At 63.1% G+C, this 56,933-nt stretch carries 50 protein-coding genes (2 of these 50 only partly in view); 22 read left to right on the top strand and 28 right to left on the bottom strand.

Annotation, left to right across the window (positions count from 1 at the left end; all coding sequences use genetic code 11):
- On the top strand, positions 1–227 hold the final stretch of the coding sequence (locus tag NKI29_RS05060) for an ABC transporter permease (protein ID WP_352620750.1). The gene continues 580 nt to the left of window position 1, outside the view; the window shows 227 of its 807 coding nt (coding positions 581–807); its start codon lies beyond the left edge, outside the window; it ends in the stop codon at positions 225–227.
- Between the two features lie 111 nt (positions 228–338).
- On the top strand, positions 339–1,340 hold the full coding sequence (locus tag NKI29_RS05055; RefSeq protein ID WP_352795618.1) for an Ldh family oxidoreductase: 1,002 nt from the start codon (positions 339–341) through the stop codon (positions 1,338–1,340).
- A 57-nt stretch (positions 1,341–1,397) separates the two neighbouring features.
- Here the strand turns inward: NKI29_RS05055 and NKI29_RS05050 are convergent, their stop codons facing one another.
- Positions 1,398–1,670: a hypothetical protein gene (locus NKI29_RS05050; RefSeq protein ID WP_352578579.1), complete on the bottom strand. Its 273-nt coding sequence runs from the start codon at positions 1,668–1,670 to the stop codon at positions 1,398–1,400.
- Between the two features lie 243 nt (positions 1,671–1,913).
- Between NKI29_RS05050 and NKI29_RS05045 the strand changes: the two genes are divergently transcribed.
- A complete protein-coding gene (locus tag NKI29_RS05045) occupies positions 1,914–2,888 on the top strand; it encodes a complex I NDUFA9 subunit family protein (RefSeq protein ID WP_352453681.1) in 975 nt (324 codons plus the stop codon).
- 21 nt (positions 2,889–2,909) lie between these two features.
- Here the strand turns inward: NKI29_RS05045 and NKI29_RS05040 are convergent, their stop codons facing one another.
- Positions 2,910–4,283, bottom strand: a complete 1,374-nt coding sequence (locus NKI29_RS05040; RefSeq protein ID WP_352795616.1) for a cytochrome P450 — start codon at positions 4,281–4,283, stop codon at positions 2,910–2,912.
- A gap of 184 nt (positions 4,284–4,467) precedes the next feature.
- On the opposite strand from NKI29_RS05040, the gene NKI29_RS05035 reads away from it, so the two are divergent.
- The 4 genes from NKI29_RS05035 (at position 4,468) to NKI29_RS05020 (ending at position 11,543) form a co-directional block, all read left to right on the top strand.
- Positions 4,468–5,037 (top strand): NADPH-dependent FMN reductase, encoded by a 570-nt coding sequence (locus NKI29_RS05035; protein WP_023676267.1) that lies wholly within the window; start codon positions 4,468–4,470, stop codon positions 5,035–5,037.
- Between the two features lie 58 nt (positions 5,038–5,095).
- On the top strand, positions 5,096–7,762 hold the full coding sequence (locus NKI29_RS05030) for a caspase family protein (RefSeq protein ID WP_352578577.1): 2,667 nt from the start codon (positions 5,096–5,098) through the stop codon (positions 7,760–7,762).
- A 146-nt stretch (positions 7,763–7,908) separates the two neighbouring features.
- The gene (gene gyrB, locus NKI29_RS05025; RefSeq protein WP_352578576.1) at positions 7,909–10,380 is read left to right on the top strand and encodes a DNA topoisomerase (ATP-hydrolyzing) subunit B; all 2,472 of its coding nucleotides are present in this window, start codon (positions 7,909–7,911) and stop codon (positions 10,378–10,380) included.
- A gap of 245 nt (positions 10,381–10,625) precedes the next feature.
- Complete coding sequence (locus NKI29_RS05020) at positions 10,626–11,543, top strand: hypothetical protein (protein ID WP_352501122.1); 918 nt, start codon at positions 10,626–10,628, stop codon at positions 11,541–11,543.
- A 99-nt stretch (positions 11,544–11,642) separates the two neighbouring features.
- Here NKI29_RS05020 and NKI29_RS05015 read toward each other — a convergent pair whose 3' ends face one another.
- The 11 genes from NKI29_RS05015 to NKI29_RS04965 all read right to left on the bottom strand — a co-directional run bounded on the left by NKI29_RS05015 (position 11,643) and on the right by NKI29_RS04965 (position 25,411).
- Positions 11,643–13,163, bottom strand: coding sequence for a hypothetical protein (locus tag NKI29_RS05015; protein ID WP_352578575.1), 1,521 nt, complete (start codon positions 13,161–13,163; stop codon positions 11,643–11,645).
- Positions 13,164–13,255: 92 nt separating this feature from the next.
- Positions 13,256–14,653 (bottom strand): NAD(P)(+) transhydrogenase (Re/Si-specific) subunit beta, encoded by a 1,398-nt coding sequence (locus NKI29_RS05010; RefSeq protein WP_352454727.1) that lies wholly within the window; start codon positions 14,651–14,653, stop codon positions 13,256–13,258.
- 6 nt (positions 14,654–14,659) lie between these two features.
- Positions 14,660–15,082 carry an NAD(P) transhydrogenase subunit alpha part 2 gene (locus NKI29_RS05005; RefSeq protein WP_502894421.1) on the bottom strand — a complete coding sequence of 141 codons (423 nt, stop codon included), beginning with the start codon at positions 15,080–15,082 and terminating at the stop codon, positions 14,660–14,662.
- On the bottom strand, positions 15,082–16,356 hold the full coding sequence (locus NKI29_RS05000) for a Re/Si-specific NAD(P)(+) transhydrogenase subunit alpha (protein WP_352578573.1): 1,275 nt from the start codon (positions 16,354–16,356) through the stop codon (positions 15,082–15,084). The genes NKI29_RS05005 and NKI29_RS05000 overlap by 1 nt, the downstream gene beginning before the upstream one ends.
- 81 nt (positions 16,357–16,437) lie before the next feature.
- Positions 16,438–16,662, bottom strand: a complete 225-nt coding sequence (locus tag NKI29_RS04995) for an aa3-type cytochrome c oxidase subunit IV (protein ID WP_352522521.1) — start codon at positions 16,660–16,662, stop codon at positions 16,438–16,440.
- Positions 16,663–16,898: 236 nt separating this feature from the next.
- Complete coding sequence (locus tag NKI29_RS04990) at positions 16,899–17,048, bottom strand: DUF3096 domain-containing protein (RefSeq protein WP_013528205.1); 150 nt, start codon at positions 17,046–17,048, stop codon at positions 16,899–16,901.
- 119 nt (positions 17,049–17,167) lie between these two features.
- Complete coding sequence (locus NKI29_RS04985; protein ID WP_023676258.1) at positions 17,168–17,950, bottom strand: N-acyl amino acid synthase FeeM domain-containing protein; 783 nt, start codon at positions 17,948–17,950, stop codon at positions 17,168–17,170.
- Between the two features lie 150 nt (positions 17,951–18,100).
- Positions 18,101–20,422 (bottom strand): putative bifunctional diguanylate cyclase/phosphodiesterase, encoded by a 2,322-nt coding sequence (locus NKI29_RS04980; RefSeq protein WP_352620723.1) that lies wholly within the window; start codon positions 20,420–20,422, stop codon positions 18,101–18,103.
- A gap of 152 nt (positions 20,423–20,574) precedes the next feature.
- Positions 20,575–24,054: an indolepyruvate ferredoxin oxidoreductase family protein gene (locus NKI29_RS04975; protein WP_352795614.1), complete on the bottom strand. Its 3,480-nt coding sequence runs from the start codon at positions 24,052–24,054 to the stop codon at positions 20,575–20,577.
- Positions 24,055–24,279: 225 nt separating this feature from the next.
- Positions 24,280–24,810: a hypothetical protein gene (locus tag NKI29_RS04970; RefSeq protein WP_352452209.1), complete on the bottom strand. Its 531-nt coding sequence runs from the start codon at positions 24,808–24,810 to the stop codon at positions 24,280–24,282.
- Positions 24,803–25,411, bottom strand: a complete 609-nt coding sequence (locus NKI29_RS04965) for a CGNR zinc finger domain-containing protein (RefSeq protein WP_352454730.1) — start codon at positions 25,409–25,411, stop codon at positions 24,803–24,805. Before NKI29_RS04965 ends, NKI29_RS04970 begins: the two co-directional genes overlap by 8 nt.
- A gap of 140 nt (positions 25,412–25,551) precedes the next feature.
- On the opposite strand from NKI29_RS04965, the gene NKI29_RS04960 reads away from it, so the two are divergent.
- The 4 genes from NKI29_RS04960 to NKI29_RS04945 all read left to right on the top strand — a co-directional run bounded on the left by NKI29_RS04960 (position 25,552) and on the right by NKI29_RS04945 (position 30,066).
- Positions 25,552–26,457 (top strand): branched-chain amino acid ABC transporter permease, encoded by a 906-nt coding sequence (locus NKI29_RS04960; RefSeq protein ID WP_023676253.1) that lies wholly within the window; start codon positions 25,552–25,554, stop codon positions 26,455–26,457.
- A 204-nt stretch (positions 26,458–26,661) separates the two neighbouring features.
- Positions 26,662–27,246 (top strand): TRAP transporter small permease subunit, encoded by a 585-nt coding sequence (locus tag NKI29_RS04955; RefSeq protein WP_023676252.1) that lies wholly within the window; start codon positions 26,662–26,664, stop codon positions 27,244–27,246.
- A complete protein-coding gene (locus tag NKI29_RS04950) occupies positions 27,246–29,024 on the top strand; it encodes a TRAP transporter large permease (RefSeq protein ID WP_352620745.1) in 1,779 nt (592 codons plus the stop codon). Before NKI29_RS04955 ends, NKI29_RS04950 begins: the two co-directional genes overlap by 1 nt.
- A gap of 16 nt (positions 29,025–29,040) precedes the next feature.
- Positions 29,041–30,066, top strand: coding sequence for a zinc-dependent alcohol dehydrogenase family protein (locus NKI29_RS04945; protein ID WP_352620720.1), 1,026 nt, complete (start codon positions 29,041–29,043; stop codon positions 30,064–30,066).
- 386 nt (positions 30,067–30,452) lie between these two features.
- On the opposite strand, the gene NKI29_RS04940 is transcribed toward NKI29_RS04945, so the two are convergent.
- Positions 30,453–31,562: a TRAP transporter substrate-binding protein gene (locus NKI29_RS04940; RefSeq protein WP_352469878.1), complete on the bottom strand. Its 1,110-nt coding sequence runs from the start codon at positions 31,560–31,562 to the stop codon at positions 30,453–30,455.
- A 284-nt stretch (positions 31,563–31,846) separates the two neighbouring features.
- Here NKI29_RS04940 and NKI29_RS04935 point away from each other — a divergent pair, with 284 nt between their 5' ends.
- Entirely contained in the window at positions 31,847–32,620 is a 774-nt protein-coding gene (locus tag NKI29_RS04935) for a gamma-glutamyl-gamma-aminobutyrate hydrolase family protein (RefSeq protein ID WP_352620718.1), read from the top strand.
- 14 nt (positions 32,621–32,634) lie between these two features.
- On the opposite strand, the gene NKI29_RS04930 is transcribed toward NKI29_RS04935, so the two are convergent.
- The 5 genes from NKI29_RS04930 to NKI29_RS04910 form a co-directional block, all read right to left on the bottom strand.
- Positions 32,635–33,030 (bottom strand): hypothetical protein, encoded by a 396-nt coding sequence (locus NKI29_RS04930; RefSeq protein WP_352454732.1) that lies wholly within the window; start codon positions 33,028–33,030, stop codon positions 32,635–32,637.
- A gap of 154 nt (positions 33,031–33,184) precedes the next feature.
- Positions 33,185–34,165, bottom strand: a complete 981-nt coding sequence (locus NKI29_RS04925) for a 2-hydroxyacid dehydrogenase (protein WP_352795613.1) — start codon at positions 34,163–34,165, stop codon at positions 33,185–33,187.
- Positions 34,162–35,184, bottom strand: a complete 1,023-nt coding sequence (locus tag NKI29_RS04920) for a LacI family DNA-binding transcriptional regulator (protein ID WP_023676245.1) — start codon at positions 35,182–35,184, stop codon at positions 34,162–34,164. Before NKI29_RS04920 ends, NKI29_RS04925 begins: the two co-directional genes overlap by 4 nt.
- Before the next feature lie 68 nt (positions 35,185–35,252).
- Positions 35,253–36,137, bottom strand: coding sequence for a DMT family transporter (locus NKI29_RS04915; RefSeq protein ID WP_352620714.1), 885 nt, complete (start codon positions 36,135–36,137; stop codon positions 35,253–35,255).
- Between the two features lie 197 nt (positions 36,138–36,334).
- Complete coding sequence (locus NKI29_RS04910) at positions 36,335–36,742, bottom strand: DUF2000 family protein (protein WP_352620712.1); 408 nt, start codon at positions 36,740–36,742, stop codon at positions 36,335–36,337.
- 52 nt (positions 36,743–36,794) lie between these two features.
- On the opposite strand from NKI29_RS04910, the gene NKI29_RS04905 reads away from it, so the two are divergent.
- The gene (locus NKI29_RS04905; RefSeq protein ID WP_023676242.1) at positions 36,795–37,667 is read left to right on the top strand and encodes an AraC family transcriptional regulator; all 873 of its coding nucleotides are present in this window, start codon (positions 36,795–36,797) and stop codon (positions 37,665–37,667) included.
- 2 nt (positions 37,668–37,669) lie between these two features.
- Here NKI29_RS04905 and NKI29_RS04900 read toward each other — a convergent pair whose 3' ends face one another.
- On the bottom strand, positions 37,670–38,152 hold the full coding sequence (locus NKI29_RS04900) for a MarR family winged helix-turn-helix transcriptional regulator (RefSeq protein WP_254816029.1): 483 nt from the start codon (positions 38,150–38,152) through the stop codon (positions 37,670–37,672).
- A gap of 203 nt (positions 38,153–38,355) precedes the next feature.
- On the bottom strand, positions 38,356–39,078 hold the full coding sequence (locus tag NKI29_RS04895) for an intradiol ring-cleavage dioxygenase (protein ID WP_352620710.1): 723 nt from the start codon (positions 39,076–39,078) through the stop codon (positions 38,356–38,358).
- 197 nt (positions 39,079–39,275) lie between these two features.
- Between NKI29_RS04895 and NKI29_RS04890 the strand changes: the two genes are divergently transcribed.
- Positions 39,276–40,343: a CobW family GTP-binding protein gene (locus NKI29_RS04890; RefSeq protein ID WP_352620708.1), complete on the top strand. Its 1,068-nt coding sequence runs from the start codon at positions 39,276–39,278 to the stop codon at positions 40,341–40,343.
- A gap of 251 nt (positions 40,344–40,594) precedes the next feature.
- Positions 40,595–41,569 carry a WD40 repeat domain-containing protein gene (locus tag NKI29_RS04885; protein ID WP_352620706.1) on the top strand — a complete coding sequence of 325 codons (975 nt, stop codon included), beginning with the start codon at positions 40,595–40,597 and terminating at the stop codon, positions 41,567–41,569.
- A gap of 8 nt (positions 41,570–41,577) precedes the next feature.
- On the opposite strand, the gene NKI29_RS04880 is transcribed toward NKI29_RS04885, so the two are convergent.
- Positions 41,578–42,033, bottom strand: a complete 456-nt coding sequence (locus NKI29_RS04880; RefSeq protein WP_352620704.1) for a hypothetical protein — start codon at positions 42,031–42,033, stop codon at positions 41,578–41,580.
- Positions 42,034–42,190: 157 nt separating this feature from the next.
- Between NKI29_RS04880 and NKI29_RS04875 the strand changes: the two genes are divergently transcribed.
- The 3 genes from NKI29_RS04875 (at position 42,191) to NKI29_RS04865 (ending at position 45,818) form a co-directional block, all read left to right on the top strand.
- Entirely contained in the window at positions 42,191–43,573 is a 1,383-nt protein-coding gene (locus NKI29_RS04875; protein WP_023676236.1) for an aspartate aminotransferase family protein, read from the top strand.
- 14 nt (positions 43,574–43,587) lie between these two features.
- A complete protein-coding gene (locus NKI29_RS04870) occupies positions 43,588–45,009 on the top strand; it encodes a glutamine synthetase family protein (RefSeq protein WP_031211659.1) in 1,422 nt (473 codons plus the stop codon).
- An 86-nt stretch (positions 45,010–45,095) separates the two neighbouring features.
- Positions 45,096–45,818, top strand: a complete 723-nt coding sequence (locus tag NKI29_RS04865) for a UdgX family uracil-DNA binding protein (RefSeq protein ID WP_280952098.1) — start codon at positions 45,096–45,098, stop codon at positions 45,816–45,818.
- A 1-nt stretch (position 45,819) separates the two neighbouring features.
- Here the strand turns inward: NKI29_RS04865 and NKI29_RS04860 are convergent, their stop codons facing one another.
- The 4 genes from NKI29_RS04860 to NKI29_RS04845 all read right to left on the bottom strand — a co-directional run bounded on the left by NKI29_RS04860 (position 45,820) and on the right by NKI29_RS04845 (position 50,187).
- Complete coding sequence (locus tag NKI29_RS04860) at positions 45,820–47,085, bottom strand: glycerate kinase type-2 family protein (RefSeq protein ID WP_352795612.1); 1,266 nt, start codon at positions 47,083–47,085, stop codon at positions 45,820–45,822.
- Positions 47,082–47,585 carry a heme-degrading domain-containing protein gene (locus NKI29_RS04855; protein WP_352795611.1) on the bottom strand — a complete coding sequence of 168 codons (504 nt, stop codon included), beginning with the start codon at positions 47,583–47,585 and terminating at the stop codon, positions 47,082–47,084. Before NKI29_RS04855 ends, NKI29_RS04860 begins: the two co-directional genes overlap by 4 nt.
- Positions 47,586–47,659: 74 nt before the next feature.
- Positions 47,660–48,973 carry a guanine deaminase gene (gene guaD / locus NKI29_RS04850; protein ID WP_352590957.1) on the bottom strand — a complete coding sequence of 438 codons (1,314 nt, stop codon included), beginning with the start codon at positions 48,971–48,973 and terminating at the stop codon, positions 47,660–47,662.
- A complete protein-coding gene (locus NKI29_RS04845) occupies positions 48,970–50,187 on the bottom strand; it encodes a urate hydroxylase PuuD (protein ID WP_352590954.1) in 1,218 nt (405 codons plus the stop codon). The genes guaD and NKI29_RS04845 overlap by 4 nt, the downstream gene beginning before the upstream one ends.
- A 141-nt stretch (positions 50,188–50,328) precedes the next feature.
- Between NKI29_RS04845 and NKI29_RS04840 the strand changes: the two genes are divergently transcribed.
- From NKI29_RS04840 to dps, 4 genes are all read left to right on the top strand, one after another.
- A complete protein-coding gene (locus NKI29_RS04840) occupies positions 50,329–51,249 on the top strand; it encodes a LysR family transcriptional regulator (RefSeq protein WP_352590951.1) in 921 nt (306 codons plus the stop codon).
- 75 nt (positions 51,250–51,324) lie between these two features.
- A complete protein-coding gene (locus NKI29_RS04835; protein WP_352590948.1) occupies positions 51,325–52,338 on the top strand; it encodes an LLM class flavin-dependent oxidoreductase in 1,014 nt (337 codons plus the stop codon).
- Entirely contained in the window at positions 52,335–53,588 is a 1,254-nt protein-coding gene (locus NKI29_RS04830; protein WP_352590945.1) for an LLM class flavin-dependent oxidoreductase, read from the top strand. The genes NKI29_RS04835 and NKI29_RS04830 overlap by 4 nt, the downstream gene beginning before the upstream one ends.
- A 145-nt stretch (positions 53,589–53,733) precedes the next feature.
- Positions 53,734–54,222, top strand: a complete 489-nt coding sequence (gene dps, locus NKI29_RS04825; RefSeq protein ID WP_023676226.1) for a DNA starvation/stationary phase protection protein Dps — start codon at positions 53,734–53,736, stop codon at positions 54,220–54,222.
- A gap of 8 nt (positions 54,223–54,230) precedes the next feature.
- On the opposite strand, the gene xdhC is transcribed toward dps, so the two are convergent.
- A complete protein-coding gene (gene xdhC, locus NKI29_RS04820; protein ID WP_023676225.1) occupies positions 54,231–55,220 on the bottom strand; it encodes a xanthine dehydrogenase accessory protein XdhC in 990 nt (329 codons plus the stop codon).
- A 62-nt stretch (positions 55,221–55,282) separates the two neighbouring features.
- On the bottom strand, positions 55,283–56,933 hold the 3' portion of the coding sequence (gene xdhB, locus NKI29_RS04815) for a xanthine dehydrogenase molybdopterin binding subunit (RefSeq protein WP_352795708.1). It continues 701 nt past the right edge of the window; 1,651 of the gene's 2,352 nt are visible here — the last part of the coding sequence; its start codon lies off the right edge, out of view; the stop codon is at positions 55,283–55,285.

Below are 56,933 nucleotides of genomic sequence, written 5' to 3'. Positions count from 1 at the left end.
CGCTTCCGACACTGACGGGCGAAATCGTGCTGCAGCTGAAATCGACGCCGCTGGTGGCGACCATCAGCGTGATCGACATATTCGCCGTCACTTCAAAGGTGCGTCAGGATACCTACCTCACCTATGAACCCTTGCTGCTCCTGGCGTTGATCTATATGGCGATCACCGGCATCCTCGTCTTCACCCTGGGCAAGATCGAGGCGCGGATTCCGAACAAGATTGGTTAGGTGAATGGTGAATGGTGAATAGTCAGTAGTGAGTAGCCCGTAGTGTTACCGGCTAAGTCCCACTCACCATTTACCATTCACCCATTCCCTCAGATATCCATGGCAATCACAATGCAACTCAGTCTCGACCAGGCGACAGGGCTGTGCCGGATGGCCGCACTTGGCGCTGGCGCCAACGAAGAGGCGGCGCAGTCGCTGGCTGCCTCGATCGTCGCGGCCGAGGCGGAAGGACTGTCGATCGTCGGGCTTTCGCACTTTATCGATTATCTTGAAGCACTGGAGGCCGGCCGTATCGACGGCAACGCCGATCCGGTGATCACCAGGCCGGCGCTCGCGGTCTATCTTTCCGATGCGCGCGGCGGCTTAGCGCATACCGGTTTCGACCGCACGATCGATGACCTCGCCAAGGCGGCGCGGCTGTTCGGCGTCGCCATCTTTTCGCAGAAGAATGCTTATACGTGCGGCGCGCTCGGCTATTTCACCGGACGGCTGGCCGCGCAGGGATTGGTGTCGTTCGCCGCCACCAACGGCCCGGCCGTGCTTGCCGGCTCGGGCTCGGTCAAGCCGGTCTACTGCACCAACCCGATGTCCTTTGCGGCACCCGCCGCGGACGGGGCGGCGCTGGTCATCGACCAGTCGTCGAGCGCCACCGCCTTCGTCAACATCCGCAAGGCGGCCGAGGACGGCAAGAAGATACCCGAAGGCTGGGCACTGGATGCCAGCGGCAATCCGACCACGGACCCGGCAGCTGCCATGAAGGGCGCCATGCTTGCCTTCGCCGGCCAGCGCGGCGCCAACATCGCGCTGATGGTCGAGGTGCTGGCTGCGGGCCTGTCGGGCGCCAACTGGTCGCTCGATGCGCCATGGTTCAGCGGCGGGCCGGACAGTCCGGGGACCGGCCTGTTCGTGCTTGCCGTCGAGCCCAAGCTGCTCGATCCGGACTTCGAAAAGCGGATGAAGGATCAGCTCGACCGGCTGCGGCGGCGCTATGGCGTGCATGTGCCGGGGCGTGCCCGGGCCGAGGCCGCGGAGAAGGCGGCGGCGCGCGGCATAAGGGCGCCGAAAGCCGTGGTGCAACGCATTTCCGAATTCGCCGGGCGCTATTCGTCCTGAAGAAATTCGTTTGTCCGATGAGCGGCTGACGGGGCCGGCCGATCCGGCAGCGCGAGCCTACTTCCCGCAATGATGATCGTTGATCGCGTTCACCGCATTCGCGTCCGGTCCTACCCTGTTGTAGGAGCAGGGTTCGGCGGCCGTCGTGAACAGGTGGTTGTCATAGTAGCGCGGGCCACCGAACAGAATGTCGATGATGTCGCCGTTGGCGGGAACGTAGCGTTCGGGTTGAGCTTGGTGGTGATGCCGGTTTGCCGCGAATGCCGAGGCACCAATGCTGCAGCCTGTTGCGAAAGCCAGAGCGAAGATCGCAACGCGTTTTGTCGTCATCGGCAATATCCTCCATTCGGAATCAAATCATACATCTAAAATCGCCGACCGAACAAAGGTTCCTGTTCCTAATGGAGTTGCCGTAAAGCCGGGCCTCGGCGGCGTTTTCTGCCATTTCGAACGGATCCGGAAAATCATGCTTCAACAGTGCCGGGCGACCGATGGTCGCCCTTTGCCTTTGGCGCGAAACCGACTATGAAACGGCTTCAATCAAGCCATCTGGATAGCCCGCCGGAGCCAGCCATGACCGAAATCCTTCAGACCCCAAAGCTCGTCGTCGTTTTCGGCGGCTCCGGCTTTGTCGGTCGTCATGTCGTGCGGGCGCTGGCCAAGCGCGGCTACCGCATCCGGGTTGCCTGCCGCCGGCCCGATCTCGCCGGTCATTTGCAACCGCTTGGCAATGTCGGGCAGATCCAGCCGGTGCAGGCCAATGTCCGGGTCCGCTGGTCGGTCGACCGCGCCGTGCAAGGCGCCGACCATGTCGTCAATCTGGTGGCGATCGCGCATGAGGCCGGCCGGCAGAAATTTACTGCCGTCCACGAGTTCGGCGCGCGCGCTATTGCCGAAGCGGCGCGCGCCGTCGGCGCCGGCCTCACCCACATCTCGGCTCTGGGAGCGGACCTCCACGCGCAATCGGACTACGCGCGTACCAAGGCGCTCGGCGAAAAGGCCGTTCTTGAGACGGTCCAAGACGCCGTGATCTTGCGGCCATCGATCAATTTCGGGCCGGAGGACGGTTTCTTCAACCGCTTTGCCAACATGGCCCGCTTTTCCCCAGTGCTGCCGCTGATCGGCGGCGGGCAGACGAAATTCCAGCCGGTCTATGTCGGCGACGTCGCCGAAGCGGTGGCGCACTCGGTCGACGGCAAGGTCCAGGGCGGCCGGATCTATGAACTCGGCGGGCCGCAGGTGCTTACCTTCAAGGAATGCATGCAAGAGCTGCTTGTCATCATCGAACGCAAGCGGTTTTTGCTGCCCGTGCCATGGTGGCTGGCGAACCTCCAGGCATCAATTCTCGGGCTGCTTCCCAATCCGTTGTTGACCAAGGACCAGGTCCTGCTGTTGCGCCAGCACAATGTGGTGTCGGAAGCCGCCGTCAAGGACAACAGGACGCTCGCCGGCCTCGGGATCCAGCCACGGTCGATCGGAACCATTCTGCCCAGCTATCTCTGGCGCTACCGCGCCGCCGGCCAGTTCCAACGCAAGTCCGCCGCATAACACGAACGGACGTGCGGTTGCCTACGAGCCGCGCCGGGTGACCTGCATCGGCAGGCCGCCTTGCGGCTGCGTCGTCAGCTTCTGCACCGGCCAGGGGTGGGTTTCCGCGGTGGCGTCGAAACGGTAGCGCGACAGCATGATCGCCAACGCGATGATCGCCTCCTGCATGGCGAAGCTGGCGCCGATGCAGACGCGGGGGCCGGCGCCGAACGGCAAATACTGGAAACGATCGATCTTTTCGCGGTTTCCCGGATGGAAGCGTTCCGGCATGAAAGCGTCCGGCCGGTCCCACAATTTCCGATGGCGGTGGACGACCCACGGCATCACCAGCACCGCGGCACGCCGCGGTACGTAGAGGCCGTTCCAGGTTTCGGGTTCGATCGGTTCGCGGTTGATCGACGGCGCCGGCGGATAGAGCCTGAGCGCCTCGTCGAAGGCGGCGCGGGTGAGCGGCATGTCGTCGAGCCATTTCGTCGGGTCGGGCTCGCGCGCCAACACCGCATCGATCTCGTGCTCGATCTTTTCGCGCTCCCACGGCGCTTCGGCAAGGCAGTAGAGCGTCCAGCCGAGCGCCCTGGCCGTAGTCTCGTGGCCGGCACCGATGAAGGTGATGATGTTGTCCTCGACCTCGGCCCGGGTCAGCCCGCCCGGTCCCTCCGCCTTCAACAGCAGCGTGAGAAAATCCTGCGGCACCGTGTCCGAAGCGCGCCTCAGCCGCGCCTCGCGCATCTGCACCGTGTCGGTTACGATCTTGCGGAAGTAGGCCATGGTCTTGCGGCCGCGGATGCGGGTCAGGCGCGGCAGCCAGTCGGGCGCACGCAAAAGGTCGAGCGGATCGACCCGGCCCATGGTCTCGAACAGGCGATCGATCTCCTTGGCGAAGCTACCGGGCTCGCCCGATATCTCGCCCGAAAACAGTGTCTCGGCCAGGATGTCGAAGGTGAGCAGCGTCATGTCGTGGGCGATGTCCGACGTGCCACCTTGCTCGTAACGGGTGACGAATTCGAGCGTGCGTTTCAGCATCGGCTCGGCGAAGCCGAAGATGTGGCGCGGCGTGAACACCGGCGCCATCGCCTTGCGCGAACGCCGCCACACTTCGCCTTCGGCGGTCAGCAGGCCGTCGCGCAGGATTGGCCGCAATATCTTCTGACGCACCGTCGCCATCTTGTAGTTCTTGGCGTTATCGACGAGCACATGGCGGATGAGGCCGGGATCGTTGGCGATGACCAGCGGCCCGCCGACGCCGGTCACCGAAATCCAGGGCTCGTTATAGGTCGGCTCGCCCCACAGTTCGAGCGGATTGCGGTAGACGATGCGGATCATCTCCAGCGTCGAGGGCGGCGCTGTGCGCGGCTTCGGCGCCGGCGGGACGAAGGGGACGGGCTGACTGTCCATGGCTTGCTCCGCTGACACCTCAATGTAGTGGCGGGCAAGGCAGGCGTCCATGTGACCGGACGACAAGGCGAAGCATCCGCTCTCTGGAATGTGACCGGGGCACCGGAAAGTGCCTGCTTGCTGTGTCCGGCTGCGTGTCTTAGGTGGCAGCACCACAGATGCCACTAACCGGCGGGAGCCTGCCTTGAAGCACCAGTTGAACGTCATCATCGGCAGCACGCGGCCGGGCCGCGCCGGGCCGGTTTTCGCAAATTGGCTGGAGAGCTTTGCGCGCGAGCACGGCAAATTCGAGCCGGTGCTCACCGACATCGCGGCCTTCAACCTGCCGGTGCTGGACGAGCCGCATCATCCGAGACTGGGCAAATACGAAAACAGCCACACGAAAGCCTGGTCGAAGGCAATCGACGCCGCCGACGCATTCGTCTTCGTGGCGCCGGAATACAATTATTTCGCCGCCCCCGCGATCGTCAACGCGGTCGACTACCTGCTCAGGGAATGGCGATACAAGCCGGCCGCCATCCTCAGCTACGGCGGTGTCTCCGGCGGCCTGCGGGCGGCGCAGGCGGTCAAACCGTTGCTGACCTCCGTCGGCGTCATGCCGATCCCGGAAGGCGTGGCGCTGCCGATGTACCAGAAGCTGCTCGACGAGACCGGCGCCTTCTTGCCCAGCGAGCAGGTGCTCGGCGGGGCCAGGACCATGCTGGACGAGTTGTTCCGCTGGAGCGAAGCGCTGAAGCCGATGCGGGTCGGCTGACAACGCGAACGGCCGGGCTTGCCGATGCCGTAACTTGCTCATGCCATAAAGAGATGGAATGCTCCGGCAAATGACCGGGCCGGGGCGGTTCGATTTGCGTTTTCTGTTTGCCTTGCTGCTGATCCTCTCGACGGCCTCCGCTGCCGTGGCGGAGCGGCGCGTTGCGCTGGTCATCGCCGAGAACGACTATCGGCTGATCCGGCCGCTCGCCAATCCCGTCAATGACGGTGAGGTTATGGAAACGGTGCTGAGGAAGCTTGGTTTCGAGGTCTTCCTCGAAACCAACCGCGACCTGCGGCGCATGCGCCGGGCGCTCGACGATTTCCGCGAGGATGCCAAAGGCGCCGACGTGGCGCTGGTGTTCTTCTCCGGCCACGGCGTCGAGATCGCCGGCGAGAATCGGCTCCTGCCGGTCGATGCAGACGCGTCGTCGCTCGCTACGCTGGAAAGGACCAGCCTGCCGCTGGAGGTGATCCGCGCGACCGTCGCCGCCACCAGCAAGGTCGGATTGATCGTGCTCGACGCCTGCCGTAGCGATCCGTTCGCGGCTACGGGCGGCGAAGGCCGCGGCGCGACGGCGCTGGCAAAAGACGTCAGCGACAAGGTCCGGCCGGGCCTTGGCCGCATCGGGCGGGCAGAAAACATCCTGTTTGCCTTTTCGGCGGCGCCCGGCGAGACCGCCGCGGATGGGACGGGCCAGAATTCGCCGTTTACCGCGGCGCTGACGAAATACCTCGGCACCGAAGGTCTCGAGATCCGCTCCGTGCTGACGCTCGTGCAGCAGGAGGTCTACGACCTCTCGCGCGGTAAGCAATTGCCCTATGTCGAGAGCGGCCTGCCGCAGCTGTTCTTTGCCGCCTCGGCCAAGGAGAAATTGCCGGAGCGCGAACGCTTGTTGCTGGCCATGGCCGAGGTGACGCCCGCGATGCGCGGCGAGGTGGAAAAGATCGCCAGCGACGCCGATATGCCGCTGGCGCCGCTCTATGGCGCGTTGATCAGTTCCGATGCCGGCCATCTCTCCGCAAACAGTCTGAACACCAGGCTGCGTGAGGCAGCCGACGCCTTCGTCAAGGTGCGGAGCGAAATGCAGACGCTTGGATCCGACGATCTGCGGGTGGCAGCGTTGCGCCGGCAGGCCGAAGAGCAGCTTTCGCTGGGAGCGTTCGATGCCGCGCGTAAAAAGCTCGCCGAGGCAGCCGAGATCGACAATGTCTCGCGCAACGCGCTGAAGGCCAATTTCGTCAGCCGCACGCTCTCCGAAGCCGCGACGCGCTATCTGTCCGGCGGGGCGGCGCGCGCCGACCTCGACTACGCTACAGCCATCAGGGACTATGAGTCCGTGCTCGCGCTTTATGACGAAGCCGGACAGGTGGTGCTGTCGCTCGACGACGCCGACCGCTTGATCCGCACGCTGGACGAGCTCGGCAAGCTCTATACCACGGTCGGCAATATCGATGCGGCTGGCCGTGCCTTCGAGGCGCTGCAAGCCGATCTCGAGCGGCGGTCGCATCATGAAACCGATCCCAACGTGAAGCGCGACTTCGCCGTCAGCCACGTCAAGCTCGGCAACGTGCGGATGGCGCAAGGCAATCTGCCGTCAGCGCTGCAGAATTATGAGACCGCCAAGACCATTCTGCAGGGCCTGACCGAGGCAGAACCGGACAATCTGGAGTGGTTCGGCGACCTCGCCATGGCCGACGACAAGATCGGCAACGTATTGGCGACCCAAGGCGATCTGGCCGGCGCCGCAGAGGTCTACCAGGAAAGCCTGTCGATCAAGAAGCAGCTCGCCGCCGGAGAGCCCGACCGTGCCGAACTGCAGCGCGACCTGACCATCACCTACGATGAGATCGGTCACCTTGCCCATATCGCAGGCCAACTGGACAACGCACAGGCGGCCTATGAAGAGAGCCTGAAGGTGCGGCTGGCGCTGGCGGCGGACAAACCGGGAGACGCCGACCGGCAGCGTGACGTCTCGGTCAGCCACGATACGATAGGCGACCTGCTGCGCGAACGCGGCGACGCCGCCGGGGCGCTGGCGGCCTACAAGGAAGGTCTGGCGATCGTCAAGCAACTGGCGAAACGCGATCCGGACGACACTGAGTTGAAGCGCGACCTGTCGGTCGGCAACGCCAAGATCGGCAATGCGCTGAGCGACCAGCAGAATTGGCCGGCGGCACTTTCGACTTATCGTGAGGCACTTTCGCAGGCCAGCGCGCTCGCCGCCGGCGACCCGAACAACACCGAATGGCAGCGCGACCTGTCCGTGTGCATCGAGAAAGTCGCCGGCGTCCTGGCGATACAGGGCGACCACAAAGGCGCGCTGAAAGCCTATCTGGACAGCTACGCGATTGCGCAGAGGCTGGCCAAGCTCGATCCCGCCAATTCCGACTGGCAGCGGGACTTGTCGATAACGCTGTCCGAAGTCGCCACGCTGCGCCTCAGGCAGCGCGACGTCAGGGGCGCCCGGCAAGCCCTTCAGGACAGCCTGGCCATTCGCGAGAAACTTGCCCGGTCCGATCCGGACAACGCCACCTGGCAGCGCGACCTGGTGGTCGCCTATATCGACTACGCCCAAGTCGCAAAGGACCCGAAGGCTGTGCTTTCCAAGGCGCTCGACATGACGCTCGAGCTCGACCGGAGCGGGCGGTTGGCACCGCGCCACAAGTTCATGATCAAGTTTTTACGTGAGCGGCTGGCCAGGATCGAAGCCAGGCGCCGGTAGCCGGCTCACGCGATGGTCATTCCGTTCCGAAATGCCTGCAAACCTTGGAAAAACCGCCTTTTGCGCCTATATCTACGACATTAGAAATGCGCGATTCGAAGCCGATTTTTCGCGCTCTGCACCCGGCATCAATCAGACAGGTTTTCATGAGCGACCAGACCGACATCGCCAACGGCGTTGAAGCCGAATACGGCGCCGATTCCATCAAGGTTTTGAAGGGCTTGGATGCCGTTCGCAAGCGGCCGGGCATGTATATCGGCGATACCGACGACGGCTCGGGCCTGCACCACATGGTCTATGAAGTCGTCGACAACGCCATCGATGAAGCACTGGCCGGCCATGCCGACCTGGTGACGGTGACGCTCAATCCGGACGGATCGGTGACGGTCATCGACAATGGCCGCGGCATTCCGACCGATATCCACACCGGCGAAGGCATTTCGGCGGCCGAAGTGATCATGACGCAGCTGCATGCCGGCGGCAAGTTCGACCAGAACTCCTACAAGGTGTCAGGCGGCCTGCACGGCGTCGGCGTGTCGGTCGTCAACGCCCTGTCGGCCTGGCTGAAACTGAAGATCCGCCGCAACGGCCAGATCTACGAGATGAGTTTCACGCATGGCAATGCCGACGCGCCGCTGCGCATCACCGGCAGTTATGAACAAGACAAGGTCCCCGGCACCTATGAGGGGCGCAGCGGCAGCGAAATCACGTTTTTGCCGTCGTCCGAGACTTTCACCATGGTCGAATTCGACTACGGTACGCTGGAGCATCGGCTGCGCGAACTCGCCTTCCTGAACTCCGGCGTGCGCATCGTTTTGACCGATGCCCGCCATGCCGACATCATGCGCCATGAATTGCACTACGATGGCGGCCTCGAAGAGTTCGTCCGATATCTCGACCGGACGAAGAAGCCGTTGCTCGACAAGCCGATCTCGATCCGCGCCGAGCGCGACGGCATCACGGTCGAAGTCGCCATGTGGTGGAACGACAGCTACCATGAAAACGTGCTGGCCTTCACCAACAACATCCCGCAACGCGACGGCGGCACGCATCTGGCAGGCTTCCGCGGTGCGCTGACGCGCCAGATAACCGGCTATGGCGACTCCTCCGGCCTGACCAAGAAGGAAAAAGTGGCGCTGATCGGCGATGATTGCCGCGAAGGGCTGACCGCGGTGCTGTCGGTCAAGGTTCCCGACCCGAAATTCTCCTCGCAGACCAAGGACAAGCTGGTGTCGTCCGAGGTCCGCCCGGTGGTCGAAGGGCTTGTCAACGAAGCGCTCGGCACCTGGCTCGAGGAGCACCCGACCGAGGGCAAGGCGGTCATCGAGAAGGTCATCCAGGCCGCTGCCGCGCGCGAAGCCGCGCGCAAGGCACGCGACATCACCCGCAAGAGTTCGCTCGGCGTCACCTCGCTGCCCGGCAAGCTGGCCGATTGCCAGGAGCGCGATCCGGCGAAATCCGAGATCTTTATCGTCGAGGGCGACAGCGCCGGCGGCTCGGCCAAGGGCGGCCGTTCGCGCCAGAACCAGGCCATTCTTCCGCTGCGCGGCAAGATCCTCAATGTCGAGCGCGCCCGCTTCGACCGCATGCTCGGCTCCGACATGATCGGCACGCTGATCACCGCGCTCGGCACCTCGATCGGCAAGGACGAGTTCAACGCCGACAAGCTGCGCTACCACAAGATCATCCTGATGACCGACGCCGATGTCGACGGCGCCCACATCCGCACCTTGCTGCTGACCTTCTTCTTCCGCCAGATGCCGGAACTGATCGAACGCGGTCATCTCTACATCGCGCAGCCGCCGCTCTACAAGGTGACGCGCGGGAAGAGCTCGCAATACATCAAGGACGAAGCCGCCTTCGAGGAATTCCTGATCGGCTCCGGGCTGGAAGAAGCGTCGCTTGCGCTCAGCACAGGCGAGGTGCGGGCCGGGCAGGACCTGCGCAGTGCCATCGACGACGCCTTGGCTGTCCGCCAGCTCATCAACGGATTGCACACGCGCTATAACAGAGGCGTGGTCGAGCAGGCAGCGATTGCCGGCGCGCTCAACCCGGAGATATTCACCGACCTCCGCCGCGCCAACGAGACGGCCGAGCGTGTTGCCCGTCGTCTCGACATTATCGCCGAGGATACCGAGCGCGGCTGGATCGGCCGCATGTCGACCTCGAACGAGGGCATTGGCGGCTATGTCTTCGAGCGAACGGTGCGCAGCGTCAAGGAGTTCGCGCATCTCGACCTGGCGCTGATCAATTCCGCCGACGCACGCCAGCTCGACCGCTATGCGCCGCGCCTGGCGGAAATCTACGGCGAGCCGCCGGTGCTGCGCCGCAAGGATGTCTCGGAAACCATTTCGGGGCCGCTGGCACTGCTCAATGCCGTGTTTGCCACCGGCCGCAAGGGCCTGACCATGCAGCGCTACAAGGGCCTTGGCGAAATGAACGCCGAGCAGCTCTGGGAAACGACGCTCGACCCGAATGTGCGCTCGCTGTTACAGGTCAAGGTCAATGACGCGACTGATGCGGACAGCTTGTTTTCACGGCTGATGGGCGACGAGGTCGAGCCAAGGCGCGAATTCATCCAGGAAAACGCGCTGTCGGTTGCCAATCTGGACATCTGAGCCAAGGCCGAGATACCCAGCCAGCAGGCATGAAGTGCATTGGTGCGCCTTGGCGCACCAATACGGCTGCTGCAACGCAACAAAGATCACCAGGACCGCCGGAACGGAAAGGCTTTCAAGGCATTGTAGTCGATCACAATCGCCGCAGGAGGCATCCATGGGACGTGGCATTTTGCTCTGGCTTCTCGGAGTCCCAATTCCGATCATTATTCTGATCATGCTGTTCGCACGGTAGGGAGGCTTCGATGCAGTCCACCGTAACAGCTGTCGACGTTTCCGCCCCGACGGAATCCGCTTCCACTGCTGTCAGCTGGGGGCCAATCGTCGCCGGCGCCTTTGCTGCGTCAACGCTTACCTTCATCTTGATGCTGCTCGGCTCCGGGCTTGGGCTGAGCATGGTGTCGCCATGGTCCGGCTCGGGTGCGTCAGTCACCACTTTCGCCGTTTCCACCGCCGTCTGGCTGATCGTCGTGCAGTGGCTGTCGTCGGCCCTGGGCGGCTACCTCGCCGGACGCCTGCGCACCAAATGGGTCGGCATCCACACCGATGAAGTCTTCTTCCGCGATACCGCTCACGGCTTCCTGGCCTGGGCGCTGGCGACGCTGCTCGTCGCCGGCGTGCTCGGCACGGCGCTTTCGGCCGCGATAGGTACCGGTGTCCAGGCTGCTTCGACTGTGGCATCGGGCGCGGCAATGGGCGCTTCGGCAGGTGCTGCTGCAAACGCGGGTAGCGCCTCGACTGACAACGCCACATCGTATTTCGTCGATACGCTGTTCCGCCCGGCCGATCCGGCAAGGCTCGCTGCCGCCAATCCGGAGAGCGACGCTGCGGCAACGGCGCAGGCATCGCGCATTCTAATCGCGAGTGCCGCAGCAGGCGAAATATCGGCCGACGACAAGACCTATCTGTCGCGGCTCGTGGCCGCCCGCACAGGCCTGTCCGAAGCGGATGCCACCGCTCGCGTCGATACGGTAATCGCCAGAGCGCAGGACGCCAAGGTCAAGGCCCAGCAGGCGGCCGACACCGCCAGAAAGGCAGGCGCCACCTTCTCGCTGATTGGCGCGCTGTCGCTGGTCGTCGGGGCCTTCATTGCCAGCGCGGCTGCAGCACTTGGCGGCAGGCAGCGCGACGACGAGGAAGCGATTTTCCTGACCAATCGTTGATCGGTGACTAAGCGAACTCGGTCCGCTTCGGGAAGATTACGCCCGAAGGGGACCTTGCTTTGAACTGCCGCCGCGGCATTGTCGTGCGCTGCTCGCCGCCTACAGCTCAGCTTCCAGTTTGCGGCCGAGATCGACCGCATCGCGCAGCACGGCAAGGTGCGAGCGCGGCTGTACGCCGGCCGGCGCGTTGACCTCGAGGCCGCTCGCCGTCAGCGACCAGTAGAGCCTGTGCGTGAAGACGCGGCCGCCCGAGCCGCGCAGCTCGACCTGGATGTTTTCCACGCCGGGACCAAAATTTTCCGTCATCCGCCCTGAAATCGGGTCGCCGGTCAGCCAGCCATTGCCCCTGTCGAAAATATTGGTCCAGCGCGTCGCGGCAAACACCGCGCCATGATGCACCGCCCGCTGCGGCTTGCCGGAATGGCTGCGCCCTTCCTGGTAGAGCATGGTCCCGCCCGCCGCCCTGTCGGCGATCGGCGGGCATGCCGAAAACAGGCGCTCGGCGATGCCGCGCCTGAGTTCGGCGAGGTTGTAGGTCACTAGAAACTCGCTGTGGGTCAGCGGACTGCCGAGCGTGACGAAATCGCTGATCTTCCACGGCAGCGGATGATCGGCGTCGCCGACGCGAAGCTGCCGGTAGAGCTCCCATTGGCTGCGCCGGAATGCGGGGAGGTCATCGAGGCTGTCGGGCCAAGCGGAGGCATCGGCGGCCAGCGTCGCCTTGTCGACGGCGTGGATCGCCTTCAGCCTCGCTTTGTCGCGAATGGCTTCCAACTTTCTAGGCCTGAAATCGGCCCACAATATCTGCAACAGATCATAGGCGATGATCGACCCGAGGCTGTGCGAGACCAGCACGATGCGGTCATAGGCATCGTCCATCATGAGACGCTTCAGCAGCTTGAGGCCACGCTCGCGGACCAGCGCCCGCTTCTCGACCGTTGCCGCTTCGGCCCGCACATAGGCGGCGACGTCGCCGAAATAAGGCAAGCCAAACTGGTCCACCGACCAGATGACGAACGACGCCAGAACCGTGACAAGCACACCGGTCGTCCAGGAGATGTAGCCTTGCCAGGTCGACGTTGCGAGCGCCAGCGCCGCGCCGAGGACGACGATGGTGGCCAAAAGCGTGACGACATAGAGTTTGAGCACATCGCGCGGAATATCGGCCGGCTTGCGCCAGAGCAGGGTCGTCACCCAGGCAGCAAGGCGGCTTCGGGTCGTGCCCTGGGTGATGTCGGCCCAGTAAAGCTCGTAGAAATCGGTGCGGCGGCCATCGACATCATAGGGCGTGGTGATCCGGCGGAGTTCGTGCGAATTGGTCCGGCTGTCGGGCGTGATCCAGCTCTGGTTGATCTTCGCACCCATCGGGTCGGCCGGATCGGGGACATGGGCATAGAACGGTGCCCGGGCCGGATCGTGGCTCCATACGGCCTGGACAAACTCCCTCAACGTGTCCATGGGCCGCTGCTCGCCCATGCCGTGCACGACCACTACCGCCTGGCTGCGCTTGCGTGGCGCCTTCTCTGCTGCGGTCAGATCGGCGGCCGGCGATGCAGCAGAACCAGGGTCGGGCACCAGCACCTCCACGATGACTCCGTTAGCAAGACGACGGGTCGGCATCGTAGCTTCAGAACCGGTAACAGCCAAGAAAAAGCCCGGCGCGGAGCCTGGCTGTATTCGACGATCGGCAGTGAGTTGGCAGCGACGCCGTTTCAGTGATCCATCGCTTTGACGATCTCCTCGGTCATCTTCTTGGCGTCGCCGAGCAGCATCATGGTGCCGTCCTTGTAGAACAGCGTGTTGTCGATGCCGGCATAGCCGGAGCCGAGCGAGCGCTTGACGAACAGGCAGGTGCGCGCCTTGTCGACGTCGAGAATTGGCATGCCGTAGATAGGTGAGGACTTGTCGTCACGAGCCGAGGGATTGGTGACGTCATTGGCCCCGATGACATAGGCGACGTCGGCCTGCGCGAACTCAGAGTTGATGTCCTCCAGCTCGAACACTTCGTCATAAGGCACGTTGGCTTCGGCCAAGAGCACGTTCATGTGCCCGGGCATGCGGCCGGCAACCGGGTGGATGGCGTATTTGACGTCGACGCCGTTGGCCTTGAGCTTGTCGGCCATCTCGCGCAGCGCGTGCTGCGCCTGGGCGACGGCCATGCCGTAGCCCGGCACGATGATGACCTTTTGCGCATTCATCATCAGATAGGCGGCATCCTCGGCCGAGCCCTGCTTGACCGTGCGCTCGATGCCGTCGTTGGCAATGGCTGATGTCTCGCCGCCGAAGCCGCCGAGGATGACCGAGATGAAGCTCCGGTTCATGCCTTTGCACATGATGTAAGACAGGATGGCGCCCGACGAGCCGACCAGCGCGCCGGTGATGATCAGCGCCAGATTGCCGAGCGTGAAGCCCAGGGCGGCCGCGGCCCAGCCCGAATAGGAATTCAGCATCGACACGACCACCGGCATATCGGCGCCACCGATCGGGATGATGAGAAGCACACCCAGCACCAGCGAGGCGGCAACGATCAGCCAGAACACCACCTTGGACTCGGCGGTGACGAGCAGCACGATCAGCACGATCAGCGCAATGCCCAGGGCCGCGTTGATGAAGTGGCGGCCACCGATCATGATCGGCTTGCCCGACATGCGGCCGTCGAGCTTCAAAAAGGCGATGACCGAGCCGGTGAAGGTGATGGCACCTATGGCAACGCCGAGGCTCATCTCGATCAGTGCCTGGGCATGAATATCGGCGACGGTGCCGATGCCGAAGCTTTCCGGTGCATAGATGGCGGCGGCCGCCACCATGACCGCGGCAAGACCGACCAGCGAGTGGAAGGCGGCGACCAGCTGCGGCATCGAGGTCATGGCAATGCGCCGTGCCGTGACCGCACCGGCCGAGCCGCCTATCAGCAGCCCGAGCACTATGAGGCCGAAGCGCCCGGCCGAAGGGGTCGCCAGCGCCAGCGTCGTGGCGATGGCGATGCCCATGCCGATCATGCCGTACATGTTGCCCTGGCGGCTGGTGGTCGGATGCGACAGGCCGCGCAATGCCAGGATGAACAGTATGCCGGAGACCAGATAGAGAAAGGAGGCGAAGTTGGCGTTCATAGCGGCCTACTTTTCCTTCTTCTTGTACATGGCCAGCATGCGCTGGGTGACGAGGAAACCGCCGAAGATGTTGACCGATACCAGCATCAGCGCAACGAAGCCGAAGCCGGTGGCAAGCCCTGAGGCCGAGATGCCGACGGCCAGCAGCGCGCCGACGACGATGACGGAGGAAATGGCGTTGGTGACCGCCATCAGCGGCGTGTGCAGTGCCGGCGTGACGGACCACACGACGTAGTAGCCGACGAAGATCGCCAGGACAAAGATGGCGAAGCGAAAGACGAAGGGATCGATGGCACCGCCGGACAGCGCGTGAGCGGCGTCACCCGCCGCCTCGGTGCCGGGCGCGGCCGCCAGGTTCTGCACCGCGAGCCGCACGGCAGCTGTCGCCTCGTCGAGCTGGTCGAGGGCTTTCTGCAGGGTCTGGTCCATCACGCGATCCCTCCGGTGGTCTTGGGCTTCCTCGAAGCGGCCGTTTTCTTCGCAGCCGGCTTCGCCGAAGCCTCGGCAACCATCGTCCTGGCCGGAATGGCCGGTGGTTCGACATATTGGCCCTTTGGCGGCTCCTGCTCAGCCTTTGCGAAAGCCGGATGCACGATCTTGCCAGCATCGGTCAGCATCGTCGCCTTGACCAGTTCGTCGTCGTGGTTGATGGCAAGCGTCTTCGCCGCCTTGTCGACCAGCGTCTCGAGGAAGGCATAGAGGTTCCTGGCATAGAGAAGCGAAGCGGAGGCGGCGACGCGACCGGGAACGTTGAGATGGCCGACGATCTTTACCCCGTTGGCCGTGGTCACCACCTTGCCGGCTTCGGCGCCCTCGACATTGCCGCCGCGCTCGACCGCGAGGTCGACGATCACAGAGCCGGGTTTCATCGAGGCGACCATCGCCGCCGAGACCAGCTTCGGCGCCGGACGGCCGGGGATCAGCGCGGTGGTGATGACGATGTCCTGCTTGGCGATGTGCTCGGCGGTCAACGCCGCCTGCTTGGCCTGATACTCCTTTGACATTTCCTTGGCGTAGCCGCCGGCCGTCTCGGCCGCCTTGAACTCCTCGTCCTCGACCGCCAGGAATTTTGCGCCGAGCGAGGCAACCTGCTCCTTGGCGGCCGGGCGCACATCGGTGGCGGTGACCACGGCGCCGAGGCGGCGCGCGGTGGCGATGGCCTGCAGACCGGCGACGCCGACGCCCATGATGAAGGCCTTCGCCGCCGGTACCGTGCCGGCGGCCGTCATCATCATCGGCAGTGCCCGGTCATATTCGGCAGCCGCGTCGACCACTGCCTGATAGCCGGCGAGGTTCGCCTGGCTGGACAGGACGTCCATCGACTGGGCACGGGTGATGCGCGGCATGAACTCCATGGAAAAGGCAGTAACACCAACCTTGGCCAGCGCGGCGACGGCAGCATCGTTGCCATATGGATCCATGATGGCAATGACGGCAGTGCCCGGCCGATAGGCTTTCAGCTCGGCATCGCTCGGCCGGCGCACCTTCAGCACGACATCAGCCCTGGAAACATCGCCGGCCTTGCCGATCGCGGCGCCGGCCTTGGCAAACTCCTCGTCGGGAATGCGCGAAGCAGTGCCTGCGCCGGCTTCGACGACCACGCCGAAACCCAGCGCCGCCAGCCGTTTCACCGTGTCGGGCGAGGCCGCGACGCGCGGCTCGTTCGCGTCGAGCTCACGAGGGATGAAAACCGTCTGTCCCACCGCATGATCCTTTCGGCCGGAACCCGTTACCCAAGACGCCGGCCGGCCACCGGCGGCGCCCTCGACAAAGGTTGGAGGAGTCTATCGGAGAATAAAGGCGCCGACGGCCAGGATCAGCACGAACAGGATAGTCCCCGAGAAGAAGCCGCCCACAAAGAAGCCGAACGCCATGGCCAGAAGCACGGCGGCGCAAAATAGCGACCCATATTTGGCCAGCATCACAAAGCCGGCATAGGTGCGGTCGTGCTCGGCATAGTCCATCTTCGCGCCCAGTTCGACAGGACCGGTCGGCGTGTGTTCAGCCATAGGAATACCCCTTCGAAGACATCTTTCAGGCACATAGCGAAAAGCCGCGTTAAGGGCAATGGCGCTATTGCCGCATCGCCGCAGCCAACTGTCTCAAGCGAAACTGGAAATCGCTGCGTCAATGATGTGGCGCAACATGCGCAGCGGTTATGACTGACCCGAGCCTGAAAACGAGGCGGAGCGGAGCGCGGCGATACCAATCACAATGGACGGCAGGTCCGCTATTGCCAATGTCGTTAGCCGGCGAGATGCGGGAACAGACCGAGCAGGCCGACAACGATCAGATAAAGGGCGACGATATAATTGAGCAGCCGCGGCATCACCAGGATCAGCACGCCTGCAATCAGCGAGATAAGCGGGGTAAGGGCGAGCGTGGAAATGGTCATATCGGTTCCTTTGATCGGATCGCTATCGAAGCGATGCTTGGCGGACGCCGGCGATGCCGACCTACCACCAGCACCCTTGCCCAGAACGCCGAAGCGACCGGAAGGCTCCATGGGCTCGTTCAGGCGGCTTCGCGAAAATACTTGGCGGTGGGCAGGATGGTCAGCGGGGCGAGTTCGCCGGCACCGGGCGTATCGAACAACATGCGCTGCTCCATTGGCGTCGAACGGAAGAACGGAAAGCGAGCGTAGGTTTCATTCTTGATCGCCAGGACATCGGCTTGATAAAGCAGCGCGAAACAGTTGATCACGCCGGCATAGGGCCGCGCATCGCCGATCGGTCGCGCCCGATAGATGCGCTTGTAGAAAGCCGCATGGTCCTCGCGGATCATGGATATGCAATAAGGCGCGCCGAAATGGAAGCAAGCCATGCCCGCAAGGCGCAGCGTCACATACGGGATCTGCGGGTAAAGCCGTGACCATTCGGCGTCCACGGCAAAACGGCTCGGGTCGATAAAGACTTCGCCGGCCGCCAGACGCGGCATCAACAAGTCCTTGTAGACGCTGAGCGCTGGTGATGTGGCGTTATCAGCAGACACGTTATGCAGGCGCATTGTGCTGACCAGCCGCCCCTCGATGTAGATTCCGAACGTATGGCAATTGGGCAGTTCGTCAAACTCGTCATGGACCTGACGGGACGCATTCTCGGGCACGAGATCGTTCATCCGATAGGAATTGTAGCGCAGCCTGTAAATGCTTTCGAAGTCCTCGCCGCTTTCACAGCGTCGGTACTCCGTCCGGTCAAGCAGCGCATAAACATGTTGCGCGAAGCTGGACATGGTCTCGGACGCATCTTTCCCACCAGCGCCCGCCGCATGGCCGAGCGAACTCAACTGGGCACACATGAACTCTATTCCCCGCGATTACCGCCACCAGCCGACACTACGGACGGGTCATGAGATGTAAAGATGAAAATAAGTAGGAGCTCGTTTACCGGTCATTAAGGTTAACAATTAATAAAATTATACTAAAATACGCGGTCTTTCAGCGCGAAGTCAGCGCCGCGGCGCCTTCCTTGCCGTCTGGATGTCCTTGGCGAAGGGCCAGACGGTGCTCGACATCGTCTCGATGCCGGACGCGCTGAGTGCCGACCCGAACAGAAAGCCCTGGACCAGGTCCGGCTTGACCTGCAATGCCAGGATCTTGAGCTGTTCGAAGGTCTCGACACCTTCGACGGTAACCGAAAGTCCCAGCGGCCGTGACAGGTTGACGATGCCCTTGAGCAATTCGAGCGACCGGCTGTTCTGAGTGACATCCATCAGGAACGAGCGGTCGATCTTGATTTTGTCGAGCGGCAGTTTGTGGAGATAGCTGAGGCTCGAATACCCGGTACCGAAATCGTCGAGCGCAATGCGCACGCCGAGCCGCTTCAACTCCTCGATATATTGGCGTGTCAGCGACTTGTCGTCGAGCAGCGCCGTCTCGGTGACCTCGATCTCCAGACGTCCGGCGGAGAGACCGGATTCAGCCAGCGCGTCGCGAACCTTCTGGATGACATCACGGTTGCGGAAATCCTTGGCCGAGAGATTGACCGACACGCTGGTCTGGGCCGGCCATTTGGCGCATTCCGTGCAGGCCGCATGCAGGACGAAGGTGCTGATGTCGGAAATAATCCCCATTTCCTCCGCCAGCGGAATAAAGATACCGGGGGAAATCGGCCCGAGATCGGGATGATCCCAGCGGCACAGCGCTTCGCAACTGGCGATACGCATCGTGCTCATCGCCACGATCGGCTGATAGACCACCCGCAATTCTTTGTTTTCCACGGCGCTGCGCAGGTCCGCCTTCATCAGCTGACGGCTGCGGAAGGCAGCATCCATGGAGGCCTCGAACAGCCGCCAACCGTTCTTGCCAAGCTCCTTGGCCTTGTAGAGTGCAAGGTCGGCTTTGACGATCATGGCGTCAACGTCGGTATCCTTGACCCGCGACAGCACCGCGCCGCCGCTGGCCTGGATGCGTAATCCGTGGCCGGCGACATCGACCTCGCCCTGTAGATTGACAAAGATCTCATCAACCTGGCCGGTCAGGTGGCTTTCATCCTCGATGCGCTCGAAGAAGATCATGAACTCGTCGCCGCCAAAGCGGCTAACGGTGATGCCTGGCCCAGCGACTGCCGCCAGCCGCTCGGCAACGGCGTAGATCAATCCGTCGCCGACCGGATGGCCGAGCGTGTCGTTGACGCTCTTGAAATCATCGAGATCGAGCACCACCAGCCCGCAGAGACGCTCGGGATCCCCTGAGGCCATGGCTTCCACCACCAACTCGTGGAAGTAGGCGCGGTTGGGCAGGCCGGTGAGACTGTCGTAGCGCGCCATGAAGCGGATCTTGTCTTCCGCCTCGACCCGGGCGGTCACATCCTCGAAAGTGACGACGCCCAGTTCCTGGCTGCCTTCGCGCGCCGAAAATTCATAGTGCTGGCCGTTGGTGAGCGAGACCAGGACCTTGCGGTCGCGGCCCTCGCGCAACGCACGCGTCAGCTGGGCTTCGATGTAACGGCAATCTTTCGGCGCCAGCATGCCGCCTGCAGCGCCGCGCATCAGCAGACCGTGGATCGAGCGGCCTAGCAGCGCATCGGCCGATTTGAGCGACATCAGGTGCGCGGCTTCGGCATTGGCCACCGCCACCCGGCCGTCGGGACCAAGCATGACAAGGCCATGCGACATGGTGTTGAGCGCGCGGTTGAAACGCTGCGCGATGCGGTTCGCCTTCTTTTCCTCCGACAGGGCGGTAAACAGGACTTCGCGGACGATGTCGGCGAACCGCTTGATCGCAAACAGAAAAGGGGCCGACATCAGACCGAGGATGATGTGGTAGATATCGCCGCGCAGGATAAAGCCAAGCGATATGGGCCATGTGGTGGTTATGATAAAAATCATAACCATGCGCGGCGACCCATAATTGCGGCCGGCAATCGACGTGACCGATGCCAGAGTGACGCAGACAGAGGCTATTTCGGCATAGTTGTCGTGGCTGTCATTTGCCAGATAGATACTGACGAAACAGAACGCGCCAAGCATGAAACCATGCATCGAACCGAAAATTATGTAATCGTTTTCGCGATCATGGGCTTCTTCCCACGTCGTCGGGGAAGGAAGTCGCCCGTATTTTCGGATGTTGCGAAGGCGCAGAGTACCGACAATGATGAGCCCAGCGGCAACTAGAAGATACGCCAAGTCCATGGTCTTCCAATAGACCAGAATGACGAGGAGCGTCTGCGCAACAAGGCCGATCGACAGCGTGAACCCGTCGCGAAACAGCGTTTCCACGAACGGAATGTAAACGTCGACCGGAATCTCGTTTTTTCGTCTCAGATTCACGCCTGGATCCCAACCCTGGGGAACCCAGCAGTGTCACATTGGCCTTAAGAAAGGTTTAGAGCAGCGGTTCTGGCTCTATTGGCATTCATTGGTGACGCAGCGGAAGCAGGGAAACTACAGTTCAGGTAAACAAGGCGTATCACAGCGCTGAATTATTCGGCGGCTTGAAGTTGCGGCCGCAGCGGCGCCGTCGAGAGGCGGTCGAGCAGACGCTGGCGTTCGCCGGCGGCTTTTTCGGCACTGGCCTGCTTGACGTGGCCAAAGCCGCGGATGAGCGCCGGCACCGAAACAAGCGCGGCAGCAACCTCGATCTTGCCCGGCGCCAGCGCGCCGGCGACAAGCTCCAGGTCGGCTTCATAGAGGGCAAGAAGCTGCCGCTCCATACGCCTCTCGGCGCTGTAGCCGAACAGGTCGAAAGCGGTGCCGCGCAGGCCCTTCATCGCCGCCAGCAGGCGGAACCCGTTCATCGTCCACGGGCCAAAGCTCGATTTCTTCGGCTTGCCGTCACTGCCGCGCCTGCCCATGATCGGCGGTGCGAGATGGAATTCAAGCTTGCCGTAGCTCTGGAACTGCTTTGCGATCTCTGCGGCAAAGGAGCCGTCCGTATAAAGCCGCGCCACCTCGTATTCGTCCTTGATCGCCATCAGCTTGAACAGGTTCTTTGCGGCAGCCTCGGTCACCACGGTCGACCCGGGCACAGCATTGGTTTCGGCCTTGCGCAGCGCCGCCAGTCTGTCGGCATAGTGCTTGCCATAGGCGGCGTTCTGATAGGCGGTCAGGAAGGCGACGCGGCGAGCAATGATATCGTCCAGCGTCTCGGCAATGGCGGCATGCTGCGTGGCCTTGCCCGGCTGGGCAAGAAGGCTGCGCACGAAATCCGGCTGGTGGGCGGCGCGGCGGCCCCAGCGAAATGCCGCGATATTCATCGCTATCGCCTCGCCGTTGAGCTCGATCGCCTTCTCGACCGCCTCCGCCGACAGCGGCAAGCCGCCGTGCTGGAAGGCGAAGCCGAGCATGAACATGTTGGCGCCAAGCGAGCTGCCGAACAGCGCGGTGGCGGTGCGGGTAGCGTCGAAGAAATGCGTCCTGTCGTCGCCCGCGGCCGTTCTTATCGCTTTCTTCAGCCGCTCGACGGGCAGCGAGAAATCGGCCGAACGGGCGAACTCGCCCGGCATGATCTCGGCAGTGTTGGCGAGGAAGATGGTATGGCCTTCGCGCACCGCGGCCAACACCTTCTTGGCACCCGAAACGACGAGATCGCAGCCGAGCACGAGATCGGCCTTGCCGGCCGATACCCGAATGGCGTGGATGTCGTCCGGCGTGCGGGCGATGCGGACATGGGTGAACACCGAGCCGCCCTTCTGGGCGAGGCCGGCCATGTCGATCATGCCGCAGCCCTTGCCTTCCAAGTGCGCGGCCATTCCGAGCACCGCGCCTATTGTGACGACGCCGGTGCCGCCGACACCGTCGATGATCGCCGCCCAGCCTTGTTCACCGAGCGTAAATTGCGCCGGCGCCGGCACCCCCGCGAGCGGGTCGGCCGCGCCGGCTATGCCTTCGGCTTTCCTGATTTTGGCGCCGTGGACGGTGACGAAGGAGGGGCAGAAACCGTTGACGCACGAGAAGTCCTTGTTGCAACTCGACTGGTCGATCTTGCGCTTGCGGCCGAATTCGGTCTCGACCGGCTGGATCGAGACGCAATTCGACTGCACGCCGCAATCGCCGCAGCCTTCGCAGACCAGCTCGTTGATGAAGATACGCTTGTCGGGATCGGGGAAGGTGCCGCGCTTGCGGCGGCGACGCTTCTCGGCGGCGCAGGTCTGGTCGTAGAGCAGCACCGAGACGCCTTTGACCGAACGCAACTCGCGCTGGACGAGATCGAGCTCGTCGCGGTGATGGATGGTGGCGCCGGCGGGAAATTCCACCTTGCCGGTATATTTGTCCGGCTCGTCGGTGACGATGGCGATGCGCTCCACGCCCTCGGCGCGCACCTGCCTTGCGATCATGTCCACCGTCAGGCCGCCCTCGTGCGGTTGCCCGCCGGTCATCGCGACGGCGTCATTGTAGAGGATCTTGTAGGTGATGTTGGCGTCGGTCGACAGCGCGAAGCGGATCGCCAGCACACCCGAGTGGTTGTAAGTGCCATCGCCCAGATTCTGGAAGATGTGCTCGCGCTTCGAGAACGGCGCCTGGCCGACCCACTGCGCGCCCTCGCCGCCCATGGCGGTGAAGCCGACGGTGTTGCGGTCCATCCACAGCGCCATGAAATGACAGCCGATTCCGGCGGCGGCGAGCGAGCCGTCCGGCACCTTGGTCGAGGAATTGTGTGGGCAGCCGGAGCAGAAGAAGGGCGTGCGCGAGGCGATGTCTGACGTGTCGGCCAGCATCGCCTGGAACTGGCGCAACTTCGCCACCCGCGCGGCGATTTCTTCCGACGGGCCGATCGTTCGCAAAATCCTCTCGCCGAGCGCGATGGCAATATCGTTGGGGTCGAGCGCGCCCTTGGCCGGGAACAGCCAGTCGCCGCGCTCGTCCTTCTTGCCGACGATGATCGGCTGCGTCGCGGTGCCGTAAAGGTTCTCGCGCAGTTGCACCTCGATCAGCGAGCGTTTCTCCTCGACGACGACGATGGTATCGAGGCCGCGAGCAAAGTCGGCGATGTGCTGCAGGTCGAGCGGCCACGGGCAGCCGACCTTGAACAGCCTGATACCGATGCGACTGGCGGCCGCTTCGTCGATGCCGATATCCTCCAGCGCCTGGCGAACATCGAGATAACTCTTGCCGATGGTGACGATGCCAAGCTTGGCGCTGCTGCCGCCCGAATAGACGATCCGGTTCAGCCCATTGGCGTGGATGAAGGCCGAAGCGGCGGCGCGCTTGTGTTCATGCAGCCGCTCCTCCTGGCCGAGCATGTCGATCTCGTTACGGATATTGAGGCCGCCGGGCGGCATGTCGAAGTCCGGCACGATGATGTTCAGCCGTTCGAGCGCGGCATCGACCGAGGCCGTCGATTCGATGTTGTCCTTGACGCATTTGATCGCCGCCCAGGTGCCGGCAAAACGCGACATGGCAAAGCCGTAGAGGCCGTAGTCGATGATCTCCTGGACGCCGGCCGGATTAAGGATCGGCACCATGGTGTCGACGAACAGGAACTCGGTGGCATGCGCGTTGGTCGAGGATTCGGCCATGTGGTCGTCACCCATCAGGGCCAGCACGCCGCCATGTTTCGACGACCCGGCGAGATTGGCGTGGCGGAACACGTCGCCGGAGCGGTCGACGCCCGGACCCTTGCCGTACCAGACCGAAAAAACGCCGTCATGGGTACCCTCGCCCAGCAATTCGGCCTGCTGCGAGCCCCAGCAGGCGGTGGCGGCGAGCTCCTCGTTGAGACCGGGCTGGAAGACGATGTCCGACTGCGCGAGCTGGTTCCTGGCCTTCCACAGCTGCATGTCGAGGCCGCCGAGCGGCGAGCCGCGATAGCCGGAGACGAAACCGGCGGTGTTCAGGCCAGCCCGGCGGTCGCGCTCGCGCTGCATCAGAAGCATGCGGATGACTGCCTGGGCACCCGACAGGAAGATGCGCTCCTTTGCCAGGTCGAACTTGTCGTCGAGCGCGACATTGTGCAGCGTCATCAGGCATTTCCTGTGCGGAGGCCGCGCCTGGTGGTGCGCGGCCAACGTCGGAGTCGAGTGCCCACAGTCTTTCTTCCCTTGCCGGGGAGGTCAAACAAAATCGAAGGTGCCAGGCGGTCCGCAACAAACGATCCGTGCGCGGCCGTGTGGCGCCACGAAACGCCTGTCGGGGAGGATGGCCGAGCATGAAAAATTCCGGCGGCGGTCAGTGCCGCTGGTGATGCATCATGCAGCCTTTGGGCAACTGGGCTTCGGTTCACCGGGCAGCTTGCCGTCGACATGGCCGGCCAAGTCCTTGTTGAGCTCGTAGACTGGCCCGACCACCAGAGGCCGGTCGGGCAGGACCGACTGGTCGAGCGAGGACGTCAGAGTGGTCGCGAAACTCTGCAGCAACTTGCCGCTGGAATCCTCGATGCGGATCGACACCGCATAGGGCTTGTCCTTGACAACGCAGGTAAGCGGCGGGCTGGTGAGCGTCACATGCGGCAGCTTCGGCCATATTTTCTGGGTGACGATGATCGGATCACCACCGGCCGGGTTCTGGAAGGAGACCACAGCGACCTGCCCCTCACCCACCGGCCGCAGCGGATTGAGGGTGATGACATAGGTGGCGATACCCAGCCGGTAGTTGAACTCGAACAGCTTCCCGGAAATGGCGAACAGCTGGTCCTTGCCGGAATCACGGCAGGCGCCGAGCGCGGCCGCCGCGAACAACGCCGCGACGACAATCATCGCGCGTGAGAATCTTCTAGACATTGGTGACCTCCCTGGCCGCGGTCCGGCGGCGATAGTGTCGGTTTGCCTTCTGGCGGTTGCCGCACACCGCCATGTCGCACCAGAGGCGGCTGGAATTGCGGCTTTTGTCGACAAACAGCCAGCTGCAGTTCGGACATATCCGCAGCCTGGCGATGGTGTCGCTACGCAGCAGCGACAGCGCCGAGACCGCAAGCGCGGCCTCGAAGGCAATCGGCGTCGCCGGATCACCGAACGGTTTTCCAGGCGTGCCGATTTCGGTGCGGCTATGAGCAAGGCCATCGGCGCAGGCTTCCAAGAATTTCGGCATATCGCCGGTCGCGATCGCACCTTTCGATACCGCGCCGCGAAACAGCCGATCGGTCGTCTCCCGGATCGACAGCACCACCGGTGCGATCTTTTCAGGCGCCGGCGCTACGAGCCGCCTGCCGCCGAGCTCGGCGGCGCGAAAGGCACTCGCGGCTTCGGCAAAGCGGGCGATCTCGGCCGGATCGTCGAAACGGTCGAAAGTTTTCTTCGGATCGTTCCGCAAAACGACGGTGTTCGCCGTATCGAGCGCCAGCATGCCACCGGTAAAGCGGTGCGGAGTCCAGGATACTGTCATATGGCGAATCTAACTGATAACTCGCGTTTGACAAGTTAGATTCCGGGTGCAACGCTCGTCACTGAGGCGATCGCCGTACTGAGAATATCGTTCGTCCCAAACCTCTGCCCCGATTGCGGGGCATGCATAGAGGGTCTTGCATGCTCTATTTCTTCCAGCAGGTTCTGAACGGGCTGCATTCGGGCGCGCTCTACGCATTGCTTGCCTTCGGCTACGTGCTGACCAACGGCATCCTGCACCGTACCAATCTTGCCTATGGCGCGCTGTTCGCCTTTTGCGGGCATACGATGATCCTCACCGCGGCGTTCGGCTATCAGGCGCTGTGGCTGACGCTGTTTGCATCGGTCGCGCTCGGCGTAGCTGCGGCATTCCTTTATGCGGCGCTGCTCAGCCATGTCCTGTCGCGAAGTATCTTCGAACCGCTGGCCGACCGCTCGCCCAACGCCATCGTGGTGACGACGCTCGGCATATTGCTGGTCTTGTCGGAAGCCAGCCGCATCGCCGCCGATACCCATGACCTATGGTTGCCGCCAATGCTGGCCCAGACCATCGTCTTCGCGCAGAATGCCAGCTTCAAGGCGACGTTGACGCTGATCCAATTGCTCGATTGCGCCGCCGTACTGGCGGCCATAGCGCTGGCTGCTTGGGGCTTCGCATATTCGAGCTTCGGCCGGAGCTGGCGCGCCGTATCCGACGATCCCAAGGCGGCTGCGATGTGCGGCGTCGATGTCCGTGCGGTGTTTCGGCGTGCGGTGCTTTTCGGCGGCCTTTGCGCGGCACTGGCTGGCGTGCTCGCCGCCTTCTACTACGGTAACATCAGCTTCGGCACAGGGTTGGTCTACGGGTTGAAAATCCTGTTCGTGACCGCAGTGGGCGGCTATCTTTCGCCTTTGCGGGCGGCACTGGGCGCCGCCGCTTTCGGCATGGCCGAATCGCTATGGGCCGGCTATTTTCCGCTCGAATGGCGGGACGGCTGGATGTACCTGTTCCTCGTCGCCATGCTTGTGCTGATCGGCGCCGGCCGCGACCAACAGAAGATCGCCTGAGCCGCACCCGACTTTGCTTGGGTGAAAGCGCCGCATGTCCTTGGACATGCAAAGGATGCGGCAGCATTTTGCCGCCCGTCATCTCACAACTGTGTTTATGCGGGCTGTCCCGTGTTGACCCGCCGGACCACGCACTGCATACCGTTGGTCCACAGCGACGCGACGGACAGGGAACCGCCGCGCTCTGACACAAGGGAGGAATGCATGGCAGGGCTTCTCGCTCTTTCCAGAACCATTGACCGTTTGAACGAATTCATCGGCAAATGGGTTTCGTGGCTGATCCTGCTGGCGATCCTGGTAAGCGCCGCCAACGCCGTTATCCGCAAGGTGTTCGACATGTCCTCGAACGCCTGGCTGGAATTGCAATGGTATCTGTTCGGCGCCGCCTTCATGCTGGCCGCCGCCTACACGCTGAAGCAGAACGACCATATCCGCATCGATATCGTCTACGGCATGTTCTCGCGCCGCGTGCAGCACTGGATCGACCTTTTCGGTCACGTCTTCTTCCTGATGCCGTTCGTGACGTTGATGGTGGTCTATTTCGTTCCCTATGTGTCGCTGTCGTATCGCAGCGGGGAGATGTCGAACAATTCCGGCGGGCTGATCATCTGGCCGGCGAAGGCGATCCTGCTGGTCGGCTTTTTTCTGCTCGCGCTGCAGGGCATTTCAGAAATCATCAAGAAAATCGCCATCATGCGCGGTCAGATGGACGATCCCACTCCGTTCATATCGGTGCATGAGCAGGCCGAGCTAGAAGCCAAGGCGCTCGTCGAAGAGGTGCGCTCGTGATCGAGTTCATCGCCCAGAACATGGCGCCGATCATGTTCGCCTCGCTGGTCGTCTTCCTGCTGATCGGCTATCCCGTCGCCTTCTCGCTCGCCGCCAACGGCCTGATGTTCTTCTTCATCGGCGTGCTTCTGTCGCCCTATTCGGGCGGCTCGATCAATCTCGCCTGGCCGTTGCTGCACGCGTTGCCGGATAATTTCTATGGCAGCCGGGTGATGTCGAACGATACGCTGCTGGCGATCCCGTTCTTCACCTTCATGGGCATCGTGCTCGAACGATCCGGCATGGCCGAAGACCTGCTCGACACGATCGGCCAGTTGTTCGGACCTGTCCGTGGTGGCCTCGCCTATGCCGTGATTTTCGTCGGCGCGCTGCTCGCCGCGACGACCGGCGTGGTGGCGGCCTCCGTCATTGCCATGGGTCTGATTTCGCTGCCGATCATGCTGCGCTACGGCTACGACCGGCGGCTGGCATCCGGCGTCATTGCCGCGTCCGGGACGCTCGCCCAGATCATCCCGCCGTCACTGGTGCTGATCGTCCTGGCCGACCAGCTCGGCCGCTCGGTCGGCGATATGTATAAGGGAGCGCTGATCCCCGGGCTCATTTTGACCGGCATCTACATGCTCTACATTCTGCTCATGTCGATCTTCCGGCCGAAGTCGATGCCGGCCCTGCCGCTGGAGGCCCGCACGCTCGGCCACGGCGTGCTGTCGCTGCTGGCGGCGCTGCTGGCGGCGGTGGTGGTTTCCTATGCGGCGTATCGCTACCTTGCGCCGAACCATGGCGGCAACGCCGATATCCTCGGCGCCACCATCGGCGTCATCTTCATCTATGTCGTGGCGATCGTCGACCAGCGCCTGAAGATCAGCCTGATGTCCAGACTGGCACAGCAGGTGATCATCGTGCTGATCCCGCCGCTGGCGCTGATCTTCCTGGTGCTGGGCACCATCTTCCTTGGCATCGCCACGCCGACGGAAGGCGGCGCCATGGGCGCCGTCGGCGCGCTGGCAATGGCGGCGATGAAGGGGCGGCTGTCGCTCGACGTGGTCAAGCAGGCGCTGGCCTCGACGACCAGGCTGTCGTCCTTCGTTCTGTTCATCCTGATCGGCGCGCGGGTGTTCTCGCTGACCTTCTACGGCGTCAATGGCCACATCTGGGTCGAGCACCTGTTGACGTCGCTGCCGGGCGGTGAAGTCGGTTTCCTGATTGGCGTCAACATCCTCGTCTTCGTGCTCGCCTTCTTCCTCGACTTTTTCGAGCTTGCCTTCATCATCGTGCCGCTTTTGGCGCCAGCGGCTGACAAACTCGGCATCGACCTGATCTGGTTTGGCGTGCTTTTGGGCGTCAACATGCAGACCTCCTTCATGCATCCGCCCTTCGGTTTCGCGCTGTTTTATCTGCGCTCGGTCGCCGCGCGCGTGCCCTATCTCGACCGACTCACCGGCAAGCAGATCGCGCCCGTCACCACAGGGCAGATCTATTGGGGCGCAGTGCCCTTCGTCTGCATCCAGGTGATCATGATCGGCCTGACCATCGCCTTCCCGCAGATGGTGATGCACTACAAAGGCACTGTCGTCGATCCTGGCACCATCAACTACCAGGTGCCGGAAACGCCTGGCATCGGCTTGTCGCCGCTTGGCACGCCGCCGGCCAACGGCGGCACTGCCCCGGCCTCACCTTCCACACCGGATTTGTCGCAGCCGCCGAGCTTCGACGAAAAGCCGCCCGCGAAACCGGCGGCGCCGGCGATCGATCTGTCGCAACCACCGAGTTTCAACTGAGGAAGGCCCGGCAGCCATGAAGGCGGTTCGGTTGGAGCGAGTGGGCAGCCTCGCCGTGTGCGAGGCCGAGAAACCGACCGCCGGGCCGAACGATCTGCTGGTGCGCATCGAGGCGTGCGGCGTCTGCGGCACCGACAGGCATCTTTTCCATGGTGAATTCCCGTGCACGCCGCCGGTGACGCTCGGGCATGAATTCTCCGGCATCGTCGAGGCGGTCGGACCTGGCGTATCCGGCTTTTCCGTCGGCGACCGCGTCACCGGCGATCCCAACATTGCCTGTGGCCGATGCGAGCATTGTCAGGCCGGCCGGGTCAATCTCTGCGGCAATCTACGCGCCATCGGCATCCATTGCGATGGCGGCTTTGCCGAATATCTTGTCCTGCCACAGAAACAGGCCTTCGTCTTGCCAGGCGATCTGAAGCCTACGCATGGTGCTTTCTGCGAGCCGCTCGGCTGCTGCCTGCATGGCGTGGACCTTGCCGCGATCAAACCAGGCTCGTCGGTCGCGGTGCTCGGCGGCGGCGTGATCGGCCTGCTCACCGTTCAGCTGGCAAAGCTCGCCGGTGCGACGACCATTATCTTGTCGACCCGTCAGGCCTCGCGGCGGGCTCTTGCCGAGCAATTTGGCGCAACGGCGACGCTCGATCCCAGCGCCTTCGATGTCATCGATGCGATCGTCGGCCGGTCGGGTTTGATGCCGGGCGGCGTCGACGTGGTGTTCGAATGCGCCGGCGTGAAAGACACTGTTGAGCAGGCGATGCGGCTGGCCAAAGCGGGCGGCACCGTCGTCGTCGTCGGCGTGATGCCGCAAGGCATGAAAGTGGCGTTCGAACCGTTCGATCTCCTATTCCGTGAGTTGAAGGTCCTGGGTTCCTTCCTCAACCCCTTTACCCATCGCCGGGCCGCCGATCTTATCGCCTCGGGGGCGATCGAAGTAGATCGGCTGATATCACGACAAGTCAGCCTCGACGAGGCGGTGGCGATCATTGCCAACCCGCCGGCGCCAGGTGAGGTCAAAGTCCTGGTAGTGCCTCAGAGCTGATCCATCGGGCCAGTTGCCACCGCCAGGCTTCGCGGTTCTGCGTCGCATCGATGGCTTCATCCTCAATCTGATAAAGCCGGGCTGATGAAGCCGGGGAAAGGCGACCCCGCCACCTATGCCGACGCCGGCCTACAACCGGGTGAGGTCCAGCAACTGATGCGTGGCCGCATCAAGTCGACAGTGTTCGATTGCCATGCTCCGGGCGGGAATACCGGTGGAAGTCAGTGCGTCCGAGGCTGACAGGAAGGAACACGGGGCGTGCTCAGGGTTCTTTGACAAGAACCACGTCTTCCTGGAGCGGAATGCATTCAAATAAAACCGGGCATCCGCTTTGTTTTAGCCCATTCTGCGACGCCGAGTGGAGCCACTCGGCGTCGCAGAATGTTCTAGAGCTTGCTGTTGCGCTGCTGGACCATCATGAAGGTGTCATAGTTGTACTCGGCCACCTGCGCCCAGAGATAATGCTCCTTGCGGAACGCCTTGATCGAATCCCAGATCTTCTTGAACGGCGCGTTCGAGGCTTCCATCTCGGCATAGACTTCGTTGGCCTTTTCGAAACAGGCGGCCATGATCTCCTGGCTGAATGGGCTCAACTTGGCACCGCCGGCAACCAGCCGCTTCACCGCCGCCGGGTTGAGGTAGTCGTATTTCTGCAGCATGTTGGCATCGGCCGCCTGGGCGGCAGTGTGCACCAGCGACTTGTAAGCCGGCGAAAGTTCGTCGTATTTCGCCTTGTTGAACATCAGATGGACGGTCGGTCCACCTTCCCACCAGCCGGGATAGTAGTAATAGGGCGCAACCTTATAGAAGCCGAGCTTCTCGTCGTCGTAAGGGCCGACCCATTCGGCGGCGTCGATCGTGCCTTTTTCCAACGCCGGATAAATGTCGCCACCGGCGATCTGCTGCGGAACCACCCCGAGCCTTTGCACCACTTTGCCGGCAAAACCACCGATACGCATCTTGAGGCCGGAAAGGTCGGCGACCGTTTTGATCTCCTTGCGGAACCAGCCACCCATCTGCACGCCGGTATTGCCGCCCGGCAGCCCGAACAGACCCTGCGTCGCCAGGAACTCGTTGAACAGATCGATGCCGCCGCCATGATAGTGCCAGGCGTTGATGCCGCGCGCGTTGAGCGAAAACGGAACCGCCGCTCCCAGCGCCCACGTCGGGTCCTTGCCCCAGTAATAGTATGCCACGGTATGGCAGGCCTCGACCGTGCCGGCTGTGGTGGCATCGGCGGCCTGCAGGCCGGGAACGAGTTCGCCGGAGGCGAAGACCTGGACCTGGAAGTTGCCGTCGGTCGCCTCCGACAGCATCTTGGAAAACACTTCGGCGCCGCCATAGATCGTATCGAGCGACTTCGGGAAGGACGACGCCAGTCGCCAGGTCACTTTCGGATTGGACTGGGCGATGGCCGGCGCGGCAAGTGTCGCGGCAGCGGCCGCAGCGCCGAAACCGGTGGTGCCGGCCTTGCGGATGAACGAACGACGATCCATGAAGTTCCTCCCTTTTGGATCCACTGACCGACATTCGGGACACTTCGGCGCCCGGATCGGCTTCGAGCCGACAATACACAGGCAAGGAGTCGAGTCCAGCACGGTAGCCCGGTTTGAGCGCCGCATTTCGGGGAAATTCACGGCGTTGGGCCAGATCTTGCAACTATAGTCTAAGGTCGATTAACTGGCCTACGCGACACGCCGAAACTTGCCATGGAAATGCGCCTTCGGATCGCCTATTTTGCAGGCAGATAATTCGTTGCACCCGATGGGATCCGGACCAAATGCACCAGCCGCTCGTCGCCGTATCGACCGATGTCCGCCAGTTCGACAATTACACCTGGCATGCCGCGCCACAGCAATATCTCGAAGCGGCGCTTTCGGGTGCAGGCGTGTTCCCGCTGCTGGTACCATCCTTCGCCGACCGGCTCGACTTCGACGAACTGCTTTCCGCCGTCGACGGCGTCATGGTCACCGGCTCCAAATCGAACGTTCATCCCTCGCTCTATGGCGGTGACGCCAGCGAAGCCAATGGTCCCTACGACCCCGCCCGCGACGCCACCACGCTGCCGCTGATCCGCCGGGCGGTGGAGCGCGGGGTGCCATTGCTCGCCATCTGCCGCGGCATCCAGGAGATGAATGTGGCGCTGGGTGGCACGCTGGCCACCGAAATCCAGGAACGCGCCGGTTCGCTCGATCATCGTGCGCCGGCAAGCGACAATCAGGACGAACGCTTCGCCATCCGCCAGAGCGTGGCGATAAAACCCGGCAGCTGCCTGGCCGGGGTCTTCGGCGCCGGCGACATCATGGTCAATTCGGTGCATCGCCAGGCCATCGACCGGCTTGGCCCAAAGCTGCAGGTCGAAGCGGTCGCCGCCGACGGCACTGTCGAGGCGGTTTCGGTGCGCGATGCACGGGCTTTCGCCGTCGGCGTCCAGTGGCATCCCGAATACTGGGTCAAATCGGACAGTATCTCGGTAAAGATATTTCGCGCATTCGGCGATGCGGTGCGCCTGCATCAGGCGGCGAAATCGGGTGCGCGCGCAGCCGCGGAATAGTCCTGCCGCGCTCGCTAGTTGCCGGCCGACGCCAGCGTCAGCAGCGGCAGCGCCGGCGCGTAGGATTCGTAACCATCGCCGTCGGCGACTGAGAACATGACGATCGGATCGGTGCCGTTGGCGCTGAAGGTGACCGTGCCGTCATCCTGCTCTCGCCAGAACTTCGCCTGCTCGACGCCGGGCAACACCCGGCGGCAATTTGCTGCGACCGTCAACAGCGACAGACCTTGCGAAATCTCGGCGCCGCGGCTGACCGCACAAGACCCCTCGTCGCCATGGGCTACCAGCCTGTAGTTGCCGGATGAAGGCGGTGACTCACTGGCTGCACGGCTTTCACCGCTACCGGCGTAAAACAGCTGGGCGCTGCCGAACAGCACAGCGACTGCCATCAATGCAGGAAGCGTCTTCATCCTGGTTCTCCGCGCATTTCAAGCGCGCCGGTTCGAAGAGATCAGGGAGGCGCGCTTCATCTTGCTGTCATGTCCTGTCAGGCGGACATACACCGCGAAGGGACCAGAATGATTCCGAAGGGTTAAGCTGAAGTTAATAGATATGGCAGCCCGCTTACGGCCTTGCCTTGACATTTGCCGTCTCCGGCACCGGCGTCAGCGCCTTTCGCTGCGAAAACCACGAGACCAGATTGTCGACGCACAGGTCCGCCATGGCGCGGCGGGTGTGCTGCGAGGCTGAGCCGACATGCGGCAAAAGCGAGGTGTTGGGCGCGGCAAGCAACGCCGCTGGCACATTCGGCTCGTCGGCAAAGACGTCTAGCCCGGCAGCGGCGATGCTGCCGCTGGCAAGTACGGCGGCAAGGGCTGGTTCGTCGACCGTGCTGCCCCGGCCGATGTTGACAAAGACGCCGTTCGGCCCAAGAGCCGAGAGAATTTCGGCATTGACGGCCTTTTCCGTCGAAGCCCCGCCGGGCGCCACCGAGATCAGTGTGTCGACCGCCTCGGCGAGACCTTTCAGCGTCGGGTGATAGTCATAGGACAGGCCTTCGACGCGGCGCCGGTTGTGATAGGCAATGGGCAGCCCAAAAGCGTCGAGCCGGCGGGCAATGGCGAGGCCGATGCGGCCCATGCCAAAGATACCGACATGGCGCCCGCGCAAGGTCAGCCGGCTCAGCGGATAGTTGCCGTTGCGCAGCCAGCTTCCGTGGCGTAGCCAGGCCTCGGCGCGCGGCAGTTCGCGGATGGTATTGATCAACAGGCCGAGCGCCGTATCGGCGACCTCTTCGGTCAGCACATCCGGTGTGTTGGTGACCATGATGCCGCGCTGTGCGGCGTGGCGGACATCGACCGAATCATAGCCGACGCCGAAATTGGCGATAATCTCGAGCTTTGGCAGCGCGTCCATTAACGCGGCGCTTATGCCGCCAAAGGCGGCTATGCCGCGCACCGTAAGGCGCATCTCGTCGGTGACCAGCGACGGATCGGCGCGTTCGATCCGGACGCGGCTGAACACCCCGTCGATGCGGCCGACCGCATGATCGTTGAACTGGCCCGGCACCAGAATGGCGACAGCTTGCTGTTTGGTTTTTGTCATGCACGTTCCACCGGTTTGCCGGTCGACTGGCGCACATGCAGTTCCGGCTTGATCAGTTCCTGCGACGGCCGCACCGTCTGTCCGTTGAGTTTGTCGAGCAGCGCGCTGGCGGCGCGGCGGCCAACCTCGCGCTGGCCGTTCCAGACGGTGGTTAGCGCAGGCGTCGCGATCGCCGCCTCCTCGAGGTCGTCATAGCCGGTAACGGAGATGTCGATGCCCGGCACCAGACCAGCGCGCGCGATGCCGTTCATCAGGCCGATGGCGACGAGGTCATTCCAGCAGCAGGCCGCGGTCGGCCTGTCCTTCAGCGCCAGGAACTGCCCGGCAGCCTCGAAGCCGGCCTGCTTGGTGCGCGGGCCGGCGATGCGCCAGGACGGCCTGACCTCAAGCCCTGCCGCCTCCATGGCGTTGACATATCCCTGATAGCGGTCGCGGCCGGTCGAGGTCTGGTCGGTACCGCCGATCATTGCGATGCGCTTGTGGCCAAGCGAGATCAGATGATTGGTAGCAAGCCCGGTGCCATAGGCATCGTCGCCGCGAAACACCGGCACGTCGGCACCTTCGACGGTGCGTGCAATCAGCACTGCCGGGAGACCGTTCTCCTCGGCCATGATTATGTCTTCGGGCGGCGTGCCGATGGCCGGCGACATGATGACGCCGTCGGCGCCGAGTTGCAGAAGCGTGTCGATGAAGGTGCGTTGTTTCTCGAGCTGGTCGTAGTGGTTCGACAGGATGAAGGTTTGCCGGCTGCGGTCGAGTTCGCTCTCGATCGAACGCAATATCTCGGCAAAGAACGGGTTCATGATGTCATGGACGACGACGCCGACAATACCCGAGCGCGAGGTGCGCAGGCTGGCGGCGCGGCGGTTGTAGATATAGCCGATGGCGCGGGCATGTTCCTTGATGCGATCGCGGGTGCCGCCGGCGACCAGCGGGCTGTCGCGCAAGGCCAGCGAGACCGTGGCCGTGGACACGCCGAGCGCATCCGCGATGGTGGAAAGCTTGATCTTCTGTGCCAGCGGCCTGCGCTCCCGAAGCAATTTAAACTGTTTAAAGGCCGGCTCTTATGCCATCGATCCCGCGCAAATCAAAGTTTTTTTGCCAGCGCTTCCGCCTCCGCGTCCAGCGTCGCGCGGTTGCGCAAGCGAAGCCGGTGCTCGCGGTGAACGATGTAGAGGCCGCTGGCGACGATGACTGTGGCACCGACCAGCGTCCAGCGATCGGGAAACTGGTTGAAGACGATCAGGCCGGAGATGATCATCCAGATCATCTGCGAATAGGGATAGGGAGCCAGGGCCGTGGTGGTGGCAAGGCGATAGGCCTGCACAAGAAGCCAATGACCGATGGCGCCGAAGACGCCAAGCATCAGCAATATGAACCAGTGCCAGCCATCCTGCGGCAGCGAAGGCGAAAACGGCAGTGTCGGCAGCAGCAGCACGGCCGGCGCCAGCGCCGAAAACAGGATGAGGCTTTCCGAGGTTTCCGTAGCCGACATGCGGCGCGTCATGATGACGTAGAAACTGTTCGATAGCATCGAGCCGAGCGCAAAGAGATGGCCGACGCCAAAAACCCCGATGCCCGGCCGGGTGATGATGAGGACGCCGACAAAGCCGCTCATGATCGCCAGCCAACGCCGCCAGCCGGCCCATTCCCCTAGCAACGGACCGGCAAGCGCGGTGATCACCATCGGGCCGAAGAAGTAGATCGAGGTGGTTTCCGCCAGCTGCAGCGTCCGCAGCGCGAGAATGTTGCATATCGTCGATCCGAACAGGAGCAGACCGCGCGTGAGATGCGCCGGCAGGTTGGCGGGACGAAAGCGCAGCGGCTCACGCCATCCGTGCAGAAAGACGCCGACGATCAGCACATGGACCGCGAAGCGGGTCCAGGCGACGATCAGCGCCGAGACGCCGGCCAGCACAAGGTACTTGCTGCTGGTGTCGAGGAAGGTGAAAAACACATAGACGGAAAGCATGCACAGGATCGCCGCCGGCGATGTCGCGCTTTCGTCTTGTCTTGGGGGAGCATTCAATTTCAGGCCGGACGGGAAGCAAGGCGGTCCCTCACCAATGCGGCAATTGTCGCCTGCGGGCAAGCCAAAACAGTCTGGCACAACGACAGCCGCCGACAGGCTCAGTTTGTTTCCCAGTGGCCGACCTAGTGGCCGACGACTCAGGCGTGCATGCGGGCGCCCTTGGTGATCTTGTCGACGAGCTTCTTTTCGGCGCGAAGCGCGATGCCGACCACCTTGGCATCCTCCGGCGCAAATTCGGCAAAGACGGCGCGGTTGGCCAGATCATACCCGGTCGAAAACATATCCTCGACATAGAGCGAAACCGTCACACCACGCTCCAGCGCCCGCCGCTGGATCGCGCCGAGCGTCTGGCCGTCCGCCGAAAGCACGATGACCGGCTGGATCGACAGCGGGTTGTAGATATTGCCGGCGCGATCACGGTAGGGGTGGCCGATAATGTCGGGAAATTGCGCGACGATGCCGCTGGTCAGAAAGGCGGTGACATTGAGCTTTTGCCAGACGGGAAGATCATCCTTGAGCACGATTGCAAATTTCGTATCGAACATGCGACAGTTTCCAATCCGAAAAGGGGGCCAATCCGAGGCTGCGAGTGAAGCGATGGCGCACGATCTAGACCGGGAAGCCTTTCAGGGTCTTGGACGTTTGTGCGTGGATGCAGCCGAGAACTGCATCGTACCGGCACCCGGTGCTGCCGGGATGGAACGCATCGAGGCCCGGTTCCACGGCAATGCCTTCGATCTCCATCGCCACGACACCTATGCGATCGGGGTGACGCTTTATGGCGTGCAGCGCTTCCGCTATCGCGGCCAAACGCATCAGAGCCTGCCTGGCCAGATCATTATCCTTCATCCCGACGAACTGCACGATGGCGGTGCCGGCACCGAAGACGGCTTGCGATACAGAATGCTCTATTTGGAGCCGTCCCTGATGCTCGATTGTCTCGGCGGCGGATCACTACCATTCGTCGGGAATGCCGTGGTGACAGACCGCGATCTCCGGGCGACGCTGCTTTCGGCGCTCGGGCCGTTGAATCAGGAACTGGACGAGCTGTTTGTCGTCGATTTCATGACGCAGCTTATGCAAAGCTTGGCCCGGCACGCCGGTCAGCCGACGAAACCGGTAGCGAAAACTGCGTGGCGCGCCGCCAGCCTGGCGCGCGACTATCTGGAGGAAAATGTCGCGCGGATCGTACGTTCGGATGAATTGGAGGCGATAACCGGATTGGACCGTTATGCCCTGTCGCGGCATTTCCGCGCCACCTTCTCCACCAGCCCGCACCGGTTCCTGTTGATGCGCCGGCTTCAACGAGCCCGTCGGATGATCGAAGCCGACGAGCCACTGGCGCAAATCGCCATCGCAGCCGGCTTCAGTGACCAAAGCCATTTCAATCGGCATTTCAAAAAGGCGTTCGGCGTCACACCGGGACGCTGGTCGGCACTGACGCGACGGCCGTCAGCGGCGAACGCGTGACCTTATTCAAGCATCTTGTCCTCGATATCCAGTTCGTCATCTGGGAGCACCATTTCGCCGTTCGACAGGTTCGCCTCGACGCGGGCAAGCAGCTTGAACAGCGCTTTCTGATCCTTCTTGTCGAGACCCTTCAATGCCTGCTTTTCGGTCTTCTTCACCGACTTCTCGATGGCGTGGATGATTTCGCGGCCGGTGTCGGTGAGGAAAATATGCGCCTGGCGGGCATCGGCGGACGAGGCCCGCTTCTCCAGAAAGCCCTGCGCCTGCAGCCGGTTGATGGTCTTGGTGATGGTCGGCGGACGCACGCCGAGGCGGCCGGCAAGGTTGCCGGGCGTCTGCCCGTCCTCGCGGTCGAGCGCCAGCATGATCTGGTCCTGGCCGGCATAGAAACCATGCGCCAGAAGCCGGGCGGCGAGCGCCGTGCGCGCCAGCCGCGCCGCCGAATGCAGCCGGCTCATTGTTGCAGTCTTGTCCGCCTTGGCCATGCTCATCCCTCCTCGGCCGAACCGGAGCGGACAGCATAGAAGCAGGCCGCCGATTGGCAATGACGATCGAAAACATTCCGGCTCGGAAAATAGCTTTGCCGGCAAGCTTCGCGGTGTTCGCCGTGGCTAATGCCAGATGTTTATTTCAGTTAGATGACAAACGACTTTCCGCAATGGCTGGATGGGGACGTGACGAGGTGTTCTCAACCGGCTTTCACCGCGACCACCATCAACGCCTGATAGGCGTCCGCCATTTCCCGCAGCGCTGCCTGCGACAGCGGCCCGGCCTGCCGCGCAATGCCGTCCCGCGCGTTCGATGTATCGCGTTTGCCGGGGCGATCTTTATAAGGCGCGACGGTGGCGAATATCTGCTCGCTGAGGCTGTCGGGGAAGAACATCTGGCCGGTCATCACCGAGCGGTCGTCGGGGAAGATCTTGAAATGGATGTGGGTGGTGCGGCCGCGATACCAGCCGGGATAGATGGTGGCGAAAGAAGCGATGCCGCTTTCATCGGTTCTCTGCCAGCCGCGGAGAAAGCTCTGGCCGGACGTGTCGATATCCTGCCCGTCGCCCTGTCCGGGATAGCCGGAATAGCTGCCTTGGGCGTCGCAATGCCAGATATCGACGCGTGCGCCGGGAAGCGGCTGGCAGGCGGCGTCGACGATTTGCAGCCGCACATTGAGGCCGATGCCCTTCTTGCCCTCGGTGATATCGGCGCGTTCGAGCTTCGGGTCGAAATAGAACGGCCCTTCGGTGACCTCGGGCGTGATGGCGCAGACGCCGGCACCGGCTTCGAACAAAGCAAGCCCGGCATAGGGCGAAACCTGCCCGGCCCTTGCACCGGCGGGCAGGAATATGCCGCCAGCGGTAACCGCAACGAGACCGAGCGCCTGCCGACGGCTTAGTGGCAACGACTTGTCGGACATCTGGCGCCTCTTCAACGCGAACAGCTCCGCAAATGACCCCGCCTATCTAGGGCCCGCTGTCAGGCGGCGCCAATGAAAGTTCGGTAATGTGAGGAAAGTTCGGCAATACCAGCCCCTCTTTGGCCCACCGGTTTGCCTCGTGCAAAAGCCGAGCACACATCCTATATGGAGCCGACAATCCCTATTCGAGGCACAATATGAGCGACGCACAGACGCAGATCCCCGTAACCGTCCTCACCGGCTATCTCGGCGCCGGCAAGACGACACTGCTCAACCGCATCCTTTCGGAAAACCATGGCAAGCGCTACGCCGTCATCGTCAATGAATTCGGCGAGATCGGCATCGACAACGAGCTGATCGTGGAATCCGACGAGGAAATCTACGAGATGAACAATGGCTGCGTCTGCTGCACCGTGCGCGGCGACCTGATCCGCGTCGTCGAAGGCCTGATGCGCAGGCCTGGCCGCTTCGACGCCATCCTCGTCGAGACCACAGGCCTCGCCGATCCCGTGCCGGTGGCGCAGACCTTCTTCATGGACGACGACGTGCGTTCCAAGACCAGGCTCGATGCGGTGGTGGCGCTGGTCGACGCCAAGCACCTGCCGCTGCGTCTGAAGGATTCCCGCGAGGCCGAGGACCAGATCGCCTTTGCCGATGTCGTCGTACTCAACAAGACCGATCTCGTCACCCCCGAAGAGCTGAGCAAGGTGGAGGCGACGATCCGCGCCATCAACCCGGCGGCACGAATCCATCGCACCACACGCGCCAGCGTGGCGCTGTCCGAGGTGCTCGATCGCGGTGCGTTCGACCTGTCCCGGGCGCTGGAGAACGATCCGCACTTCCTCGAGGCGCATGACGATCACGACCATCATGATCATGATCATGACCACCATCACCATGATCACGACGGCCATGATCACCACGATCATGACGGGCATCATCATGCGCACCCTTCCGACATCCATGACGTGACTGTGCAGTCGGTGTCGCTGCGCGGCAGCGAGATGGACCCGAAAAAGTTCTTCCCGTGGATCGAGAAGGTCACCCAGATGGAAGGCCCGAACATCCTGCGGCTGAAAGGGATCATTGCGCTGAAAGGCGATGACGAGCGCTATGTCATCCAGGGTGTGCACATGATCATCGAGGGCGACCACCAGCGCGCCTGGAAGGACGACGAGAAGCACGAGAGCCGGCTGGTGTTCATCGGCCGCGAACTCGACGCCGAGCGACTGAAGACAAGCTTCGAGGCCTGCCAGGCGGCTTGATTTCCGGACTTTATAGCGCTAGCGCTGCCCTTCTCTCCTTCTCCCTTGTGGGAGAAGGTGGCCGAGCGAAAGCTCGGTCGGATGAGGGGTGTTCCAGCTTGGCAAGGACGGCACTCCGTCCAGCACCCCTCTTCCGTCTTGGCGCTGCGCGCCAATCCACCTTCTCCCACAACAAGGGGAGAAGGCGGAGCCTCGCCGACAGCTCGGCAGGGTTAGATGACAAGCAGAAATCTCGAACGGAATGATCTCTCATGCCGACAGTCGCCCCGCTCGATCTCGAAGGCCACTGCCTCGCCGCCGTGTTTCTCGGCGACGTGCCGCATTTTGCGCTGGCCGACGGCACAATCCATCGGCTCGACCACGGCCACAAGGCGGTGCAGGCCAATGACGGAATGCTCGCCGCCTTCCATGATGCGGCAAACGACCGACTGATCACCGGTGGTGAGGACGGCAGGATCTTTGCCGTGACCCCAGGCGGCAATACAACGGAATTGGCGACCGCAGGCAAAAAATGGATAACCAGCGTCGCCGCCGGGCCGCAAGGCGCTGTTGCCTATGCTTCGGGCAAGATTGCCTATGTGCGCTTTGCCGACGGCAAGACCAGGGAATTCTCGCATCCGCGCTCGGTCGAGGGGCTTGCCTTCTCGCCCAAGGGCATGCGCTTCGGCGTTGCCCGCTACAATGGCGCGACGCTGCACTTCCCGGCTGCCGACGGCAAGCCGGTCGAGCTCGAATGGGCCGGCGCCCACACCGGCATCGCTTTCTCGCCGGACGGAGGCTTCGTCGTCACCACAATGCAGGAAAACGCGCTGCATGGCTGGAAGCTCGCCGACGGCAAGCACATGCGCATGTCCGGCTACCCCGGCAAGGTGAAAAGCCTGTCGTGGAGCGCCAAGGGCAAATGGCTGGCGAGTTCCGGCGCGCCGGCGGCGATCGTCTGGCCGTTTTCCGGCAAAGACGGGCCGATGGGCAAGGCGCCGCTGGAACTCGGCGCGCGCGGCAGCTCCATGGTGACCACGGTCGCCTGCCACCCGAGCCAGGACGTCGTTGCTATCGGCTATGATGACGGGATGGTGATGGCGGTGCGCTTCGCCGACGCCAAGGAAGTGCTGTTGCGCCGGCCGGGCAAGGGCGCCGTCACTTCGATGATGTGGGACAAGGAAGAGCGCCGCGTCGCCTTTGGCAGCGCTGCGGGCGACTGCGGCGTCATCGATATTTCGGCGTAGCCTGTTACTTACTCGGCTCCGCAAGATACTTTGCCGGTCAATTCAGCCTGCTTGCCGTCCTTTTCGGCATCGGCCGTTACATCATAGATTGAGAGCAAATAGCGACCGTCATAGACGCCTTCCTCGCTGGCCTTGGTCAGGATCGCCAGTTCGACATAGCCGTAGGCGTTTTCGACCTGCCGTTCGTGGTAGACGAGCAGCCGCAATTCCTTGTTGTCGAGCCAATATTGCGTGAGGTTCTGATCCTCGAACAATGTCTCGCGCAGACTGTCGCCAGCCGGCCTGCCCAGAATCTCGAGCTCGCCGCTAAAATTGAAGGTCGGCCCGCCCATGCCTCTGGTGATCCCGGCACCGACCTGAAATTTGACGGCTGCATCCTCGGCGGAACACCAGATGCCGCCGGACGCCAGAGCCGCACCAACCGACGACAGCAGCGTTGCTGCGCAGACGATCGCCCGCACCATCTTATGCCCTCCAGCCGAAGTACCATTGGCGCCCGAAGGCGGCTCGCGGTCAAGCGCCTGTTTTCATTCAAATGACCGCTGACCCAACACAGGGCAGCCGCCCGGCCAATTGCGGTGGCGGATGCCGATTGTCTAAAGTGCGACTGAGAGGGCCGGCATGAACGTCATGAACCATTCAAAGACTTGCATCGGCGGCATCGGCCCGGCCCGGATCGTCGAGTTGCGCGCGACCGAGGCAGAAGTCTTCCGCCGGGCGCGGCCAAAATCGATGGCGAAAATCGGCAATGGCCTGCCCGGCTTCTTCGGCGGCGTGCCGATGCATTGGATGAACGACTGGCCGACGCCATTCCCGATCCTGGTCGACAGTGCCAAGGGCGCTGCGATCACCGACATCGACGGCAATCGGCTGGACGATTTCTGCCTTGGTGACACCGGCTCGATGTTCGGCCATTCGCCGCCGCCGGTCGCCCGCGCCATCCGCCGGCAGGCCGGACGAGGACTGACCTATATGCTACCTTCCGAAGACGCGCTGGCCATCGGACCGTTGCTGCAGCAGCGCTTCGGTTTGCTGTCGTGGCAGATCGCGACGACGGCGACCGATGCCAACCGCTTCGCGCTGCGGGTTGCCCGCGCCGTTACCGGCCGGGAGAAGATACTGGTCTTCAACGGCTGCTATCATGGCTCGGTCGACGAGACGATGGTGCGGCTGGTCGCCGGGAAAGCGGTGAATCGACCGGGACTGGCCGGCGAATTCCGCGACCTGACCCGGGCGACAGATGTCGTCGAGTTCAACGATTTGCCGGCGCTCGAGGCGGCACTCCGGGGCAACGATGTCGCCTGCGTCATCGCCGAGCCGGTGCTGACCAATTCCTGCATGGTGCTGCCCGAAGCCGGCTTTCATGATGGCTTGCGGCGTCTCACCCGTGCGACCGGCACGCTGCTTCTAATCGACGAGACGCATACAATTTCGACCGGTCCCGGCGGCTATACAAGCAAATACGGGCTGGAGCCGGACCTGTTCGTGCTGGGCAAGCCGATTGCCGGCGGCGTACCGGCGAGCGTCTGGGGCATGAGCGAAGACGTTGCGGCCCGCTATGCCGCTTATATCAGTCGGAAAGAGCCCGGCTACTCCGGCATGGGGACAACGCTGTCGGCCAATCCGCTGCAATTCGCAGCGATGCGCGCCACGCTCGAATACGTCATGACCGACGAGAACTACAGCCATATGGACCATCTGGCGCAGCGGCTCGACGCCGGGCTGACCGCCGTCATCGATCGCTATCGTCTGCCCTGGCATGTTGCTCGCGTCGGTGCCCGTGTCGAGTTCATCTGCGCGCCGGGCCCGCTGAGGAACGGCGGCGAAGCGGAAGCTGCGCACGTGCCGGAGCTCGAGGCGGCAATCCATGTCGCGCTGGTCAATCGCGGCGTGCTGATCGCACCCTTCCACAACATGATGCTGATCTCTCCTACGACCAGCGCCGCCCAGGTGAACCGGCTGATCACTGCCTTCGGCGCGGTTGCGGCAAAGCTTACGGCGTGAGACAAGCTTGCGGCATGAAACAAGCGCCCAAGCAAAGTTTGAACCTGGTCACGGCATCCCCTTCGGGCTCGACGCCCGCCGAGGCGCAGGCCTTTCTCGACGCTCATCCCGAGATCGAAGCGTTCGACATCGTGCTGACCGACGCCAATGGCGTCGGGCGCGGCAAGATCGTGCGCCGGCATGAGTTGATGAGCATCTACGAGGGGGGCCGGCACATGCCGATCTCGATCCTCGGCCTCGACATCACCGGCGAGGATGTTCACGAGACCGGGCTGATCTGGACGACGGGCGACGGCGACCTGCGGGCGTGGCCGATCCCCGGCACACTGGTGCCGCTGTTCGCCACCCAGCCGCCGCGCGGCCAGGTGCTGATGGCGATGTACCATCTCGATGGCCAGCCGATGTCGTCCGACCCGCGGCTGGCACTCGCCCGCCAGGTAGACATCCTCGCGGCCAAGGGCCTGCATCCGGCCGGCGCCTTCGAGCTCGAATTCTTCCTGCTCGCCAACGAGCGCGATGCCGAAGGCAAGGTGCAGCCGGCGCACGCGGTGCTTGACGGACGCCGCTCGGCCAAGACGGAGGTCTATTCCGTCGACCATCTACACGGCATGGAGCCGCTGTTTTCCGACATCTACGCCGCAGCCAAGGTGCAAGGCATCCCGGCCGAGACGGTCATCTCGGAATATGCGCCCGGCCAGTACGAGCTGACGCTCAACTACCGCAAGGATGTGATGCGGGCGGCCGACGATCTCGTGATGCTCAAGCGACTGGTGCGGGCGCAGGCGCGCCGTCATGGTGTCACCGCTTGCTTCATGGCCAAGCCGATCGAGAAATATGCCGGCTCGGGCATGCATTTTCATGTCTCGCTGCTGGATGATGCCGGCAAGAATGTCTTTGCCGAAACCGGCGGCGAAAGCTGGTCGCTGCCGCTGCTGCGCGGCCTCGGCGGACTGATCCAGACGATGGCGGAATCGATGCTGGTCTTCGCGCCGCATGCCAATTCATGGCGGCGCTTCGTCTCGCAATCCTATGCGCCGGTGGCGCCGACCTGGGGCGTCAACAACCGTTCGGTGGCACTGCGTGTGCCGGCCGGCGATGCCAAGAACCGCCGCATCGAGCACCGGCCATCGGGCGTCGACGCGAATCCTTACCTAGTGGCAGCAACGGTGCTGGCCGGTGTCGTCAAAGGCCTCGACGAAGGCCTCGATCCCGGTCCCGAAACCACCGGCAATGGCTACGAATCGGCCGTCACGCGCACGACGATGCCGGTCGACTGGCGTGCCGCGATCGAGGCGGCAAGGGCGTCGACCTTCCTCAAGGGCGCATTGGGCGAAGACCTGCACCGGACGTTCGTGGCGATCAAGCAGTCGGAATATCTGCGCGTGGCGCGCACGGTCAGCGAACTGGATTATCACCTCTATCTGCACGAGGTGTAGGGCATCACATCGTCGGCCATCCGGCGGTGAAGGCCCATGCGGAATAATTTCAACGGAACCTTCGGCGGGCTTTGCTCATTGCGTGTCTGATTGCAGGAGCGAGCAAGGCCGCCTTAGTCATGATCGCCAGGATGCAGACAACCCCGACGCCGCACCATGCCAAAGTGCAGGCAAGACGCTTGCCTGCAAGCAAGTCTCCGGAAACGACAGAAATCGACGCCAGGACGATTCCTGAACTGCGCGAAACGGCCAAGATCTGCCGCCGCTGTCCGCTATGGCACGACGCCACGCAGACCGTGTTCGGTGAGGGCCCTGATAAAGCTAAGGTGATCTTCGTCGGCGAACAGCCGGGCGACCAGGAGGACCTGGCGGGCAAGCCCTTCGTCGGTCCGGCGGGCAAGGTGTTCGACGCGATCCTGGACGATGCCGGCGTCGATCGGCTGAAAGTCTACGTCACCAACGCGGTCAAGCATTTCAAGTTCGAGCCGCGCGGCAAGCGGCGCATCCACTCCAAGCCAAACGCCGGCGAGGTGCAGGCTTGCCGCTGGTGGCTCGACAAGGAAATCGATCTGATCAAGCCCAATCTGGCGGTGGCGCTCGGCGCAACGGCGGCGCAGGCGCTGCTTGGCAAGGTGGTGCCGATCATGAAGATGCGCGGGGCCGTCGTGGAGCGCGACGATGGCTTGCGTGTCTTCGTCACCATCCACCCGTCCTTCATCCTGCGCATTCGCGAGCCGGCGGACAAGCAGGCAGAACGCGACCGGTTCCTGCAGGATATGAGAGCGGTGAAAAAGCTGATGGCCGCCTGAGCTATTTGATCAATATCGCCCGGAGATCGTTGACGTTTGTGCCGGTCGGACCGGGTACGAAAAGGTCATCTACGGCATTGAATGCCGTCCAGGCGTTGTTGCCGGCAAGCATGGCCTTGGCATCGACGCCCGCCTTATGCATCCGCGACACTGTCGAGCCGTCGGCGAAGGCGCCGGCATTGTCTTCCGAACCGTCAATGCCGTCGGTGTCGGCGGCCAGTGCGTGGACGCCCGCCATGCCGCTGATCCCAATGGCGAAGGCGAGCAGGAATTCCGAGTTGCGGCCGCCTTTGCCTTTCGCGCGCAAGGTCACGGTCGTCTCGCCGCCCGACAGGATCAGCACCGGTTTTGCGAATGGCCGGTTGCGCGTCGCCACTTCGCGCGCGATTGCGGCGTGGACGCTGCCGACCTCACGCGCCTCGCCCTCGATGGAATCGGAGAGAATGACCGCTTCGATACCTTGGTACCTGGCTTCGGCCGCAGCCGCTTCCAGCGATACGCCGGCCGAGGCGATCAGATGTACCTCGTTGCGGATAAAACGCGGGTCGTCCGGACGTGGCGCATCGGCGGCCGGCGAATTGATGTGCGCCATCACTGAAGCCGGTAGTTTCATGTCATAGGCGGCGATCGACGCTAATGCATCTTCGCGGCTGCCTATATCCGGCACGGTCGGACCAGAAGCGACCAGAGCCGGATCGTCGCCCGGAATATCAGAAACAACCAGCGAGACCACCTTGGCAGGATAGGCGGCGGCCGCCAGCCTGCCGCCCTTGATCGAGGACAGATGTTTGCGGATGGTGTTCATCGCGGCGATCGGCGCGCCGGAGGCGAGCAGCGCCTCGTTGACGGCGATCTCGTCGGCTAGCGTCAGACCTTCGGCAGGTGACGGCAGCAGCGCCGAGCCGCCGCCCGAAATGAGCGCCACGACGAGGTCGTCCGCAGTCAGTCCCTGGACTTTTTCGAGCAGCCGCCGGGAAGCTTCGAGCCCCGCAGCATCCGGCACCGGATGCGCCGCCTCGATGATCTCGATGCGCCGGCAGGCCGCGCCATAGCCGTAGCGGGTGACGACCAAACCTTCGATCGGCCGGTCCCACACTTTCTCGAAAGCCGCCGCCATCTGCGCCGAGCCTTTTCCTGCACCGATGATGATGGTCCGGCCCTTCGGCCTTGCCGGCAAATGATCCTTGATCGACCTCTGGGGATCGGCGGCGGCAACGGCGGCGTTGAAGATCGAAATGAGGAAAGGCTTGGGATCTACCTCTGTCATTTTGCTTCCGCCGGCAATGCCAGCTCGCGCGCGTCGATGCGGAGATGCTCACACAGCGTATCCACGACCACTCCGTGGTCCTCGCGCTCCGGTAGACCGGAGACGGCGATCACGCCGATGACGCCAGCGCCCTTGACAGTGATGGGAAAGCCGCCACCGGCCAGCACATAGTCGGCAATGTCCAGCCCCTCGCCGGGCTTGAAGCTGCGGTCGGGGCGCTGCTGCTCCAGCACAATGCGGTAGGTGCTTTTCAAGAACCGCCGCACGACGTTGATCTTGCGCCGCGCCCAGTCCGGATTGGAGGCGTTCGAGCCGGGCATTGCCGCATAGAACAGCGGCCGGTCGAAAGTTCTGATATCGACGATGATCGGCAGGTTTTCCTCGAGAGCCCGGTCGCGGATCGCCGAGCCGATCTCGAAAGCGACGGCTTCATCGAAGGCCGAAAAGACAAGCGTGGCTTCCTGTTTCTTGATCAGAGCGATGTCGTCCGCAACGGCCATGTCGTTCCCCTGTCGATCTCGCCTGTTGCTTTGGCGGATGGCTGCCGCCCGGTCAAGCCGGCCGCATACGACGGCTAAACCGCTATATCCGCCTTGGCCGCCCGGCCGGCGACATAGACCTCGCGCACGGCGCGGTCGTCGCCGAGCGTCTGCAGCAGAAACAATTCCTCGGCGAGCGTGTCCGCCGTCTCCACCCGCAGCCGCATCGCCGGCGTGGCGCGGGCGTCGAGCACGATGATATCGGCGTCGCTGCCTTCCTCCAGGGTGCCGATCTTTTCCGCAAGCGACAGCGCCTCGGCATTGCCGCGGGTCAATTGCCAGAACGACTGGAACGGATTGAGCTTCTCGCCGTTCAGCGCGATCACCTTGTAGCCCTCGTCCATGGTGCGCAGCATCGAATAGTTGGTGCCACCGCCGACATCGGTGGCGGCGGCGATGCGAAGCGGCTTCTCGCGGCGGCTATAGCGCTGATAATCGAACAGGCCCGAGCCGAGAAACAGGTTGGAGGTCGGGCAGAACACCGCCACCGAGCCGCTATCCGAAAGCGCATCCGCCTCGCGTTCCGACAGGTGGATGCAATGGCCGAACAGGCTTCTGCGCCCGAGCAGCCCATAGTGTTCGTAGATATCGGTGTAGTCCCGCGTCTGCGGGTACAATTGCTGCGTGAAGGCGATCTCGGCGTGGTTTTCCGACAGATGCGTCTGCATGTGCAGATCAGGATATTCGCGGCAGAGCGCGCCCGCCATCTCCAATTGCTCGGGCGACGAGGTGATGGCGAAGCGCGGCGTGATGGCATAGTGCTGGCGTCCCTTGCCGTGCCACTCATCGATCAACGCCTTGCTGTCGTCATAGCCCGATTGCGGCGTGTCGAGCACGCCGTCCGGCGCGTTGCGGTCCATCATCACCTTGCCGGCGATGTTGAGCATGTTGCGGTCGTGCGACTCGGCGAAGAACGCTTCGGCAGATTCCTTGTGTACCGAGCAATATGCCGCGACTGTCGTGGTGCCATGCCGCAATACTTCATCCAGGAACAGCCTGGCGATACGGCGGCCATGCTGGGCGTTCTGGAATTTTGTCTCTTCCGGAAAAGTGTAGGTGTTCAGCCAGTCGAGCAGCTCGGCGCCGAAGGAAGCGATGACCTGCATCTGCGGAAAATGCGCGTGCGCATCGATGAACCCGGGCAGCAGCAGATGCGGCCTGTGGTCGATTTTTTTTGTTCCCTCGCCCGCCTTTTTCTCGACCTCGGCATAGGCGCCCGCGGCAACGATCCTGCCGTCGCGCATCAGCAGGCCGCCATCTTGCTCGTAACGCCAGGCGGAATGGTCGTCGATGGTTTCGGGCCAGCGCAAAAACGACAGCGTACGGCCGCGCAGGAGCGTGCCGGTCATTTCCTTGCGCCTTCGAACCATGCCACCAGCAGTGCCCGTTCCTCGTCGGTGATCTGGGTGACGTTGGCGGGCGGCATGGCGTGGCTGCGGCCAGCCTGCAGGTAAATCTCGCCGGCGTGCTCGGCGATGCCGGCATCGGTATCGAGCATCACGCCCTTAGGCGCGTGGTAAATGCCCGCGTAGGACGGCTCCGCCGCGTGGCACATCGAACAGCGGCCAAGCACCGTATCGCGCACGGCGGGAAAATGCGCCGAGGCGACGTAGACCTGTGCAGCCGACGAGGCCTTCACCTCGCCGGTCAGCAGCTTCGGTGCCGTCGACAGCCAGATGATGACGACGAACAGGACGGCGGCCGCCAGCCAGGTCCAGGTCGGATTGCCTTTGCGCGCATGCCTGGTGTTGAAATAGTGCCGGATCAGCACGCCGATGATGAACACCAGCGAGGCGATGACCCAGTTGAACTCTGTCCCGAACGCCAGCGGATAATGGTTCGACAGCATCAGGAACAAAACCGGCAGCGTCAGGTAATTGTTGTGCAGCGAGCGCTGCTTGGCGATCTTGCCGTATTTCGGATCGGGCTTACGGCCGGCGATCAGGTCGGCGACGACGATCTTCTGGTTGGGGATGATGACCATGAAAACGTTGGCCGACATGATCGTCGCGGTGATGGCGCCGAGATGCAGGAAGGCGGCGCGGCCGGTGAACAGGTGGGTCAGTCCCCAGGCCATGAATACCAGCACCCCATACAGCACCAGCATCAGGCCGGTGTCGCTGTTGCCGAGCGGCGAACGGCACAAGAGATCGTAGACCACCCAGCCGACGCCGATCGTCGCCAGCGACAGCAAGATGCCTGTAGGCACCGACATGGCAAGCACATTCGGATCGATCAGGAACAGGTCCGCACCGGCATAGTAGACGACGCACAGCATGGCGAAGCCCGACAGCCAGGTGGCGTAGGATTCCCACTTGAACCAGGTCAGATGCTCGGGCATCTCAGCCGGCGCCACCAGATATTTCTGCACATGGTAGAAGCCGCCGCCATGCACCTGCCATTCCTCGCCGAAGGCTCCGGCAGGCATGCCCGGACGCTGGCGCAGCCCGAGATCGAGCGCGACGAAATAAAACGACGATCCAATCCAAGCGATACCGGTGACGACGTGCAGCCAGCGCACGGCGAAACTCAGCCAATCCCAGAATATCGCGAAATCCATCATGAAAGAAATCGTCCCTGCCGATCCACTGACTTTACGGACTGGAGCGCAAACGGAAAGGGCCGAGCTGCACGATGACTTTCAAAAAAAATTGGAAAATACTAGGCTGATCATACGCAGCCACATGAGAGCCACGGAAGCCGCATGGCCTATCTCGACAACATCGCCGTTTTCGTTCGCGTCGTCGAGCTCGGCAATTTATCGGCGGCTGGGCGCGACATGCGCATTTCGCCGGCGGTCGCTTCCAATCGGATCAAGGAGCTCGAGAAGCACCTGGGCGTCAGGCTGTTCAACCGCACGACGCGGCAGTTGATGCCGACCGAGCACGGCACGGTGTTCTACTCCGGCGCCAAGCAGGTGCTGGAGGCGGTCACCGAGGCCGAAGCTGCGGTCAGCGCGTTATCCGGGCAGCCGCGCGGCACCATAAAGGTGACAGCGCCGCTCGGCCTCGGGCGGCGGCTGGTAGCATCCGGAATCCCGGATTTCCACGACAGGTACCCCGATATCGAGGTGCGGCTCCGGCTTTCCGATCACAATGTCGATATCATGAAGGAAGGCATCGACGTTGCCTTCCGGCTGGGCATCATCGAGGATTCCAGCCTCAGGATGCGCGGCATCATGGAATGCGAACGCGTTCTGGTGGCGGCTCCGCAATATCTGGAAGCGCGCGGCGAGCCTACCGAGCCGCAGGAGTTGATCGGCAAGAAGCACGATTGCCTGATGCTGCGCTATTCCGGCGCGCGCGAATATGTCTGGACGCTGCAGACGCCGAACGGACCGCAAAAATTCGAGGTGCACGGCCCCTACGATACCGATGATGGCGACGTGCTGACCGGCTGGGCGCTGTCCGGCCGCGGCATCATCAACAAGCCGCGCTTCGAGGTCGAGCCGTTTATCCGCGACCAGCGGCTGAAGGTGATCCTGAGCAACACGCCGCCGACGCCGGTGCAGTTCGCCGCCGTCTACCCTCATAAGAAGCTGCAGGATCCGAAGGTGCGGCTGCTGCTCGATTTCATGGCCGAGCGCTGCCAGCGGCTGATCAGGGATATTCTGGCCGGCAAATGATCGCCGGCTGGCCGGTTGCTTTCCGTCCAGCCGGCGAGATAATTCTCAAGGAATCTCGCTCAACAGGGAAAAGCGATGGCCAACGGCGCCACAATGTGTCTCGCCGTTTCACTGTCTCCGGAAGCCGCTCCTTCCCATCCGCCCGACGCCGGCCCGGACTTCAGTCTGCTGACGCGGTTCGTGCAAGAAGCCGAAGCGGCCGGCCTGGACATGGTGTTGCTCGGCGATTCCGCACCGGTTGCAGGCGGGCCGAACCGGCAAATGCGCTTCGAAGCAACGACCTTGGTGGCGGCGCTGGCGACGGTGACAAGCAGGATCGGCCTTGCCGCCGCGGCGTCGACGGTCGCCCACCAGCCCTATAATCTCGCGCGCCGTTTCGCCTCGCTCGATATCATCAGCCATGGCCGCGCCGGCTGGAACGCGAGCATGATGCCCGAACCGCGCGAGGCGGCCAATTTCAGCCGGCCGGAAGGGTTTTCCGGCGACGATTTCCGCCTGCGCGCCGAGGAATTCATCGGCATCGTGCAAGGCTTGTGGAAAGGCTGGGACGCAGACGCGCTGCTGTTCGACAAAGTTGGCGGCCGCTTCTTCGATCCCGAGAAGATGCACCTTCTCGACCACAAGGGCGAATATTTTTCCGTGCGCGGGCCGCTCAACGTGGCGCGGTCGCCGCAGGACACGCCGATGCTGGTCATGTCCGGCCTGTCCGAGCCCGACACGGATATCGCCGCCCGCACCGCCGATGTCGTCCTGCTGGATGAGCCATCGATCGAGCCGGCGAAGGCTGGCGATCTGAAGCGCCGTGCGCTTGCCTTCGGGCGCAGTCCGGAGGCGCTGAAAGTGCTGATGAACGTTACCGTCAGCGCCGAAATAACCGCCGCGCCGGACCTGTTTGCGGACAGGCTCGAAGAGTGCTTTCGCTCGAAAGCCTGCGACGGTTTCAACATCGCCATGCCCTTCACATCGGCGCTCGACGATTTCGTCGGTCTCGTGCTGCCGGAGCTTCGCCGCCGCGGCCTTGTCCGGTCCGGCTACAGCGCGGCGACACTGCGCGCCCATCTCGGGCTTGCAGGGGAGGATCGGCAATGAGCGCCGGTCGAGGCCAGATGAAGCTCGGCGCCTTCCTGTGGGCGACAGGCCACCACATCGCCGCCTGGCGCCATCCGCAGGCGCATGTCACGGCCGGCATCGACATCGACCATTACGTCCAGTTGGCGCGGACGGCGGAAGCAGCCAAGTTCGACATGATCTTCTGCGAGGACGCCGCCGGCGTGCGCGAGGCCAATGTCAACATCGCCAGCCAAACGTCGCGCTCGATCGGCTTCGAGCCGATAAGCCTGCTTGCCGCGCTCGCCGTCCAGACGGAGCGCATCGGCCTCGTCTCCACGGCGTCGACGAGCTATAACGAGCCTTACGGACTGGCGCGGACCTTCCTGTCGCTCGACCATCTGAGCGGTGGCCGAGCCGGCTGGAACCTCGTCACTTCGGCGAGCCAGATCGAGGCCGCCAATTTCGGCTCGACCGGACTGCGCCCACATGCGGACCGCTACGAACGCGCGCGCGAATTCGCTGCCGTGGTTACCGGCCTTTGGCGAGGCCAGGGTGGACACGAAGGCAGAAGTTTTTCGGTGCGCGACCCGCTCGATCTGCCGCGCTCGCCACAAGGTGCGCCGGTCATGGTTCAGGCAGGAGCGTCGGACGAGGGCCGCGATCTCGCCGCCCGGACCGCCGATGTGGTGTTCACTGCGGCGCAAACATTCGAGGAGGCAAAGGCCTTCTACGACGACCTCAAGGGACGGCTGGCGCCCCATGGGCGCGAGCCGGAGGACGTCAAGATCATGCCCGGCGTCGCGCCGGTCGTCGCGGCAAGCGAAGCGGAAGCCCGGGCAAAACATGATGAACTGCAGGAGCTGATACCGGACGATGTCGGCGTCGCGCTGCTTTCCAGCTATCTCAGCATATCCGATCTCGCGCGCTATCCCATCGACGGACCGCTGCCCGAGCTGCCGGCCAGCGAAGGCATGCAGAGCCGGCAGGCGCTCGTCATCGAGCAATCCCGCCGCGACAAGCTGTCCATTCGCCAGCTTGCCCGTCATTTCGCCGGCGCGCGCGGTCATTGGCGCGTCGTCGGAACTCCGGCCCAGATCGCCGACCAGCTCGAGGCACGCTTCGAGGGCGGCGCGGCAGACGGTTTCAACGTCATGCCATCCTATTTTCCCGGCGAACTCGAAGCCTTTGCCACGCTTGTCGTGCCGGAGCTGCAGCGGCGCGGGCTTTTCCGGAAGGATTATGAAGGTAGCACGCTGCGCGACCATCTGGGCTTGAAAACGCCGGCGTAAAACGACGAGCGGAACGAAAGTCGGAGATCGCCGTTTTGGGATGCTGTGCCGCGGCGATGAGGCGTCTGCGCGCATATTCGATTGACCATCCCAAACTTCGCCCTCTTTTCAAACCACGCGGACGCAACCGCCACAGGAGCCGATCATGGATGCCATCGCCACCCGCAATGACCTGCAATCCAATGCCAAGAAAGAGTGTATCGATCTTCTCAATGCCCGCCTCGCCGACGCCATCGATCTGGCCTTGATCACCAAGCAGGCGCACTGGAACGTCAAGGGACCGCAATTCATCGCCATCCACGAGATGCTCGACACGTTCCGCGAGGAGATCGACGGCCATGTCGACACCATTGCCGAGCGCGCCGTACAGCTCGGCGGCACGGCGCTCGGCACCTCGCAGGAGGTGTCGAAGGCGACTATGCTGGAGGCCTATCCGACCGACATCCACAAGACCCGAGACCATCTGGCGGCGCTGATCGACCGCTATGCCGCGACCGCCAAGCGGGCACGCGCCGCGATCGACGAAGCGGCTGGCGCGGGCGACGCCGATACCGCCGACATCTTCACCGCCTATTCGCGCTCGCTCGACAAATTGCTGTGGTTCCTTGAGGCGCACACGCAGGAGAAGGAATAGCCAAAACGTCAGCCAGCCATCGCCTTGCGGTGAGAGGCTTTGGACTGAGCGGACGGTGCCGCCGCATGGCCGGCCAACGCTGTCATAATCTCGGCTACGGCGAGTGCGGCGATCACCTGCGGGCGCTTGTCCTTAACGGCATCGCCGCCGATCGGCGAGACGAGGTGGGCAAATTCCGCCTCGCTTCCGTCCGCCGATTTCAGGAACCAGTTCCGGAACGTCGCCTTCTTGGTTCTGGAGCCGATCATGCCGACATAGGCGGCATCCCGGCGTTTCAGAGCCTCGGCGACGATCAGGAAGTCCAGCGCGTGGTCATGTGTAAGGACGACGAAGGCGGATCCAGCCGGGGCTTCGCGCACCATCGCCTCAGGCATCGGCGTCAGCTTGGTTTCGACCGCTTCCGGCATGCCTTTGAGCGCCTCGGCTCGCGTCTCGACAACGACGACATGCACCGGCAGCAAGGCCATCGCGGAGGCCAGCGCCTGGCCGACATGGCCGCCCCCGAGGATGTAGACATGCGGTCGCTGCGCTTCCTCGGTTTCCGCCGCCGCAACCAGCTTGGCTTCAAGCGCGGGGTCGACTAGCTGGATCAGCAGCTCGACCCTGCCGCCGCAGCACTGCCCGATGTCCGGGCCGAGCGCGATGTCGAGGGTGGCGCGGATATCCCTCCCCCTTGAGGGGAGGGTGGCGGCGAAGCCGCCGGGTGGGGTCGCCGCGGCAGTGCTCGACGCGCTGGCGGTACCTTCTGAGACGACCCCCTCTGGCCGCTCCGCGGCCATCTCCCCCTCAAGGGGGGAGAAAAGCATCTGTCGCGCTTTGTCGATCGCCATGTATTCGAGCTGGCCGCCGCCGATCGTACCGAAAGTGGCCGATCCTGAGACGAGCATGAAGGCACCCGTCTCGCGCGGCGTCGAACCTTTTGTCCGGGCCACCTCAACGAAGGCGACCCGGCCGGCGCCGGCAAGAAAGGCTTTCAGGCTCTGCACTTTCGCGTTCATCATTTGCGTTCCCTATCGGGAAATATAGAGTTTTTCGGCCTGAATTGCACGTTTTCCGGGATTCAAGTGCCGGTTTTGGCTTCCCGCTTCAGCCGTTCGATCGCCATCAGCACACGCTCCGGCGTGGCCGGCGGGTCGAGGCGCGGGCAGATCTTGTGGCTGGCAACGCTCGCAACTGCGTCCGACAGCGCATGCAGCACCGACATTGCGAGCGGAAAGGGCGGCTCGCCGACCGCCTTGGAGCGGTGCACCGTCGGCTCGCCTGCTTGCGCCCAGTCGGCCAAAGTCACATTAAAAATCTTCGGCCGGTCCGACGCGAGCGGGATCTTGTAGGTCGATGGCGCATGGGTGCGCAGCCGCCCCTTGTCGTCCCACCACAGTTCCTCCGTCGTCAGCCAGCCCATGCCCTGGATGAAGCCGCCCTCGATCTGGCCGAGGTCGATGGCGCGGTTCAGCGAGCGGCCGGTTTCGTGCAGGATGTCGGTGCGCTCGACGACATATTCGCCGGTCAGCGTATCGACCGAGACTTCCGAGCACGCGGCGCCATAGGCGAAATAGTAGAAGGGATGGCCCTCGCCCTTGTCGCGGTCCCAATGGATTTTCGGCGTCTTGTAGAAACCCGCCGCCGAAAGCTGGATGCGCGCCATATAGGCCTGCCTGACGAGATCGGCGAAGGCGATCTCCTGGTTGCCGATGCGCACGCGGTTGGGCAAGAACAGCACCTGGTCCCGCGGCACCTGGTATCTCTCGACGGCAAAATTGATCAACCGGTCCTTGATCTGGCGGGCGGCATTCTGCGCCGCCATGCCGTTGAGATCGGAGCCGGAAGACGCGGCGGTGGCCGAGGTGTTCGGCACCTTGCCGGTCGTCGTCGCGGTGATCTTGACCTGATCGAGGTCGATCTGGAACTCTTCCGCCACGACCTGCGCCACCTTGACATAGAGGCCCTGCCCCATCTCGGTGCCGCCGTGGTTCAGATGCACCGAACCATCGGTATAGACATGCACCAGCGCGCCGGCCTGGTTGTAGTGGGTGGCGGTGAACGAGATGCCGAACTTGACCGGCGTCAGCGCCAGTCCGCGCTTGATGAAGCGGCTGTTGGCATTGAAAGCATCGATGGTGCGGCGGCGCCTCGCATAGTCGGAACTCGCCTCCAGCTCGGCGACGATGCGGTGGATGACGTTGTCCTCGACCGTCTGGTGATAGGGCGTGATGTTTCGGTCGCTGGTGCCGTAGAAATTCTTTTTGCGGATTTCGAGCGGGTCCTTGCCGAGGGCAAACGCAACTTCGTCGATGACGCGCTCGGCGCCGACCATGCCTTGCGGGCCGCCGAAGCCGCGAAAGGCGGTGTTCGATACCGTATTGGTGTAGAGCGGCGCCGATTGCGCGTGCACCGCCGGCCAGAAATAGGTGTTGTCGCAATGGAACAGCGCGCGGTCGGTGACCGGGCCGGAGAGGTCGGCCGAGAAGCCGCAGCGCGCCGCGAACATGAAATCGACGCCCAGAATATTGCCCTCGTCGTCGAAGCCGACCTCGTAGTCGACGAGGAAATCGTGGCGTTTGCCGGTGGCGATCATGTCGTCGTCGCGGTCGGGCCGGATTTTCACGGCCCGATGATGTTTCTTCGCGGCGATAGCGGCCAATGCCGCAAACTGATTGCCTTGCGTTTCCTTACCGCCGAAAGCGCCGCCCATCCGGCGGATTTCCACCGTC

Source organism: Mesorhizobium sp. M0678 (genome assembly GCF_040320505.1).
In the GTDB taxonomy this organism is placed as follows: domain Bacteria; phylum Pseudomonadota; class Alphaproteobacteria; order Rhizobiales; family Rhizobiaceae; genus Mesorhizobium.
This window is presented reverse-complemented; position numbering and strand designations above follow the sequence as displayed.

What these genes read in the sequence shown, in the direction of transcription:
- NKI29_RS05050 (WP_352578579.1), bottom strand. Translation starts at nt 1,670, where the DNA reads ATGACGACAAAACGCGTTGCGATCTTCGCTCTGGCTTTCGCAACAGGC.
- NKI29_RS04885 (WP_352620706.1), top strand. Translation starts at nt 40,595, where the DNA reads ATGCCGACAGTCGCCCCGCTCGATCTCGAAGGCCACTGCCTCGCCGCC.
- NKI29_RS04915 (WP_352620714.1), bottom strand. Translation starts at nt 36,137, where the DNA reads ATGCTTTCCGTCTATGTGTTTTTCACCTTCCTCGACACCAGCAGCAAG.
- NKI29_RS04895 (WP_352620710.1), bottom strand. Translation starts at nt 39,078, where the DNA reads ATGTCCGACAAGTCGTTGCCACTAAGCCGTCGGCAGGCGCTCGGTCTC.
- NKI29_RS04945 (WP_352620720.1), top strand. Translation starts at nt 29,041, where the DNA reads ATGAAGGCGGTTCGGTTGGAGCGAGTGGGCAGCCTCGCCGTGTGCGAG.
- NKI29_RS04870 (WP_031211659.1), top strand. Translation starts at nt 43,588, where the DNA reads ATGAAACAAGCGCCCAAGCAAAGTTTGAACCTGGTCACGGCATCCCCT.
- NKI29_RS05010 (WP_352454727.1), bottom strand. Translation starts at nt 14,653, where the DNA reads ATGAACGCCAACTTCGCCTCCTTTCTCTATCTGGTCTCCGGCATACTG.
- NKI29_RS04965 (WP_352454730.1), bottom strand. Translation starts at nt 25,411, where the DNA reads ATGACAGTATCCTGGACTCCGCACCGCTTTACCGGTGGCATGCTGGCG.
- NKI29_RS04990 (WP_013528205.1), bottom strand. Translation starts at nt 17,048, where the DNA reads ATGACCATTTCCACGCTCGCCCTTACCCCGCTTATCTCGCTGATTGCA.
- NKI29_RS04900 (WP_254816029.1), bottom strand. Translation starts at nt 38,152, where the DNA reads ATGGCCAAGGCGGACAAGACTGCAACAATGAGCCGGCTGCATTCGGCG.
- NKI29_RS05045 (WP_352453681.1), top strand. Translation starts at nt 1,914, where the DNA reads ATGACCGAAATCCTTCAGACCCCAAAGCTCGTCGTCGTTTTCGGCGGC.
- NKI29_RS04975 (WP_352795614.1), bottom strand. Translation starts at nt 24,054, where the DNA reads ATGACGCTGCACAATGTCGCGCTCGACGACAAGTTCGACCTGGCAAAG.
- NKI29_RS04855 (WP_352795611.1), bottom strand. Translation starts at nt 47,585, where the DNA reads ATGGCCGTTGCGGACGACATCGCTCTGATCAAGAAACAGGAAGCCACG.
- NKI29_RS04830 (WP_352590945.1), top strand. Translation starts at nt 52,335, where the DNA reads ATGAGCGCCGGTCGAGGCCAGATGAAGCTCGGCGCCTTCCTGTGGGCG.
- guaD (WP_352590957.1), bottom strand. Translation starts at nt 48,973, where the DNA reads ATGACCGGCACGCTCCTGCGCGGCCGTACGCTGTCGTTTTTGCGCTGG.
- NKI29_RS04840 (WP_352590951.1), top strand. Translation starts at nt 50,329, where the DNA reads ATGGCCTATCTCGACAACATCGCCGTTTTCGTTCGCGTCGTCGAGCTC.
- dps (WP_023676226.1), top strand. Translation starts at nt 53,734, where the DNA reads ATGGATGCCATCGCCACCCGCAATGACCTGCAATCCAATGCCAAGAAA.
- NKI29_RS04925 (WP_352795613.1), bottom strand. Translation starts at nt 34,165, where the DNA reads ATGACAAAAACCAAACAGCAAGCTGTCGCCATTCTGGTGCCGGGCCAG.
- NKI29_RS04960 (WP_023676253.1), top strand. Translation starts at nt 25,552, where the DNA reads ATGCTCTATTTCTTCCAGCAGGTTCTGAACGGGCTGCATTCGGGCGCG.
- NKI29_RS04955 (WP_023676252.1), top strand. Translation starts at nt 26,662, where the DNA reads ATGGCAGGGCTTCTCGCTCTTTCCAGAACCATTGACCGTTTGAACGAA.
- NKI29_RS05020 (WP_352501122.1), top strand. Translation starts at nt 10,626, where the DNA reads ATGCAGTCCACCGTAACAGCTGTCGACGTTTCCGCCCCGACGGAATCC.
- gyrB (WP_352578576.1), top strand. Translation starts at nt 7,909, where the DNA reads ATGAGCGACCAGACCGACATCGCCAACGGCGTTGAAGCCGAATACGGC.
- NKI29_RS04860 (WP_352795612.1), bottom strand. Translation starts at nt 47,085, where the DNA reads ATGACAGAGGTAGATCCCAAGCCTTTCCTCATTTCGATCTTCAACGCC.
- NKI29_RS04845 (WP_352590954.1), bottom strand. Translation starts at nt 50,187, where the DNA reads ATGATGGATTTCGCGATATTCTGGGATTGGCTGAGTTTCGCCGTGCGC.
- NKI29_RS05055 (WP_352795618.1), top strand. Translation starts at nt 339, where the DNA reads ATGCAACTCAGTCTCGACCAGGCGACAGGGCTGTGCCGGATGGCCGCA.
- NKI29_RS04970 (WP_352452209.1), bottom strand. Translation starts at nt 24,810, where the DNA reads ATGTCTAGAAGATTCTCACGCGCGATGATTGTCGTCGCGGCGTTGTTC.
- NKI29_RS04985 (WP_023676258.1), bottom strand. Translation starts at nt 17,950, where the DNA reads ATGTGTGCCCAGTTGAGTTCGCTCGGCCATGCGGCGGGCGCTGGTGGG.
- NKI29_RS05015 (WP_352578575.1), bottom strand. Translation starts at nt 13,163, where the DNA reads ATGCCGACCCGTCGTCTTGCTAACGGAGTCATCGTGGAGGTGCTGGTG.
- NKI29_RS04880 (WP_352620704.1), bottom strand. Translation starts at nt 42,033, where the DNA reads ATGGTGCGGGCGATCGTCTGCGCAGCAACGCTGCTGTCGTCGGTTGGT.
- NKI29_RS04935 (WP_352620718.1), top strand. Translation starts at nt 31,847, where the DNA reads ATGCACCAGCCGCTCGTCGCCGTATCGACCGATGTCCGCCAGTTCGAC.
- NKI29_RS04995 (WP_352522521.1), bottom strand. Translation starts at nt 16,662, where the DNA reads ATGGCTGAACACACGCCGACCGGTCCTGTCGAACTGGGCGCGAAGATG.
- xdhC (WP_023676225.1), bottom strand. Translation starts at nt 55,220, where the DNA reads ATGAACGCGAAAGTGCAGAGCCTGAAAGCCTTTCTTGCCGGCGCCGGC.
- NKI29_RS04910 (WP_352620712.1), bottom strand. Translation starts at nt 36,742, where the DNA reads ATGTTCGATACGAAATTTGCAATCGTGCTCAAGGATGATCTTCCCGTC.
- NKI29_RS04940 (WP_352469878.1), bottom strand. Translation starts at nt 31,562, where the DNA reads ATGGATCGTCGTTCGTTCATCCGCAAGGCCGGCACCACCGGTTTCGGC.
- NKI29_RS04890 (WP_352620708.1), top strand. Translation starts at nt 39,276, where the DNA reads ATGAGCGACGCACAGACGCAGATCCCCGTAACCGTCCTCACCGGCTAT.
- NKI29_RS04875 (WP_023676236.1), top strand. Translation starts at nt 42,191, where the DNA reads ATGAACGTCATGAACCATTCAAAGACTTGCATCGGCGGCATCGGCCCG.
- NKI29_RS04905 (WP_023676242.1), top strand. Translation starts at nt 36,795, where the DNA reads ATGGCGCACGATCTAGACCGGGAAGCCTTTCAGGGTCTTGGACGTTTG.
- NKI29_RS04930 (WP_352454732.1), bottom strand. Translation starts at nt 33,030, where the DNA reads ATGAAGACGCTTCCTGCATTGATGGCAGTCGCTGTGCTGTTCGGCAGC.
- NKI29_RS05030 (WP_352578577.1), top strand. Translation starts at nt 5,096, where the DNA reads ATGCTCCGGCAAATGACCGGGCCGGGGCGGTTCGATTTGCGTTTTCTG.
- NKI29_RS05040 (WP_352795616.1), bottom strand. Translation starts at nt 4,283, where the DNA reads ATGGACAGTCAGCCCGTCCCCTTCGTCCCGCCGGCGCCGAAGCCGCGC.
- NKI29_RS05005 (WP_502894421.1), bottom strand. Translation starts at nt 15,082, where the DNA reads ATGGACCAGACCCTGCAGAAAGCCCTCGACCAGCTCGACGAGGCGACA.
- NKI29_RS04835 (WP_352590948.1), top strand. Translation starts at nt 51,325, where the DNA reads ATGGCCAACGGCGCCACAATGTGTCTCGCCGTTTCACTGTCTCCGGAA.